General features: G+C 43.4%; 53 protein-coding genes and 1 tRNA gene (2 of these 54 cut by a window edge). 31 read left to right on the forward strand and 23 right to left on the reverse strand.

Annotated elements, in window-relative coordinates; genetic code table 11:
- The 4 genes from BMX95_RS08690 to BMX95_RS08705 all read right to left on the reverse strand — a co-directional run.
- Positions 1–346, reverse strand: the 5' portion of a protein-coding gene (locus BMX95_RS08690; protein ID WP_081197514.1) for a YceI family protein. 188 nt of this gene lie to the left of the window's left edge; 346 of the gene's 534 nt are visible here — the first part of the coding sequence; the start codon lies at positions 344–346; the stop codon falls past the left edge of the window.
- A 289-nt stretch (positions 347–635) separates the two neighbouring features.
- Positions 636–1178 (reverse strand): YceI family protein, encoded by a 543-nt coding sequence (locus tag BMX95_RS08695; protein WP_081197343.1) that lies wholly within the window; start codon positions 1176–1178, stop codon positions 636–638.
- A 72-nt stretch (positions 1179–1250) separates the two neighbouring features.
- On the reverse strand, positions 1251–2120 hold the full coding sequence (locus BMX95_RS08700) for an AraC family transcriptional regulator (RefSeq protein ID WP_081197344.1): 870 nt from the start codon (positions 2118–2120) through the stop codon (positions 1251–1253).
- Positions 2121–2168: 48 nt separating this feature from the next.
- Positions 2169–2825: a metal-dependent transcriptional regulator gene (locus tag BMX95_RS08705; protein ID WP_081197345.1), complete on the reverse strand. Its 657-nt coding sequence runs from the start codon at positions 2823–2825 to the stop codon at positions 2169–2171.
- 123 nt (positions 2826–2948) lie between these two features.
- Between BMX95_RS08705 and BMX95_RS08710 the strand changes: the two genes are divergently transcribed.
- From BMX95_RS08710 to BMX95_RS08725, 4 genes are all read left to right on the forward strand, one after another.
- Positions 2949–4148 carry a di-heme oxidoredictase family protein gene (locus tag BMX95_RS08710; protein ID WP_090519363.1) on the forward strand — a complete coding sequence of 400 codons (1200 nt, stop codon included), beginning with the start codon at positions 2949–2951 and terminating at the stop codon, positions 4146–4148.
- 11 nt (positions 4149–4159) lie between these two features.
- Positions 4160–4606 carry a QcrA and Rieske domain-containing protein gene (locus BMX95_RS08715; RefSeq protein ID WP_081197346.1) on the forward strand — a complete coding sequence of 149 codons (447 nt, stop codon included), beginning with the start codon at positions 4160–4162 and terminating at the stop codon, positions 4604–4606.
- Positions 4603–5829 (forward strand): hypothetical protein, encoded by a 1227-nt coding sequence (locus tag BMX95_RS08720; protein WP_081197347.1) that lies wholly within the window; start codon positions 4603–4605, stop codon positions 5827–5829. The genes BMX95_RS08715 and BMX95_RS08720 overlap by 4 nt, the downstream gene beginning before the upstream one ends.
- 93 nt (positions 5830–5922) lie before the next feature.
- Entirely contained in the window at positions 5923–6492 is a 570-nt protein-coding gene (locus BMX95_RS08725) for a dihydrofolate reductase family protein (protein WP_081197348.1), read from the forward strand.
- Between the two features lie 174 nt (positions 6493–6666).
- Here BMX95_RS08725 and BMX95_RS08730 read toward each other — a convergent pair whose 3' ends face one another.
- Positions 6667–7857 carry an exo-beta-N-acetylmuramidase NamZ family protein gene (locus BMX95_RS08730; RefSeq protein ID WP_081197349.1) on the reverse strand — a complete coding sequence of 397 codons (1191 nt, stop codon included), beginning with the start codon at positions 7855–7857 and terminating at the stop codon, positions 6667–6669.
- 169 nt (positions 7858–8026) lie between these two features.
- Positions 8027–8218 carry a hypothetical protein gene (locus BMX95_RS08735; protein WP_081197350.1) on the reverse strand — a complete coding sequence of 64 codons (192 nt, stop codon included), beginning with the start codon at positions 8216–8218 and terminating at the stop codon, positions 8027–8029.
- Positions 8219–8476: 258 nt separating this feature from the next.
- Between BMX95_RS08735 and BMX95_RS08740 the strand changes: the two genes are divergently transcribed.
- The 4 genes from BMX95_RS08740 to BMX95_RS08755 all read left to right on the forward strand — a co-directional run bounded on the left by BMX95_RS08740 (position 8477) and on the right by BMX95_RS08755 (position 17037).
- A complete protein-coding gene (locus BMX95_RS08740) occupies positions 8477–11416 on the forward strand; it encodes a M16 family metallopeptidase (protein ID WP_081197351.1) in 2940 nt (979 codons plus the stop codon).
- Between the two features lie 299 nt (positions 11417–11715).
- Complete coding sequence (locus BMX95_RS08745; protein ID WP_081197352.1) at positions 11716–13179, forward strand: serine hydrolase; 1464 nt, start codon at positions 11716–11718, stop codon at positions 13177–13179.
- A 903-nt stretch (positions 13180–14082) separates the two neighbouring features.
- On the forward strand, positions 14083–16035 hold the full coding sequence (locus BMX95_RS08750; protein ID WP_081197353.1) for an alpha-L-arabinofuranosidase C-terminal domain-containing protein: 1953 nt from the start codon (positions 14083–14085) through the stop codon (positions 16033–16035).
- A 171-nt stretch (positions 16036–16206) separates the two neighbouring features.
- Positions 16207–17037, forward strand: coding sequence for an MBL fold metallo-hydrolase (locus tag BMX95_RS08755; RefSeq protein ID WP_081197354.1), 831 nt, complete (start codon positions 16207–16209; stop codon positions 17035–17037).
- A 61-nt stretch (positions 17038–17098) separates the two neighbouring features.
- Here the strand turns inward: BMX95_RS08755 and BMX95_RS08760 are convergent, their stop codons facing one another.
- Entirely contained in the window at positions 17099–18595 is a 1497-nt protein-coding gene (locus tag BMX95_RS08760) for a GH3 family acyl-acid amido synthetase (protein WP_133053828.1), read from the reverse strand.
- A gap of 142 nt (positions 18596–18737) precedes the next feature.
- Here BMX95_RS08760 and BMX95_RS08765 point away from each other — a divergent pair, with 142 nt between their 5' ends.
- The 3 genes from BMX95_RS08765 (at position 18738) to BMX95_RS08775 (ending at position 20626) form a co-directional block, all read left to right on the forward strand.
- Positions 18738–19316 carry a Crp/Fnr family transcriptional regulator gene (locus tag BMX95_RS08765; protein WP_081197356.1) on the forward strand — a complete coding sequence of 193 codons (579 nt, stop codon included), beginning with the start codon at positions 18738–18740 and terminating at the stop codon, positions 19314–19316.
- A gap of 86 nt (positions 19317–19402) precedes the next feature.
- Positions 19403–19867 carry a DoxX family protein gene (locus BMX95_RS08770; RefSeq protein WP_242672976.1) on the forward strand — a complete coding sequence of 155 codons (465 nt, stop codon included), beginning with the start codon at positions 19403–19405 and terminating at the stop codon, positions 19865–19867.
- A 21-nt stretch (positions 19868–19888) separates the two neighbouring features.
- Positions 19889–20626, forward strand: coding sequence for a pirin family protein (locus tag BMX95_RS08775; RefSeq protein ID WP_081197357.1), 738 nt, complete (start codon positions 19889–19891; stop codon positions 20624–20626).
- Between the two features lie 56 nt (positions 20627–20682).
- On the opposite strand, the gene BMX95_RS08780 is transcribed toward BMX95_RS08775, so the two are convergent.
- The 5 genes from BMX95_RS08780 to BMX95_RS08805 form a co-directional block, all read right to left on the reverse strand.
- The gene (locus tag BMX95_RS08780; protein ID WP_081197358.1) at positions 20683–21279 is read right to left on the reverse strand and encodes a short chain dehydrogenase; all 597 of its coding nucleotides are present in this window, start codon (positions 21277–21279) and stop codon (positions 20683–20685) included.
- Positions 21280–21588: 309 nt separating this feature from the next.
- Positions 21589–22452: an AraC family transcriptional regulator gene (locus BMX95_RS08790; protein WP_081197517.1), complete on the reverse strand. Its 864-nt coding sequence runs from the start codon at positions 22450–22452 to the stop codon at positions 21589–21591.
- 47 nt (positions 22453–22499) lie between these two features.
- The gene (locus tag BMX95_RS08795) at positions 22500–23165 is read right to left on the reverse strand and encodes an AcvB/VirJ family lysyl-phosphatidylglycerol hydrolase (RefSeq protein ID WP_081197360.1); all 666 of its coding nucleotides are present in this window, start codon (positions 23163–23165) and stop codon (positions 22500–22502) included.
- Between the two features lie 4 nt (positions 23166–23169).
- Positions 23170–25767: a bifunctional lysylphosphatidylglycerol flippase/synthetase MprF gene (mprF, locus tag BMX95_RS08800; RefSeq protein WP_081197361.1), complete on the reverse strand. Its 2598-nt coding sequence runs from the start codon at positions 25765–25767 to the stop codon at positions 23170–23172.
- Between the two features lie 95 nt (positions 25768–25862).
- Positions 25863–26747 carry a hypothetical protein gene (locus BMX95_RS08805; protein ID WP_133053829.1) on the reverse strand — a complete coding sequence of 295 codons (885 nt, stop codon included), beginning with the start codon at positions 26745–26747 and terminating at the stop codon, positions 25863–25865.
- 34 nt (positions 26748–26781) lie between these two features.
- Between BMX95_RS08805 and BMX95_RS08810 the strand changes: the two genes are divergently transcribed.
- The 3 genes from BMX95_RS08810 (at position 26782) to BMX95_RS08820 (ending at position 30774) form a co-directional block, all read left to right on the forward strand.
- The gene (locus BMX95_RS08810) at positions 26782–29166 is read left to right on the forward strand and encodes an ABC transporter permease (RefSeq protein WP_081197363.1); all 2385 of its coding nucleotides are present in this window, start codon (positions 26782–26784) and stop codon (positions 29164–29166) included.
- A 215-nt stretch (positions 29167–29381) separates the two neighbouring features.
- A tRNA-Lys gene (locus tag BMX95_RS08815) sits at positions 29382–29457 on the forward strand.
- Between the two features lie 648 nt (positions 29458–30105).
- Positions 30106–30774 (forward strand): hypothetical protein, encoded by a 669-nt coding sequence (locus BMX95_RS08820; protein WP_133053830.1) that lies wholly within the window; start codon positions 30106–30108, stop codon positions 30772–30774.
- Positions 30775–31602: 828 nt separating this feature from the next.
- Here BMX95_RS08820 and BMX95_RS08825 read toward each other — a convergent pair.
- Positions 31603–32166 carry a PhnA domain-containing protein gene (locus BMX95_RS08825; protein WP_242672978.1) on the reverse strand — a complete coding sequence of 188 codons (564 nt, stop codon included), beginning with the start codon at positions 32164–32166 and terminating at the stop codon, positions 31603–31605.
- 167 nt (positions 32167–32333) lie between these two features.
- Between BMX95_RS08825 and BMX95_RS08830 the strand changes: the two genes are divergently transcribed.
- The 6 genes from BMX95_RS08830 to BMX95_RS08855 all read left to right on the forward strand — a co-directional run bounded on the left by BMX95_RS08830 (position 32334) and on the right by BMX95_RS08855 (position 36643).
- Positions 32334–32945: a methyltransferase domain-containing protein gene (locus BMX95_RS08830; protein ID WP_081197365.1), complete on the forward strand. Its 612-nt coding sequence runs from the start codon at positions 32334–32336 to the stop codon at positions 32943–32945.
- Positions 32946–32964: 19 nt separating this feature from the next.
- Positions 32965–33405 carry a DUF983 domain-containing protein gene (locus tag BMX95_RS08835; protein WP_081197366.1) on the forward strand — a complete coding sequence of 147 codons (441 nt, stop codon included), beginning with the start codon at positions 32965–32967 and terminating at the stop codon, positions 33403–33405.
- Between the two features lie 114 nt (positions 33406–33519).
- Positions 33520–33816: a biotin/lipoyl attachment domain-containing protein gene (locus BMX95_RS08840; RefSeq protein WP_262493529.1), complete on the forward strand. Its 297-nt coding sequence runs from the start codon at positions 33520–33522 to the stop codon at positions 33814–33816.
- Between the two features lie 61 nt (positions 33817–33877).
- Positions 33878–34486 carry a methyltransferase domain-containing protein gene (locus BMX95_RS08845; RefSeq protein ID WP_081197368.1) on the forward strand — a complete coding sequence of 203 codons (609 nt, stop codon included), beginning with the start codon at positions 33878–33880 and terminating at the stop codon, positions 34484–34486.
- Between the two features lie 314 nt (positions 34487–34800).
- Positions 34801–35103: a hypothetical protein gene (locus tag BMX95_RS08850; RefSeq protein ID WP_081197369.1), complete on the forward strand. Its 303-nt coding sequence runs from the start codon at positions 34801–34803 to the stop codon at positions 35101–35103.
- A 28-nt stretch (positions 35104–35131) separates the two neighbouring features.
- On the forward strand, positions 35132–36643 hold the full coding sequence (locus BMX95_RS08855; protein ID WP_207631465.1) for a SulP family inorganic anion transporter: 1512 nt from the start codon (positions 35132–35134) through the stop codon (positions 36641–36643).
- A 34-nt stretch (positions 36644–36677) separates the two neighbouring features.
- Here the strand turns inward: BMX95_RS08855 and BMX95_RS08860 are convergent, their stop codons facing one another.
- On the reverse strand, positions 36678–37190 hold the full coding sequence (locus BMX95_RS08860) for a hypothetical protein (RefSeq protein ID WP_081197371.1): 513 nt from the start codon (positions 37188–37190) through the stop codon (positions 36678–36680).
- 619 nt (positions 37191–37809) lie between these two features.
- On the opposite strand from BMX95_RS08860, the gene BMX95_RS08870 reads away from it, so the two are divergent.
- The 8 genes from BMX95_RS08870 (at position 37810) to BMX95_RS08900 (ending at position 43222) form a co-directional block, all read left to right on the forward strand.
- Positions 37810–38172, forward strand: a complete 363-nt coding sequence (locus BMX95_RS08870; protein ID WP_425311889.1) for an ArsR/SmtB family transcription factor — start codon at positions 37810–37812, stop codon at positions 38170–38172.
- Between the two features lie 54 nt (positions 38173–38226).
- A complete protein-coding gene (locus tag BMX95_RS08875; RefSeq protein ID WP_081197373.1) occupies positions 38227–39072 on the forward strand; it encodes an arsenite methyltransferase in 846 nt (281 codons plus the stop codon).
- 18 nt (positions 39073–39090) lie between these two features.
- Positions 39091–39519: an arsenic resistance N-acetyltransferase ArsN2 gene (gene arsN2, locus BMX95_RS08880; protein ID WP_081197374.1), complete on the forward strand. Its 429-nt coding sequence runs from the start codon at positions 39091–39093 to the stop codon at positions 39517–39519.
- 16 nt (positions 39520–39535) lie between these two features.
- On the forward strand, positions 39536–40612 hold the full coding sequence (gene arsB / locus BMX95_RS08885; protein ID WP_081197375.1) for an ACR3 family arsenite efflux transporter: 1077 nt from the start codon (positions 39536–39538) through the stop codon (positions 40610–40612).
- Positions 40613–40616: 4 nt separating this feature from the next.
- Entirely contained in the window at positions 40617–41390 is a 774-nt protein-coding gene (locus BMX95_RS08890; RefSeq protein ID WP_081197376.1) for a metallophosphoesterase family protein, read from the forward strand.
- Positions 41391–41401: 11 nt separating this feature from the next.
- Entirely contained in the window at positions 41402–41962 is a 561-nt protein-coding gene (locus BMX95_RS08895) for a sigma-70 family RNA polymerase sigma factor (protein WP_177193686.1), read from the forward strand.
- 82 nt (positions 41963–42044) lie between these two features.
- A complete protein-coding gene (locus BMX95_RS34915; protein WP_165758798.1) occupies positions 42045–42188 on the forward strand; it encodes a hypothetical protein in 144 nt (47 codons plus the stop codon).
- 110 nt (positions 42189–42298) lie between these two features.
- Positions 42299–43222: a phosphatase PAP2 family protein gene (locus BMX95_RS08900; RefSeq protein WP_165758799.1), complete on the forward strand. Its 924-nt coding sequence runs from the start codon at positions 42299–42301 to the stop codon at positions 43220–43222.
- Between the two features lie 271 nt (positions 43223–43493).
- On the opposite strand, the gene BMX95_RS08905 is transcribed toward BMX95_RS08900, so the two are convergent.
- The 6 genes from BMX95_RS08905 to BMX95_RS08930 all read right to left on the reverse strand — a co-directional run bounded on the left by BMX95_RS08905 (position 43494) and on the right by BMX95_RS08930 (position 54661).
- On the reverse strand, positions 43494–45038 hold the full coding sequence (locus tag BMX95_RS08905; RefSeq protein ID WP_081197379.1) for a SusD/RagB family nutrient-binding outer membrane lipoprotein: 1545 nt from the start codon (positions 45036–45038) through the stop codon (positions 43494–43496).
- A gap of 18 nt (positions 45039–45056) precedes the next feature.
- Positions 45057–48374, reverse strand: coding sequence for a SusC/RagA family TonB-linked outer membrane protein (locus tag BMX95_RS08910; protein WP_081197380.1), 3318 nt, complete (start codon positions 48372–48374; stop codon positions 45057–45059).
- A 76-nt stretch (positions 48375–48450) separates the two neighbouring features.
- A complete protein-coding gene (locus tag BMX95_RS08915; RefSeq protein ID WP_081197381.1) occupies positions 48451–49407 on the reverse strand; it encodes a FecR family protein in 957 nt (318 codons plus the stop codon).
- 27 nt (positions 49408–49434) lie between these two features.
- Complete coding sequence (locus tag BMX95_RS08920; RefSeq protein WP_081197382.1) at positions 49435–52032, reverse strand: phosphocholine-specific phospholipase C; 2598 nt, start codon at positions 52030–52032, stop codon at positions 49435–49437.
- Positions 52033–52128: 96 nt separating this feature from the next.
- Complete coding sequence (locus BMX95_RS08925; RefSeq protein ID WP_081197383.1) at positions 52129–52698, reverse strand: RNA polymerase sigma factor; 570 nt, start codon at positions 52696–52698, stop codon at positions 52129–52131.
- A 73-nt stretch (positions 52699–52771) separates the two neighbouring features.
- Positions 52772–54661 (reverse strand): metallophosphoesterase, encoded by a 1890-nt coding sequence (locus BMX95_RS08930; protein WP_081197384.1) that lies wholly within the window; start codon positions 54659–54661, stop codon positions 52772–52774.
- A 375-nt stretch (positions 54662–55036) separates the two neighbouring features.
- Between BMX95_RS08930 and BMX95_RS35815 the strand changes: the two genes are divergently transcribed.
- Entirely contained in the window at positions 55037–55573 is a 537-nt protein-coding gene (locus BMX95_RS35815) for a glycosyl-4,4'-diaponeurosporenoate acyltransferase CrtO family protein (protein WP_081197385.1), read from the forward strand.
- Positions 55574–55740: 167 nt separating this feature from the next.
- Complete coding sequence (gene trhA / locus BMX95_RS08940) at positions 55741–56367, forward strand: PAQR family membrane homeostasis protein TrhA (RefSeq protein WP_081197386.1); 627 nt, start codon at positions 55741–55743, stop codon at positions 56365–56367.
- Here trhA and BMX95_RS35935 read toward each other — a convergent pair.
- Together BMX95_RS35935 and BMX95_RS35940 are read right to left on the reverse strand one after the other, a co-directional pair.
- Positions 56330–56776, reverse strand: a complete 447-nt coding sequence (locus BMX95_RS35935; RefSeq protein ID WP_455429436.1) for an NmrA family NAD(P)-binding protein — start codon at positions 56774–56776, stop codon at positions 56330–56332. The genes trhA and BMX95_RS35935 overlap by 38 nt on opposite strands.
- A 6-nt stretch (positions 56777–56782) precedes the next feature.
- Positions 56783–56965 carry an NmrA family NAD(P)-binding protein gene (locus BMX95_RS35940; protein WP_207631469.1) on the reverse strand — a complete coding sequence of 61 codons (183 nt, stop codon included), beginning with the start codon at positions 56963–56965 and terminating at the stop codon, positions 56783–56785.
- A gap of 79 nt (positions 56966–57044) precedes the next feature.
- Between BMX95_RS35940 and BMX95_RS34920 the strand changes: the two genes are divergently transcribed.
- Complete coding sequence (locus BMX95_RS34920; protein ID WP_081197387.1) at positions 57045–57323, forward strand: DUF6965 family protein; 279 nt, start codon at positions 57045–57047, stop codon at positions 57321–57323.
- Positions 57324–57462: 139 nt separating this feature from the next.
- On the opposite strand, the gene BMX95_RS08955 is transcribed toward BMX95_RS34920, so the two are convergent.
- Positions 57463–57671: the 3' portion of a winged helix-turn-helix transcriptional regulator gene (locus tag BMX95_RS08955; RefSeq protein ID WP_081197388.1), read on the reverse strand. It continues 175 nt past the right edge of the window; the window shows 209 of its 384 coding nt (coding positions 176–384); its start codon lies beyond the right edge, outside the window; its stop codon occupies positions 57463–57465.

Raw genomic sequence — 57671 nt, forward strand, 5'->3', positions numbered from 1 at the left:
ATACTACGGGTTTGGTAATACCTTTGATGGTTAAATCACCAGTCAGTTTACCTTCTTCGCCATTCAATTCCAGTTTGCTGCTTTTAAAAGCAATGTGGTTGTGGTTGGCAACGCTGAAGAAATCGTCAGATTTCAGGTGGCCATCTCTTTGCTCGTTGTTGGTATCGATAGAAGATACATCGATAGAGGTTTCCACAGAGTTTACTTTGCTGAAGTTGTCGCCTTCGGTAGTAGCGGTTACATCAAAACTGTTGAAACGACCGCTAACGGTAGAGATCATAAGGTGTTTTACTTTAAAAGTAATTTCACTGTGCATCGGATCGAGAGACCATTTAACTTGTGACATGTGTTTGTATTTTTTGGTTGTGATTATCATTTATTGACTCCACAAATTTCGCCCGGAAATGGGAGGTAGAGAATAGTGATATGATGGAATCTGTTGTACATTTTATGGAGCCTCGCGAAAATGGTGGTTTTTAATGGGTTATTTGCTGCAAATGGTAAACCGGGGCAGAGGGCAGAGAGAAAGACAAAAGGAGCGTTAAAATAAAAAAGCCAGCAGGTATTCCCACTAGCTACAGATTAATTATTTATTAAGTGTATTTTCTCCGCCCTCTGCCCTTTGCCTTCTGTCTTTAACTCAGCTTCAACAGCTGCAGATCGCAATGCACTTTTACTTCATCACTTAACAGTAAACCATTCTTGTCGAACAGCTGGTTCCAGGTAATATTAAAATCTTTACGATTTAGTACGGTGTCCATATCAAATGCCGCCTTGGTATTGCCCATGGGGTCGGCACACATACCCAAAAAGTTAGCCGTGAAAGAAAAGGGATGCTCTATACCTTTTACGGTTAATATGCCGGTTACATGTATATTCTTATCCTGCATGGTAACCCCGGTCGATCTGAACTGGATCATCGGGAATTGCCGGGCATCAAAGAAATCGGGCGAACGCAGGTGATTGTCGCGTTCCTCATTACCGGTTGTCAGTGCATTTACATATATGGTGAGATTGATCTCGCTGTTACAAAAACCATCCTGTCCGCTCACCACGGTTCCTTCAAACTCCCTGAACCAACCTGATACAGAAGTGATCAACAGGTATTTGGCATCGAACCGGATGGTTGAGTGAATGGGGTCGATGGCCCAGGTTGCTTGTTTTACGCTTGTACTCATAATTTCAACTAACAAAATAACAGAATATCAGGTCCGGAGGCAATTGACGATCGCAGGATAATGTTGTATATTTTATGGCTGATTGCGTGCCCGGAAATCAGAGAAGCTTTCCCCGGAGGCGTTTTTAAAGAATTTGCTGAAATGGGCGGTATCATCAAAACCCAGCTCATAGGCAATCTCTTTCATGGTAACCCGTGAATACACGGCCTGCCGTTTGGCTTCGAGGATAATACGTTGTTGAATATGATGACTGGCGGGGGAACCGGTTATTTTCTTTACCACTTCATTCAGGTGGTTGGGCGTAACAGCCAGCTCTTCGGCATAATCAGTAACCATCTTTTTGGTGGTATACTGCTTTTCAACCAGGGCAAAGAATTGTTTTACCAGGTCAATGCTTTTCGAGTGGGCTTCATTTTCTTTTGGCCGTTCATACTGCCGGGTAAGGTAGATCAGGAAGATCTTTAGAAAACCCCGCAGGATCTCGGCCCGCAACAGGAAGAAGTTATTGAACTCCTTCAGCATTTTATTAACGGCATCCTGCATTTCTTCCCCCATATCCCAGCTTACTTTAATCACCGGGGAATTGGAAAAAGTATAGAATAAGCCGGTATTGAACAGGAGGTCATAATTTTCTTCGGCGCCGCCCAGGAACTCAGCCATAAAGGAGATCACATACCCTTCAATGTGGCCGGTTGCTTTCAGGTCATGTACCTGACCGGGGGTAATACAGTAAACGGTATTATCCTCCAGTTCATACTTCTCCAGGTCGATCAAATGGGTGCCGGAGCCTTTTTTTACCCAAATGATCGCAAAATAATTATGCCGGTGGGGACCTTCGTTTTGCTGGAACCGGTTTTGCGCTATCCATTCTGTGGTGTGTATCTCAAAGGGTACATTCACCGCCGATTTGTTGAGTTCCAGTATAGGATTGCTTAAGGACATGGTATTACTTAAAGAACACCAATAATAAATCTTTTTTGCGGTATTATCTTATTCGCTGATCAATAAACTGTTGGCTACTTTAAAACTTACCACTACCGATTTTTTTCCCTTCAGCAACAAGGTGTAATTTTTGTCGAATGCTTCCACTTCTTTCACTTTTACGGTATCGCCCAAAGACAGCCCGATCTTGTCGAGGTAATTCAAAAAAGCCGAGGAGTGATCGGTAACGCCGGTAAACTTGCCTTGGCTGCCGGGCGACAAAGCCGCCAGTAACACCGATTTGCTGATGGCGAAAACGCCCTTTGCATCGGGAATGGGATCGCCATGCGGATCGGTTTTGGGAAAATCGAGATAGGCGTCCAGTTTGTCGATCAGGTCCTGGCTATGGATATGCTCCAGCTGTTCGGCAATATCATGTACCTCGTCCCAGCGAAACCCGAGTTTATCAACCAGGAACACTTCCCACAAGCGGTGCTTGCGAATGATGCCGATGGCCGCCAGTCTTCCTTTTTCCGTGAGCTTGAACCCTTTTGATTTTTGATAAGCCACCAGTTTTTTGGTGCTCATCTTTTTAAGCATATCGGTAACGGAAGCCATGTGTATACCCAGCAACTGTGCCAGGGCCGAGGTAGCTACCAATTCACCGTTGGCTTCCTGTAATTTATAAATGGCTTTCAGATAGTTTTCTTCTGCTGATGAATGCACGTGCGCTCGATTTTTGGGCAAATTAGGGAAAGATGGACAAAAGCCGTAATATTAGGCTTGCCTAATTATTATTGTTTTATTGATCTAATTATTTATTTTTGGATAACTTTAATCTCGCTGTTTATGAACAAGAAACGGATGGTGATGGGTTTGCTCATTACAATTTTGCTGGCTGCGCTGGCCTGTGATAAAATATTACCGGGGAAACCCGCCGATGATTCCATTCTCGACGGGCCCATAGATGGATTGACCGGCGAGCAACACCAAATGTTTCTCCGGGGCGATGTAGCGTTTAATGACGATGTGTTCACTGCCACCAATGGGTTGGGACCGTTGTTCGTTTCCACCAGTTGTGGCAGTTGTCATGCCGGTGATGGCAAGGGCCATCCCTTCACCACTTTAACGCGGTTTGGGCAAACCGATAGTACCGGTAATACATTCATGCAGTTGGGCGGCCCGCAATTGCAAAACCGGGCCATTCCTTCTTTTATGCCGGAGCAGATACCGGCAGGTGCTGCTTTTTCAAAATTCACGCCACCGGCAAATACCGGATTGGGTTTTTTAGATGCGGTGCCCGACAATACCATACTCTCCTTAGCAGATGAACACGATGCCGACGGCGATGGAATATCGGGGCGTGTAAATTGGATAACGCTGCCTCCGTATATCACCCATCGTCCCGGCACTGTGGAGCGTAATAATAAATACATTGGCCGCTTTGGTAAAAAAGCCGCGGTGTACGACCTGATGCAACAAACCGCCAATGCCTACAACCAGGATATGGGAATCGTTTCTTCTTATGAACCCTACGATTCGTATACCCACGCGGAAATAGATCCCGAGGTCACCAACCAGAAAGTGCTTGACCTGGTATTTTATTTAAGAACGCTGAAGGCGCCCATCCAACGCAATCAACACGATGCCGACGTCATCAGCGGTAAGCAGTTGTTCCTCAACATCGGTTGCGCCAAATGCCATATACCCGAATTAAAAACCGGCGATTATTCCATTCCAGCGCTCGCTAATAAAACGTTTCAACCGTATACCGATCTGTTGTTGCATGATATGGGGCCGGGGTTGAATGATGGCTATACTGAAGGCGGGGCCATGCCTGCTGAATGGCGTACGCCGCCCTTGTGGGGACTGGGCCTTTCTAAAAATTCGCAGGGCGGACAATACTTCTTATTGCATGACGGACGGGCCACTACCATTGAAGCAGCCATCAAAGGCCATGGGGGCGAAGCACAGGCCAGCAACGCCAGCTTTCAAAAACTATCGGCCACTGATCAGGCAGTATTGATCAAATTCCTTGAATCATTGTAACCAATCATAAAATGAACCGCAGAGAGTTTATTGCAAATACCTGTGCCGCCTGTTTGGGCGCCACGGCTGTATCGGGCTTATTGTCGTCCTGTTCTTCTACCCGCTATACCAGCGGTACTATGGGTAAAGATGGCATTACGGTAAGTACCGATGAGTTTAAAACAAATAAGAAAGGTAAGAATGGCTACCGGCCGTTTATCGTTGTACGCAATGAAAGCCTGAAATACCCCATTTATGTATATCGCTTTGGCGAAACCGAATACAGCGCCGTTTGGATGCAGTGCACCCACCAGGGCGCTGAGTTACAGGCCTCCGGCGATCAGTTGCAATGTTCGGCCCATGGAAGCGAGTTCAGTAATAAAGGAAAAGTAACCAATGGGCCCGCAGACAAAGACCTGCGCAGCTTTCCCGTTACGGTAAACAACAATGAATTATTTATCGACCTCAGAAAAGTATGAAACAGTATTACTTACTTATAACGCTGCTTTGCTCCACTGCAACCCTGTATGCACAGATAGATCCTGTGCTGCTGCGGAACACCCCAAAAGATACCGCTGAAATGAAGATGAACATGGACGCCATCTATAACCGGCCGTTTTTACAATTGGGTAAATTGCCCGTTGCACTGGGCGGTTATGTGGAAGCCAATTACCAATACCTGAAAGAAAATGGCATCAGCGAAGGACATCAGTTCCAGATGCGGCGGTTGACGCTGTTTGTTTCTTCGGCTATTTCGAAACGCATAAAATTCCTGAGTGAAATAGAATTTGAAGATGGCACCAAAGAGATCAATATAGAATTTGCATCCGTTGATTTTGAGTTGTCACCCTTGTTGAACTTTCGCGGTGGCGTAGTGATGAATCCCATTGGCGCATTCAACCAAAACCACGATGGCCCCAAATGGGAGTTTATCGACCGGCCTATTTCTGCCACACAAATGCTGCCGGCTACCTGGAGCAACGTGGGGTTTGGTATTTTCGGGAAGAAGTATGTAAAAGACTGGGTGTATGCCTATGAAGCCTATTTTACCAATGGGTTCGATGACCAGATCATCAACAATGCCGAAGGCAAAACTTTTCTGCCGGCTTCCAAAACAAATGCCGATCGGTTTGAAGAAAGTTTTAATGGGAGTCCGCTGTTCACCGGCAAGGTAGCAGTAAAGAACCGGAAAATAGGGGAGTTGGGCCTTTCCTATATGGGCGGCATTTATAATAAGTACCAGGAAGATGGATTGACACTCGATAAAAAAAGACCGGTGAATGTATTTGCCATCGATTTTAATACCACGCTGCCCAAATCAAAAACATATATTAATGGCGAATGGGCCTGGGTGCATGTAGATGTACCCGACACCTATACCGAGCAATTCGGCCGCAACCAGCAGGGCGGTTTTGTAGACATTGTACAGCCTGTTATTAAAAAGCCGATGATGGGTTTTGAAAAGGCCGTGCTGAATGTGGCGTTGCGACTGGAGTATGTTGACTGGAACAAGGGCTCTTTTAAATCTACCGGCGGCAATATTTCAGATGAGGTATTTGCTTTTGTGCCGGCCATCAGCTGGCGGCCAACTCCGCAAACGGTGATCAGGCTGAATTATCGCCATAATACGCAGCACGATATCCTGGGTAATCCACCATCCAAAATAGCGGGTTTCCAGTTTGGGTTCTCCACTTATTTCTGATTGACGGAGTTGCCCCCGTATATTGTCGCAATACACCCCCGGTAAAATCGCTTTTCGGACGTAGGTTTGTCCCATCAAATAAAAACATTCTATATGCGACGACTGGTTTTATTCATGCACGTAAGCCTTGATGGTTTTGTTACCGACCCCAACGGCGGCATGGGATTTATAAAAGTAGATGAAGAGATCTTTGATTATGTCGGCGATCGAACTAATCGTTCTGATATGGCTTTGTATGGCCGCGTTACTTACGAAATGATGGATGCCTACTGGCCATCGGCTCCTGATAAACCCAATGCCACCAAACACGAAAAAGAGCATGGCGCCTGGTACAACAGGGTAGATAAAGTGGTATTGTCAAAAAGCATGAAAGGACAACAGAAACCCAATACCATTATCATCAGTGAAGATGTGGAGCACCGGATAAAAGCATTGAAACAGCAGGCCGGATCAGAGATCCTGATCTTCGGCAGCCCTTCCGCCGCTCATTCCCTGATGCAATATGGATTGATAGATGAGTTCTGGCTTTTTGTAAACCCCGTGTTGGTGGGCGGCGGCGGCACACCTTTGTTCAACAACACCCAATTGCCTGCAGAGTTGAAACTGGTGACTACCAAGTCATTTTCTAATGGAGTGGTTTGTTTGGGGTACCAGAAAAGCTGAAAGCTATAAGCTGAAAAATAAGATAGGGGATGGAAGAAGTAAGCGGTAAGAAGTATGAAGTAGGAAGTAGGAAGTATGACGTAGGAAATGTCTTAATTTCTTATCTCTTATTTCTTACTTCCTACTTCCTACTTCTTGCTTCGGCGTCTATATTTCGGGAAGCTTGTTCCTGAACTAGGGGTATAGTAAATATTTCTTCCGCATCTGTTTGTATTGCGACAAACCCGGTTCCCAGGAGTCCTGGATCTGCTTGGCGGTTTTACCTTCCTGGATCTGTTTTTTGAATTCAGACACCCCGGCCAGGTAATCGATATTGCCGATCTGTTTGCTGATGGAGCGGTCGAAGAAACGGCTTTTATCAGGGAATGCGTTATACAGTTCAATCATCCAGTCGATATTGATCCGTTTGCTTTTGCGGAGTTTGGCTACATCATATTTACGCAGGTCGATCCCGTAACAAACCTCATTCATATATAACGGCGATTCGCTCATACCCGGAATGCTTACCGGAGTAAAAGAAAAAGTGTATTTGTCTTTTAAAATGGGAGCGCCCAGCACGGTAAACGGAAATTGCGTTCCGCGGCCCAGGTTAACAGCCACCCCTTCAAACAAACAGGTGGATGGATATAATAAAATGCTCTGTTGGGTATTTAAATTGGGGGATGGTTTTACCGGCAGCACGTATTCCATGTCGTGTTTATAGTTCTTAACTGGAATGATGGTGAGGGTACAGGTTTTTTTATCGGGCAGCCAGCCTTCGCCATTGATCATTTTGGCAAATTCACCGATGGTCATGCCATGGGCAACGGGAATGGGAAACTGTCCAATGCCCGATTTGTTTTTCATATCGAGAATGGGACCATCTACCAGGTAGCCATTGGGATTGGGCCGGTCGAGGATCAGCAGCTCTTTATGGTAAGCCGCACAGGATTCCATTACATCGCGCAGCACATTGATATACGTGTAAAAACGGCAACCCACATCCTGCACGTCGAAGATCATAATATCAACATCGGCCAGGTCAGCTTCGGAAGGTTTTCTTTTAGAACCATATAAAGAGATGATGGGAATACCGGTAGCCGAATCGGTTTCATCGGTTACATGCACCCCTGCGCTGGCTTTGCCCCGGAAACCATGTTCGGGACCAAATGCTTTTACGAATTTTACGCCCCGGTTAATGAGGCTGTCAACCAGGTGTTTTTTACCAATGATGGTAGTAGGGTTGGCCAGAATGGCTACCCGTTTGTTTTTGAGTAGCGGCAGGTATTTTTCAGTTTGATCGGCCCCGGTTTTAATTTGGGCAGTACCTGTTTCGGATGTCAGTAGTAAAGCGAACAAAACAATCAGTAAACTATATATCTTCATAAGTAAAAATTAGTTTCCATCTTTCTTTAACGTGGAGAGCGCATGGCCGTCCTATACCAACATGAAGCCGGCCACCAGGTACAGAAAGAAATGCTCAGGAATAAATTGTTCCTCAGAGATCGTTGGACCAATGGTGCAGGCATGGATCATGGAATGTTTCATGATGCTATTATTTGATAAGACCGAACCGGAACAGGCTTTCTGCGGATGCTAAGATAGCTTCTTCGTGGCTTCCGGGTGTCCAGCCCGGTAATTTTTTTGCTTTTTCATTACTGGCTTTCTTGTTTCTGCCCAACTGGGCAACAATATCTTTGAACGAGGGTCTAAACAATGCAAAAACACGCACAAGCCAATTGGGCACAGGAGTATTCAAATTAGAAAATGACCATGATCAAAAAACTTACTCTTTGATGTTATTCCACTAATCGATATGAACCGAAAGGCAACGGCTTACAGCTTATTGCTTTCCTTATAACCTTTTTCTACACAAACCGTTCACAGGTAAAATAAACCAGTTATACAGTTTCCTATAAATACGTGTTGTTTTTGATATTTTGCACGGCTTTTGACTACATGATGAATCTACATTTCAGCAAATAAAACGAGTAAACCACGTATTATGCAATTCAACAAGGTTTTTGCACTCTTACTGCTTCTTTCGGCAGCCTGCGAAAGTATAGCCCAAAACAAATACCAGTGGAAACAGGCGTCTGCTGGTGGTTACACATACAAGTATGTAACCAATGATCCCATGCAAACCAGGTTTTATACCCTGAAAAATGGCATGTCGGTTATTTTAACTGTCAATCACAAAGAGCCGCGTGTTGTTTATCGCATGGCGGTGCGTACCGGTAGTAATAACGATCCAAAAGATCATACCGGCCTGGCACACTACCTCGAACACCTGTTGTTCAAGGGCACCGATAAATATGGCACGCTCGACTGGGCAAAAGAAAAACCTTATTTAGACAAGATCGATGCCTTATACGAAAAATATGGCGCTACAAAAGACTCAGCCGCCCGTATAGCTATCTATCATCAAATAGACAGCATCTCCGGCGTTGCTTCACATTTTGCTATTGCCAACGAATATGATAAACTGATGAGCAATCTTGGCTCACAGAAAACCAATGCACATACCTGGGTGGAAGAAACCGTTTATGAAGAAGACATTCCTTCCAATGCAGTCGATAAATTCCTGGCCATTCAGGCCGAGCGTTTCCGCAACCCGATCTTCCGGTTGTTTCATACCGAACTGGAAGCCGTGTATGAAGAAAAGAACCGCGGACTCGATAATGATGGTGTTAAAGTACAGGAAGCCATGATGAGCGGTTTGTTCCCAACACATAACTATGGCCAGCAAACAACCATTGGTACCATCGAGCATTTAAAGAACCCTTCTTTAATCGCCATTAGAAACTATTACAACAAATACTATGTGCCCAATAACATGGGTATTATCTTATCGGGTGATTTTGATGTCGATGCCATGATCAAAAAAGTGGAGCAGGCATTTGCCTATATGCAGGCCAAACCGGTAATGGAGTACAAGAGCGCACCGGAGAAACCCATCACCGCTCCGATCGTAAAAGACATCTTTGGGCCTTCTGCTGAAAACATGCGTATTTGTTTCCGTACACCTGCAGCCAGCACACACGACGCCATGGTGCTCGACCTGGCTTCTTCAGTCTTATCGAACGGGAAAGCCGGTTTATTCGACCTGAACCTGAATAAGCAACAAAAAGCACAGGGTACACAAGCCGGTTTGCAACAGTATAAAGACTATGGCCTGTTTATCATGCTTGGATCACCCAAACAGGGTCAAAAGCTGGAGGAAGTAAAAGACCTGCTGATCGGTCAGCTGGAGTTGCTGAAAAAAGGCAATTTCGATGAAAGCATGATCAGGGCCATTGTAGCCAATTCCAAGTTAGACCTGCTGCAATCGCTCGACAACAGTACCAGCAGCGCCCAGCATTTAATGGATGCTTTTATAAAGAACCGTTGCGCGCAATGGGATAAGGAAGTATCGTACCTCGATGATATGGCTAAAGTTACCAAGGCCGAACTGGTAGCTGTCGTTAATAAATACCTGAACGATAAGAACTATGTGCTGATCTATAAAAGAAATGGCACAGATGCGAGCATTGCAAAAGTGATAAAGCCAACCATTACGCCCATCGAGACCAATGCCGGCAAATCATCAGATTTCGTAAAGAAGATGGAAGCGATCGCCGTGGGTGATATTCAACCCCTTTGGCTGGATTACGATAAAGACATCAAACTTTCAAAAAACGGTATCGCTGATGTGCTGACGGTGCAGAACAATACAAACGAGTTGTTTTCCCTGTATTATCAGTTCGACATGGGTACCTGGAATGACAAACTGTTGCCCCTGGCAGCTTCATACCTGCAGTTTTTAAGTACTGATAAATATTCAGCTGAACAGATCAGTAAATCGTTTTACAACATTGCCTGTAACTTCAACATCAGTACCAATGCAGAGTTTACTACCGTTGCTATAACCGGGTTGCAGGAGAATTTTGATAAAGCGGTAGGTTTGTTTGAAGACATTCTGGCCAATTGCAAAGCCGATGAAGCTGCCCTGGCGGCGTTGAAATCGCGGATAATGAAAGCAAGGGCCAATGCCAAAACCAACAAACAAAGCATTATGCAGGGCCTGATATCTTATGCCCGGTATGGTGCCAAAAATCCGTTCAACACGGCAATGACCGATGCAGAGATCGACCAGTTGAAAGCCGCTGACCTGGTGAATGAATTGCACAACCTGATGCAATACAAACACCGCATCATGTATTATGGTCCATTGGCCGATGCTGATTTTAAAACCGGCATTGCCAGGCTGCATACCTTACCAGCCGGCTTTAAAGACTATCCGGCAAAGGTGAATTTTACGCCTGCCGTGCAAAGTGCCAACCAGCTGCTGTTTACCAATTACGATATGGTGCAAAGTGAAATTGCCTGGGTAAGAAACGACGTGGGCTATGATGCCAATAAAGAAGTAGTGGTAAATGTGTTCAATAATTATTTTGGTGGCGGTATGGGTTCGGTTGTATTCCAAACCATTCGCGAATCAAAAGCGCTGGCTTATTCAACTTTTGCTTCTTACAATACGCCTTCCAAAAAGGAATATCCTTTCTATATGATGGCGTATGTAGGTTGCCAGGCCGATAAAATGAATGAAGCTATTAAAGGCATGAATGAATTACTGACCGAATTGCCTGTTTCTGAACAACGGTTCGAGTTGGCTAAAACCGGTTTCAAAAAAGACCTGGAAACCCAGCGTATTACCAAGGAAGATATTATTGCTTCTTATTTGAGTGCACAGCAAAAAGGCTGGAAAGGTGATTTTCGCAAGGATGAATATGCGGCACTTTCCACGCTTAAACTCGAGGATGTACAAAAAATGCATAAAGAACAGATCAGCGGTAAAGCCTATACATATTGCGTAGTGGCTTCTGATAAAAAGATAAAGCTCGATGATTTGAAAACGATCGGCGAAGTGAAGACGGTAAGTCTGGAAGAGTTGTTTGGGTATTAGTTGATATCGTTGATAAAGTTGACAAGTTAACACGTTGACAAGTTAACACGTTGACAAGTTAACACGTTGACGAGTTAATAAGTTAACAGGTTAACATGATAAGACCTGATAAGTTGAAGTCGCTTCAATTTATCAGGTCTTGTTTTTTGTAAAGGGTTTTTTGCCTCGCCCGCCGAAGCCTTGCTGCAGTCGCCAGGGCTATGGTAGCCGAAGGGCGTAGGAGGGCCGCGTCGAGGTTTTCTGCCTTCTGCCCTCTGCCTTCTCCCCTTTTTTCCTTACCTTTTTGAAAAATAGCTGTCATGCATAAGTACTATCTGTTATTGATAGCCCAGATTATAATTTATGCCCATACGTTAGGGCAGTCAAAGCCGGTTTATTCAAAAGAAGTGGAGGGCAGGATAAGAAGAGTGGAGACAAGTTTAGCAGGCTGGGTACAACTTAAAGACAGCAACTTATGGACGCTTGCTGATCGCATGGCCTATTACCATGTGCCGGGAGTTAGTATTGCTGTGATTAAAGACTATAAAATAGATTGGGTGCGCGGGTATGGATTGGCCGATTCTGCCACCCAACGGAAAGTAACTACCACTACCAGGTTCCAGGCGGCTTCTATCAGCAAATCACTGAATGCGCTGGGTGTTTTACGCCTGACAGATAAAAAGGAGCTGGATCTGAACAAAGATGTAAATGAATACCTGACCAGTTGGAAATTCCCATCAGACTCTTTTACACAGCAAACGAAAATCACCCTGGCGCATTTGTTAAGCCATACGGCCGGACTAACAGTGCATGGTTTCATGGGATACAATATCAAGGATACCATACCGACAGATAACGAAATGCTCGACGGTAAAAGGCCATCCAATTCAGCGGCTGTACGAAGTTTTACAGAACCAGGTAAGAAATTTGAATATTCCGGCGGCGGTATCATGATCACCAAGAAAGTGATCATAGATCATACCGGTATGGCGTATGATAAGTATATGGAAAAGTTTGTGCTGAAACCGCTTGGCATGGACCACAGCAGTTTTGCCCAACCACCGGCGGCCAACCTGCGTGCACAACTGGCAACTGGTTATTCCGGGAATGGAGCGATGCCTGGTTATTTCAATATCTATCCTGAACAGGCGCCTGATGGTTTATGGACAACGCCGGAAGACCTAAGCCGGTTTATTATCGAAATGCAGCTTTCATTACAGGGAAAGTCAAATAAGATCATGTCGAAGGAAATGACCACTACCATGGTTACACCCTATGCCAATAACTCATCGGCTTTGGGTGTAATGACATTTGATCGTGGAGGACTTCACTATTTCACGCATGGCGGCGCAAACGTTGGATTTAAGTGTGAATATGTGGCCAGCATGGCTGATGGAAATGGACTGGTAATCATGACTAACAGCGATGTATACAGCATCATTCCCGAGATCATCAACAGTGTGGCCGCCGTTTATCAATGGAAAGATTATTACAAACCGGAAATAAAAAAAGTAGTATATCCCGATACCAGCAGGTTGAATGAGTATGTGGGCAAATACAAATTAAGAAATGCAATTGTGAATTTTAAACAGGAGGGCGGGCATTTGTACCTGAATCAGGGAAACAATCCCTTTTTGCGGGCGTTTTTTGAATCGGATGATACCTTTTTTACCTATCTGGATCCCGGTGCAACGGTTAGTTTTGGACGGAACCAGAACGGCGTTGTAACAACCCTGATCATCCGTGGTGGTGGCCAGGAATTGAAGGCGGAGAAAATCAATTAAACGGCTGAAAAAACATACAAAAAAGTGGCACATCGCATAGGTGTGCCACTTTTTTGTGCCTTGCTACAGGTTGATTCCCTGGGTATCGCCTGAACATAGCCTGAGGATTGCCTGGAAAGGCCATACGTGCCGGGGGAAGTGTAGGGGAGTTCTCTGGCAGTTCACTGGAAGTCCACTGGGAACTCTCTGTATACCTCGAGTCTTTAGAGACTTTCCGGACAATACCCAGGCACTATCCCGGCCGCCAGTCCACCATTCCGGTACTGTAAACCGGCCTGTCAGATTTACCTCTTCTTTGGGTTAGTGCCGGGTTTGCGCCGGACCTTGTTCTGGATTTGTTTTGCTTTTCCCGAATAAAACCGGGTGTTTCCCTAAGGGAGATCCGAACAAATCCCGAACAACGATGGGTTTAAATCCAGCAGATATCAGGGATAAAATCGAAGATAAATTCAGGTACTTCAAACAGTTGGGATGTTTTTCCGCGTTATGTTGGAATGCTTACCGACAGCAGCATCTTGGCTATAACGTTAGAGAAAATATTTAGCAGTATTTGTAAGAGGATTTGCCAGTTTGTGGTAGATCGTGGAGGCATTGGGTTTCTAAATCGATTTAGATTTTATTTTAAATCGCCTATAGTTATCCGACACTGCATTTCCAAACCTGAATGGCTATACGGTTCTCATTAATTCCGATAAAAGAAATCAAAACTCTGCATAAAATACCGTTTTCCCAAAAAACTGTAATTTCCCCAATTTCTGCCCTCTGCCTTCTGCCTTCTGCCCTCTGTAGGCTATGGCGGTCGAAAGGGGTAGGCGTGCCCGTATTCCGCTTACAGCTTATGGCTTAAAGCTTACAGCTATTTTCCGTACATTTAGTGTCAATAATACGATTAACACTTGCTGTATGAAAAAGCTAATCTGCCTGCTTGCATCTTGCTTTTGCATGGGTGTGGTGGTTCAGGCCCAGAAACCGATAAGTCCACACCTGTTTGGAATTTTCTTTGAAGACATTAACTATGCGGCCGATGGCGGCCTGTATGCTGAATTAATTCAGAACCGCTCGTTTGAATACAGCGCCAGTGACAAACGCGACTGGAATCCGCTCACGGCGTGGCAATTTACCAGGGAAGGATTTTCTTACGGCACTATTTCTATCGAGACCAGCACCCCGGTTCATCCCAATAACCCGCACTATGTGGTACTGACCATAGAAGAAGTGGGCCGGGAAGGAGTTGGTTTGAATAATACCGGTTTTGATGGCATAGCGATAAAAGCCGGTGAACAGTACGATTTCTCCCTGTTTGCCAAACAACTCACTGCAAATGCCATTCCTGTATCCGTACAATTGAAAGGCAGGCAGGGAAATCTTTCCAATGAAGTAACTATTAACAGCGATTCAAAAGACTGGAAAAAATACTCGGCTACATTGACCGCTACCCAAACCGACGACAGCGCCATGCTGGTCATTGTAGCAAAGGGAACAGGGAAAATAGCGCTGGATATGATCTCCCTGTTTCCTCAAAGGACATTTAAGAACCGGCCCAATGGCTTACGGGCCGATCTGGCGCAAACTATTGCCGATCTGCAACCGAAGTTCATGCGTTTCCCCGGTGGCTGCCTGGTACACGGGGACGGATTGGGTAATATGTATCAATGGAAGCAGACTATTGGCCCGGTGGAACAACGGGTAGAGCAAAGAAACATCTGGAGTTACCACCAATCGGTGGGACTGGGTTATTTTGAATACTTCCAGTTTTGTGAAGATATGGGCGCCATACCCTTGCCGGTGGTAGCAGCCGGTGTAAGCTGCCAGAATTCAGGCGGTACCTGGCGTATAGGCGGTACCGGTCAGAAAGGCTTGTCGATCGAAGACATGAAAACATACATCCAGGATATTCTGGACCTGATAGAATGGGCCAATGGCGCACCCACAACAACCTGGGGCGCTAAACGGGCGGCGGCTGGCCATCCCGGGCCGTTTCACCTCAAATACATAGGCATCGGCAATGAAGACAAGATCACCCCGGTTTTTAAAGAGCGGTTTAAAATGATTTATGATGTGGTGCATGCAAAACACCCCGAGATCACCATTATTGGTACAGTTGGGCCGTTTCACTCCGGCGAAGACTATGACCTGGGCTGGAATTTTGCCAACGAGGTAAAAGTAGAAATGGTAGATGAACATTATTATGAAAAACCGGAATGGTTTGTCAGTAACCTTACCCGGTATGATACCTATTCCCGCGCCCACTCAAAGGTATATGTCGGCGAATATGCTGCGCATGATGTAAAACGAAGGAACACGCTCCGGTCAGCTTTAGCGGAAGCGCTGTACATGACCTCGCTGGAACGCAATGGCGATGTGGTATTGTTTGCCTCCTATGCACCTTTATTGGGCCGCAGGGGACATACACAATGGAATCCCAACCTGATCTATTTTACCGGTACACAGATTTGTCCCACCATAAACTACTATGCGCAAAAGCTGTTCGCCAACAATGAAGGGGATGTATATTACCCCAATGTTATCTCAGCCAAAGTAGCAGACACTGCAAAGACCTTTGCGGCCTCCTGTGTTACCGATAGTAAAACCGGTGATCTCATTCTCAAAATAGTAAACAGGGATTCGGTTGGGATGGCAGCGAAAATCAATCTGGGTAGTATGGGTGCGTTCAATGCCAATGCCAGTGTTACGGTGTTAAGCGGCGATCCCGATGCAGAAAACAGTTGTGCCGGTTCGCAAAATATACAACCACAAACATCGAAGTTAACTGTCAATAAGTCTTTTACTTATCAGGCCCCGGCCAATTCGTTAACAGTCATCAGGATCCATACAAGGTCAATGGGTAAAAAGTGATGGTGAGAAAAAAAATACTGGACCTACACAATAAAAAAACAACGCAGATAACGGCATTAGCCGGCCTTTGGGCACGACTCTTTTTTTACTTATTGGGTGTAATTAGTACTTTTGCGATCTCTCAATTTTATCCGCGATCTGCCTGCCCATTAAAAACGCTTAATCTGTACCATGAAAAAATTAAGTCTTTTTTTGCTGGGATTGTTCAGTGCCAGTTTCGCGATCTCCCAAACTACCACGCAATATGAAGTGTATGCCGTAAAGTATTCTGCTGCCGTGCATGATTCTACTGTTACCAAACACGAGAAAGACAGTGTAAGTGTAGATTTCATGGTGTGGCTGATAAAAGGCAATGGAAAGAATATTTTAATGGATGCCGGCTATTTGTACAGTGTGGAATCTGCAAAGAACTTTGATGTGATCGATGATCTTCGGCCCGATTCAACTTTACAAAAGCATACATTGAACCCCAAAGATGTTACCGATATTATTTTAAGCTTTCAGCACCTCGATCATATCAGCGCCATCGACCTGTTTCCTAACGCCCAGGTTTGGGTGCAAAAAGATGATTACAATTATTTCACCAATACGGCCTGGCAAAAGGGTGGCGTAAATGGACAGTTCAACAAACGGGAAGTAAAAAAGCTGGTAGATGTGCATGGAAAAGGCCGGGTAACCCTGTTTGAAGGTTATAATAAAGAGATCATTCAGGGACTCAAGATCTTCCCAGGTTCAAGAAACCCCGCGTTGCCGCAATATGCATTGGTAAAAACAAGCCTGGGCAATATGGCCCTTGCTTCAGACAATATCTGGATCTATTACAATTCCGATTTCGTAACTCCGGCGCCTGCGTTCCGCACGTTCGATGCCAATGGGTATGTAAAAGCCATGCAGAAAATGCAAACACTGGTAAACGATGAAAAGCTTATTGTACCCGGTTATGTAGGTTCTGCCTTTACGAAATTCCCGGTTATTACAGAAGGGGTTATAAGAGTGAAATAAACATAATTGAATATATTGGAAAAAGCCTCTCGAATGAATCGGGAGGCTTTTTTTATTTAGTCTATATCGACAGCACTTTCTTCAACTGCCCGGCAAACTGGTAATCATTCCGTGCATGTGGCACTTTCTGCTGCAACCCGGTTTTGCCAGATGCCTTCAGGTAAGTTTCAAAACCTCCCTTAGGTACAACCGTGATCTTTAGTGGTTCAATGGCCTTATGCATTACAACATCTTTATAGGAGAAATTACGTGCGCAGATCTGGATATCGAGCAGGCGGGCAAACTCCTCCATATTGTCAGGCGTCTGACCAAACTCAATGAACCATTCATGGTAGGGGAGTGACCCATCGTCTTTGATATTGGGTGCCACTGTATATTCAACAATGGTAGCGCTGCAGGCGGCGGCTGTTTCGCTGATCGACTTTTCGGTTTCTTCTACCGTCACGTGTTCACCAAATGCAGAAATATACTGGGCAATTCTTCCGGTGATCTCAATGCGGTGCGGAAATACGGATTTGAACCGAACGGTATCGCCATTGATATAACCCCACAATCCGGCATTTGTATTTAACACGAGGGCGTAGTTAACACCAGGTTTTACATCGTTTAATGAAACCCTGTCTACATGCTCCTTGCCCAGGGTATCTACGGCTACAAATTCAAAGAAGATGCCATTGTTCAGGATCAGTTGCATGCCACGTTCGTTCAGGCGGTCCTGGTAGGCGAGCAGACCTTCGGTAGACGGATACGTTTCAAATACATCGAAGGGCATGTTGATGTACTTTTTTATTTCCGGCATAAAAGGTTCATAATCCATACCGCTTAAAATGAGCAGCTGAAAGTTCGGGAACAGTTCGTTGAAATCCTTTCCTGTTTTTGATTTCAGTGACCGCAGAAAGACCAGCAACCATACCGGCATGGCCACAATAATGCGGATATCATTGGCCTCTGCCAGATCGATCATGGCCTCGATCCTTTCTTTATAGTCGGGAATGGCGTTTATTTCGTCGGAGGGCAAACGCAGCCATTTATACCACCAGGGCACACAACTGTTGCCGATAGTAGAAATAGGCGCTGTTTTAATACCATTGATCTCTTCAAAGAAATGTCCGTCGGAAAAGAACAGGGATTTGCCTTTTAAAAAGGCCAGCTTGTTGTTTTTATGGGAATAGGTCAGCGGGGCATATTGTCCGCCCCCAATGTGATTCTTCAACGAATCTTTTGTTACCGGGATGTACTTCGTATTGCTGGTAGTGCCGGAAGTTTTGCCAAAGAAGGCCGGCCGGCCTTTCCACAACACATCTTTTTCGCCCGATTTTATTCTTTCTATATAGGGGAGTAACTGTTCGTAATTCCGTAGGGGCACCCGTTGTTTAAAATCTTCGTAGGTATGTATTTCATCGAAGGCATGGTCTTTCCCAAAGGCCGTGTGTTTTGCTTCTTCAACAAAAGAACGCATCAGTTCCTGCTGACAGGCTATTGGATCGGCCAGCATACCTTCTACACGTTTATACTTCATCTTTACAAAAGACGAGAGCAAAGAATCGACTAATTTCAAGGGCTCAGGGGTTTAAGGGTGATCCGATTCGGCAAATGTAGGAAGGCTTTTTAACTTATACAATTGGTGCTTTGTAAATAACTCATAACCAATTTTATGACTATCTTTAACGCACAAAAAAAAGCAACTACAACCAACCACTATGCATGCGGCGCTTTTACAGGAGTTTAGAAAGCATATTACCCTAACAGCTGAAGAAGAAGAGCTGGTAATCGCCTCTTTTCGCTACAAAAAAGTAAGACGGGGCCAGATTCTGGTGCAGCCACCTGATGTCGCCATCTATGAACACTATGTTATCAGTGGTTGTCTGTTTGAATATTATATTGACGACAATGGCACCCAGCACACGCTGATTTTTGCTCCGGAAGGCTGGTGGGCTACTGATCTGCCGAGCTTTTTAACCGGGAGAGATGCAAAATATCATATTGAAGCGCTGGAAGACAGCGAATTGTTACAGGTATCAAAGGAGGCGCTGGATAAATTATTGGTAAAAGTGCCTGTATTAAACAGTTATTACAGGGTACTTTATCAAAATGCGGTGGTAGCTCAGGGCGAACGCCTGCAAGCTATGTTAAGCAGCCAGGTGGAAGAACGATATAACCGGTTCTTACAAAAATACCCGCAGTTACAGAACAGGGTACCCCAGTACCTGATTGCCTCTTATCTGGGCGTAACGCCCGAATTCTTTAGCCGGATGAAATCACGCATGCTCAAATCTTAAACTAGATCAATTTCCTTTCTTAATATAGTACATTGGGCGGCGGGCCGCTATTTGCCAACTTTGTTCTCGTAAAAAACAAACAACAAATGAGAACAATGATTTCAAGGCTTACAGCCACCCAACCCGAACTTACCCCTTTAATTTTAAGACTCGTATTTGCAATCGTTATATGGCCACACGGCGCCCAGTTATTAGTGGGTTGCTTTGGTGGATATGGCTTCACCGGCACTATGCAATATTTTACCACACAGGCAGGCTTACCTGCTGTTATTGCCTTCCTGGTTATTATGTTGGAATTTTTTGGTAGTTTATTTATTCTGCTTGGATTCTTCACCAGGTTCTTCGCAGCGGCTTCCATCATCCTGTTCCTGGGAATGATTGTTACCGTACACCAACAGAATGGCTTTTTTATGAACTGGTATGGTTCGGCCAAAGGCGAGGGTTTTGAATACCACCTGCTTGTTATCGGCATCTTGTTGACATTGATCATCTCCGGCGCTGGTAAAGCAAGTGTAGATGCCTTGATCTATAATAAAACGAATAATAAATAATAAATAATAAAAGATAATACCATGTCTGCCTTAAAATATTCTCCGATCGTAAAGATCAACGAGAACAAAAGAGATAATTTCTCCGCTTTTCAGGCCCGGTATCATGCCTTTGGTGAACTGATGAGTCCTGCTATAGGGTTCGATCACTTCCATATGAACAAAGACGTTTTTGGCGCGCACCGCCACGTGCATATGTCGGCCCTCAGCTACCTGTTCGAAGATTCAGTAGCTTATCACAATACCGACTCCATAGGCACCGACCTGATCATTACACCGGGCAGTTTGTTATGGACCTGGGCCGGAAGCGGCGTGGTACATCATGAAGTCCCTACCGTTGAAGGCGGCGAAGTGCATGGGTTGCAGTTGTTTTTAGATATCCCGGCCGCTACCAGAACATTGCCACCCAAAAGTGTTTACATTCCCCTGGAGAAAATGCCGGTGGTAACCGGTGATGGTTCAACTGTTAAAGTGGTGATGGGAAAAGCGGGCGATGCCATCAATGCAACACAAACGCCGGAACCGGTAACCCTGCTGGATGTAAAATTGAGTGCAGGAAAAACTACTGACTATGCGTTGCCTGCAGGCTGGAACGGAACGGTATACGTACTGACTGGATCGGTTGCTGTAAACACCACTAAGCTGAACAGCAATGAAGCAGTGGCGTTTGGTTCAGCCGACGCTGATGAAAAGATAACATTTACAGCCGCTGCCGATAGCCGTTTTCTGTTGATCAGCGGTGCACCAATTGCCCACGCGTAACAGAAATTCAATACATGATAAAAAGTCCCTCCTGTACAGCAGGAGGGATTTTTTACTTAGCAGGGTTTAATTATTTGACCCGTATTTGCCCCAAATACGCTTTTGCGAAAACCATATTCCAACTGTTTCATGGTTACCGGAATTTCTCCGGGAAAGAAGGGGAAATAGTGAGGTGAATTTTCAATAACGGAAGGGCTAACTGCATTGATGCGGATACCCCGCTCCAGTTCGATGGCCGCAGCCCTTACAAAACCTTCCACGGCTGCATTGGCCGCAGATGCATTGGCAAAATTCTTTTGTGGTTCGTAAGTTAATGCGCCAGTGATCAGTGTAAATGAGCCCTTGGGGTTAATGTAATGCTGGCCAATAAGCACCAGATTTATCTGCCCCATCATTTTCCCTTCCACGCCTTTGCGGAATGCCGCATCGTCCAGATCTTTCCAGAGACCTACAAACGAAGGGCCGGCTGTGGAGATCAATGCGTCAAAAGCGCCCACTTTCCTGTACATGTTTTCAATTGATTCCGGAGAAGTGATATCCAATGGAAGTTCAGCATTGCCACGATCTGTTCGAACTACCTGATGTTCTTTTTCAAACTCGTTACACAAATACGTGCCCATGGTGCCAGAGGCGCCAACAACGATAATTTTCATGTGCTTTAATTTATATTGTTTTCTTAGAGAATTGACGTATCAAATAGTCAAGGACCGGCAGTGCGATGAATATCATCCAGGGAACCAGTGAACTGGTGAGAATAAATGTTCTTACGTACAATGGAAGCTTTGCCAGGGAGGGGCCAAAAAGAAAAAGGAACAAGGTAATAGAAGGGTAGATGACCAGCCAGATCCTGAGTGAAGTTATTAATCTTGCTTTTGCTATCATTTTGAGTTTATTTTATCGATACTCAAAAGTAGCCGGTGAAGAACCCGGTATAGTAGGACAGTTATGGAGTTCGACAGGACTTATTTGAAGTTCTTTCGGAATGCTTCAGGCGTTTGTCCGGTTTGTTTTTTGAAGAACCTGATAAAATAGGAAATGTCTTCATAGCCGAGGAGATCGGCAATATCTTTTATCTGGTTGGGCGTAGCCAGTAAATATCTTTTAGCCTCAAGGATTATTTGCTCATTGATAAGGTCTGAAACTGTTTTTCCCACAGATTCCTTTGTGATAGCATTTAACTGGTAGGGAGAGAGATGTAATAGGTCGGCGTATTGAGAAACCTTTTTCAGACTGCTTATGTTGGTCTCCAGCAAATAAGCGAATGCTTCAAAACATTCCTGATTGTAAATGGTCTCCGGTTTTGGTACGTGATTGGGGTTAAGACTTTGCCTGATGTATTCTATAAAAAAAATATCAAGGGTTGCTTTTATTACTTCTGCATAACCTTCCATTTTTTTATCAAACTCATTAAAGATGTTCTCCAGTAAAGCATGCAACCTGGTGTACCTGGCCGCTGCTACTTCGCAGTAGTTTTTACCGGATGCCTTCTTCCACCGGTGCTCGGAAATGCTGTTTTTAGGCTGGTAAAATGTAAGATCAAATTCCATCAGAAAGCCTGAACTGGCTGCTTGTAATTCCAGTTTGTGAACCTGGCCCGGGCGTAGTATAAAAATAGCATGATCATGTAAAGGGTAGGGAATGAAGTCTATTTCGTGCATGCCTTTACCCGACTGCAAGGCCAGCACAAAAAAGAAATCGTGTTTGTGAAGGTCATGAACCAGGTCCTCGCCTTTGAGCACCTGTTCTATGGACCGGATGGTGAACCTGCCTCCGTTTTGATTTTCCGGAATGGAGGATGCAATGTGACGAATCGGTATGGGTTTCATCTGCCAGTAAAGATAAAGGCCTGAGTGAATTCCTGTATAAAAAATTGTCATTTAATATAGTTCAATACATGAGCGGCCACTATATTGGCTTTGTCGTCAAAATGATGACCACCTCCTTCAGTTACCACCACATGATTTTTACTGGTAAGGGTTTGAACCGGAAATTGATCTTTTTCCGTACCCAATATAAATAGGATGGGTTTGGGAATTTTATTCACTTCATTGACTACGCTGTAGACATCATGAGAGGCAATACCGATCATTTCCGTTAAATGCACTTCGAAATCGGTAGAGGTATAAGGAAGCATCAATACAAGGTGGCTTACTGTTTTTGTAAGTGGGGCGCCTGCATAATTGTATAAAAAAGGGGTTACGTCTGCACCAAACGAATAGCCTATTAATATTACACTGTCGCGGTTCCATTGCGTCATATATTTATTAATAAGCTGGTTTAGTTCCAGGGCCATGGGTGCTGGCGTTTTCTTTTTCCAGAAATATTTTCTGGAGTTTAAAGCCACTACCGGATAACCGGCTTTGTTGATCGATTGTATAAATGCGTCGGAGAAACCAGTCCACCCGCCATCGCCGGTTATATAAAATACAAGGGGTTTGGTGGTGTCGTTGGCTGTGATGGCTTTTACTGGTAACTGGTTGTCCTGCGCCCCGGCCGGGATAAAATAAAACAATAGGGCAAGGACTATTATATATTTCATACAATCAATTTATTTTCATTACGGCGTTTAAGGCAAGTGGTAATTGCAGCAGGTCGAAATCATGGTCGTACACCAGGTATTTGTTTTCCCAGAAGCTGGCATATTTTTCTTTGAATTCGCGCAGGCCCTGGTAATGCTGAAAGCGTTTTATTTTTAGTGCGGCTAACTTAACAACTCTTTCTGCCATGTTTTCGGGTTGGGTAATACCGGTCATGGGCACCATACCCAGGTTGATGTAGGTTTTATTATGGGCGCGTGCATACTCAATGAGTTTAATGATCAGGGCGTCCATGGCCGCAGCGGGTGCATCGGCCGTTTTGCGAATAAGATCGTACGTACATTCATCTTCGGCGTAGTCAGGTATAATGTTCAGAAATGCTTTGATTCTTCCTTCCGGATCTTTTAATAATATCATATCCTGTTTTTCCAGTTCGGTTGTATCGAACATGCCCTGTGAAAAAATCGCTTCTTCTTTATTAAAGCTCTGTAACCAATCGTCAGAGACCTGTTTCAGTTCCTGTAAGATCTCAGGGTTATGTGGTGCCATTTCAATATGAATGGAGAATCCTTTCTTTTGTAAACTGTTCAGCCCATTGCGTAATGATTTTTTATCCCGGCCTTCTATGCTGAACCGGGTTACATCCAGTATTGCTTCCTGGCCAATCATCATCCGGTGTTTACGTAAGCGGGTAAACCAGGGAATGCTGCTTTCATTTACGCGGTAAAAAGCAGTGTGCAACCCCATTTTTTTACAGTGCCGGTCAAACTCTCTCAAAATGCTGTACTTGTTTTCAGGAGCGCAAACAGGTTCTTCCAGTACAATAGCAAAACCGCGTGCAATGCGGTAGGCAATAAACCCTTCGTGTTGGTCTGAAAAGAAATATAATTTGTCTTTATAGTATTTGAAATAATCTACGGATGAGTTACCAAATTGAATCAGCAGGCTATTTACTCTTTCGCGGGCATTTTCGGGCTCCGTGTGTTTGTGCAGCCCCGGCCTGATGAGGGAATACAACAGGAATCCCCAGGTTATAAAACCGGTAGCCCTTATCAGCCATACAAATTCATTACCAAACCTGGTGCGGGGCATTAAGGAAGTGTCCTGCATCAGTAAGAACATTTTCAAGGTATGCAGTAAGGATTGTTGCCAGGTAAAATCAACACCAAAATTTCTTTTATCGATAAAATAGAAACTCACAAACCCGAACAACATAACGGCTGCCACGCTTATGCCCGCTGTTTTCAATCCAGCTTTTATCCGTTGCCTGCTGCTTTGTATGCGGTACTGCGATCGGGTAGCTATCAATAATAACATAGTAAAAGCCGCCAGGCTTGCTTCTTCGTAATCGAGTGCTTTGGTAAGGTGGCCTATTAAAGAAAAGAAAGCCAGGCCAGTGGCCATGATCCAGGCATTACGTAGTCCTTTTAAAAGAAAAGCTGAAGTTACCAGGAGGGCGAGGCCGGTAAACAGTACCAGCAGGTTACTGGCATGTATGCTGCTCAGGGGCAGGTATTCGCGTAACAGGCGCATCCGTTCATGTACGGGCGGGGTTATGGCTGAAATGATGTTGACAATACCCAGCGTAAACACCAGCAGGGCAGGGGCCATTCTCGCAGCCAATTTTCTTCCTTTCCAGCTGAATGCGATCAGTCCGCCAGCCAGGGGGAGCCAGAATTCAAACAACCGGTACAGGATAGTAATGGACAAGGCCTGCGGAGCGGTATAACCGAATTTTTGCAGTATCAATGACATGAAGAGCTCCACGGCTCCTAAACCCCGAAGGAAGGGCGAAATGACCATCATCAGCACCGCTATTATATAGGCAGCAGCTGAGGCACCGAGTGAAGCAGGCAAACCCAATGCCAGCATGGCCAGGTAAATATGCAGGATGCCGCAGCCTTCTACCCCGGTAGATAAAAAAGTGGCTTGTAATACCCCGGACCTTTTTACATTGGCCGACAACATTTCATGTATGTGTGCTGAAAAAGCTGGGAACCGCCGTTCAATAAACCGGTAAGCGCCTCGCTTTTGTTTTACTGTATTTACAATAATGGCCAGCAGTACAATAATTACCAGCAACGCCAGTAAACCCAGCCAGGCATTTGCTGTATCTGTTATACCAAACATGGTATACAACAATACAGGCAACCCTACTATAAATACCGTTAACAAACCTGTAAAGGCATACAATGCACTGGCCTGGTGTACCTGCAGTCTGTTAAAACCCTGTTTGCGTAACTGGGAGGGGAAATAAGCCAACGCACTTACCCCACCGGCTGGAAGAAATACACTTATGAAGTTGCGTTTCAAAAACAGCGATACCGCATGTTGCCATTTTAGCCGCAGCTGTACTGCCGCAAAGGTTTTTACATACATGCCGCTTTGTAACAGAATGCAGGCTATTGTTATTATCAATGCAGCCGTGAGCCAGGTGCCATTGGCCTGTTTTATCTGGGGCACAATGGCCAGCAATTCCTTTCTTTCACTTCTGAAAAAAACAATGGCCAGTAACAGGATCACCACTGCTATGATCTCGCGCCAGTATACCTGGGGGGATGCTGATTGTATTTTTAAGCGGGTAGCTTTGATCAGGTTAGCCATAACTTAAAAATTGTAGGTTAGCAGCTATCAAAGTTATTTACTTTGTTAGCGCGTCCCGACTAATGCTTTGTTAATGGCCCCTAAACGGAAGCTAATTAATGGATCCTGATTAACTTATACTTTATATCACCCAAAGTACCTTCCAGGCAGGTGTTATCGGAGCTGTCGCGTACGAGGCAGTTTACGTTGTGGATGAATAAGGTGTCCTGCCTAAAAGTAAAACCAAACTGTTCCATATCATTATCGCTTTGTCCCATATATACCTGGTCTGCATCCACACCTGAACCTACATAGTCATATAATGGATCGTACACAGTATAAGTACCGAGCCCTTTAATGTGTCCATCTTTCGAAAACTGAACGATGTTCCCAAGGGTGTCCCTGTATTTGCCGCTGAAAAGTATGTCTGCCATAAAATGTTCATCGGTTTTGATAAAGGTATACTGACCAAATTTCAGTTTATTGGCAGCTATAAACTGGATATTATAAGCCTGGCGGCTTGCTGTATCATCCGCTTTGTAATAAAATTGATACGAATTGTCTTTTTTTACAATGTCCATTTCGGGCCCGCCCTCATGAACGTCTGTAGCCATTGAAGCGGGTTGTAATGTGCTGGCGGGGATAAAAAGGCAGCAGTTATTGGAAGCGCCCTGGCTTTCCCGGGGCGATCTGGTATGTTCGATTTTTTTTAGATATGTCTCATTCAACCAGAAGCCTGCAAACGGCACAACGGTGTCCGGTGTTTTGACGTTTATTGCATTGGAGGCAACGGGCGCATTGGGTTTGGGGTTGATGTTGGTTGAATTGCAGGCAAATAATATGCTGCAGGCTAAAAGGGTAACGGATAATCTGATCATGATGCGGCGAATGTAATAAAATTTATCCTGTCCGGCAATGAACAGAACACTGTTCGTTTTCGCACACTTTCGGGTAGCCGGGCCGCCAGAACATTCATTCAGAAAGGGTTTCACAATTGGCACAACCGTTGAGTTATTTTTGTATTACCTACAGCTTATGTTTAAAAATTATCTTGTAGTAGCCTGGCGCAACCTGGTAAAAGGCCGAATGCATTCCGCCATCAATATCCTGGGTTTATGTATCGGTATGTCGGTTGCCCTGCTGATTGGCTTATGGCTGCACGATGAGCTTTCTTTTGACAAGAATTTTAAACACTACGATCGCATCGCTACGGTCATTCAGAATTTAACCAACAACGGTGAAACTCAAACGTGGAATAATGTTCCCTATCCATTAGCCAATGAATTGCGCACCAGCTATGGCAGCGATTTTAAGCACATAGTTATGTCGGTGAATATAAATCAGCACCTGCTTACTATAGGAGATAAAAAAATAAAACAACGGGGCGGCTTTTTTGAAAAGGAAATGCCTGAAATGTTTTCGCTGAATATGCTGAAGGGAAGCCGTTCTGCATTGAATGATCCCAACGCGGTGCTCATTTCCGCTTCGGCAGCAAAAGCCTTTTTCGGGAATGAAGACCCTTTGAACAAGATCATTAAGATTGATCAAAAGCCCGTTGTAAGTGTGGCAGGTGTTTATGAGGACTTTCCGCAGAACTCAACTTTTGCCGATCTCAATTTTATCTCAAGCTGGGATTTCTGGTACAATGCCAACAACAAATTAAAAGACATGGAGGACCCCTGGCGGCCTAACTTTACTACCTTATATGTTCAGTTAAATGAACAGGCTTCTGTTGAAGCCGTTAATGCAAGGATCAGGGATGCCAAAATGAAAAAGCTGAACCCCGAGTTGCAAAAAAAGAAGCCCGTGCTATTTCTGATGCCAATGAGTAAATGGCATTTGTATTCCGAATTTAAAAATGGGGTCAATACAGGTGGGGCCATTCAATACGTGTGGCTCTTTGGTATCATTGGGGGATTTGTGCTGCTGCTGGCCTGTATCAACTTTATGAACCTCAGTACCGCGCAAAGTGAAAAACGCGCCAAAGAAGTGGGGGTAAGAAAAACAATGGGATCACCAAGAAAACAATTGATGTTTCAGTTTTTCTGTGAGTCATTGATAACGGTCGCCATCGCATTACTTATTTCGCTGACAATAGTGTTGCTGACGCTGCCATTTTTCAATACGATCACTGAAAAGCAGATCAAAATACCCTGGTTCAATGTTTACTTTTGGGCGGTATGTCTTGTGTTCCTCTTTATTACTGCGATCATTGCAGGAAGTTATCCGGCTTTGTATTTATCCTCTTTTAAACCGGTAAAGGTTTTAAAGGGAACGTTCAGGACTGGCCGTTTTGCCACAATTCCAAGGAAGGCGTTGGTGGTGGTACAATTCAGCATTTCGGTAACGCTTATCATTGCAACGATTGCCGTGTATAAACAAATACAGTTTGCCAAGAACAGGCCGGTTGGCTACACCCGGTCAAATCTCATTAATATCCCCACCACCGGGTCAGGGATTCATGATCATTTCAATGCGGTAAAAGAAGAACTGCTGCAAACAGGCGTAGTTGAATCCGTGGTAGAGTCGGCTAGTCCAACCACAGGCATCAACAATACCACAAGCGGTTTTAGCTGGCCGGGAAAGGATCCCAATCTGTCTATCGATTTCGGGGTAATAACGGCTTCGTTTGAATATGGTAAAACCGTTGGGTGGAACATAAAAGCGGGGCGTGATTTTTCGAAGGAATTTTTAACAGATACCTCAGGTGTAATTCTGAATGAAGCTGCTGTACGCTTTATGAACCTGAAAGACCCGATTGGTAAACAGGTTACCTGGTGGGGGCAGCCATTGCGGGTAATTGGGGTAGTCGAAAACATGGTGATAGAATCGCCCTATAGCGAAGTAAAGCCTATAATTTACACCTACCTGAATTATCCGGGCGATATGAATATTGTTAAACTCAACCCGGCTGTAAGTGCGAAGGATGCCCTAAGCAAGTTGGAACCATTGTATAAGAAATTAAATCCCGACCAGCCTTTCGAATATAGTTTTATCGATGCGGACTATGCCAAAAAGTTCAATGATGAAGAGCGGATAGGAAAACTGGCGGGCATTTTTGCGGGGCTGGCCATCCTTATCTCCTGTCTGGGATTGTTTGGGTTAACTTCGTTTGTGGCTGAACAACGTAAAAAAGAAGTAGGCGTAAGAAAAGTGTTGGGTGCCACCGTATTTACTTTATGGAATTTATTATCTAAGGAATTCCTGGTATTGGTTGTTATTTCATTCCTGGTCTCGCTGCCCGTGTCGTGGTACTTTACGCATAACTGGTTACAGAACTTTAGTTATCGTACTACTTTATCATGGTGGGTGTTTGTGGCTGCAGGTACCGGCGCTTTGCTGATCACACTTGTTACCGTAAGCTTCCAGACAATAAAAGCGGCCATTGCAAATCCGGTTAAGAGTTTAAGGACCGAGTAAATGGTTAGCGTGCCAATATGATATTATATTTTTCCAATTTTTGTAATATCGTCCTGTTTTCGTCACAGGAGGCCATCTAGATGTCGTTTAGGCTGCAAATCAGGCCCTTAAAATAACGATTTGTTCATTTTTCACCTCTCTGATGTTGGTAGGAAGCAATTAACCCCTTATTTTTGCACTCTTTTCCAGCCTAACGGCAAGAAAAAGAGGATTTTGTCTCCGTAGCTCAGTTGGTAGAGCAATTGACTCTTAATCAATGGGTCCAGAGTTCGAGTCTCTGCGGGGACACCAGACAGAACCAGCTTGCAAAAGCTGGTTTTTTTATTGTCAACTCCTTTGTGAGCCTGCGTTTCATAGAGTTCGAGTGAAAATTATTTTTCTGTGAATATTTCAATATCCATTCAAAAGCAAAATCACCTAATTGCTTGTTTGTCAAGGGTTACAATATTTGTGTTCGAGATGTACAATGAGGTTGCCCTACAAGACTCGAACTCCATTGAGGATTAATTTTTTATATGCTTGGATAACCGGTCAGCGCTTATACTAAGTTGAATTATGAAGCGCGCATAATCATATATAAACGACAGAATACCTTGAGCTTGCAAGGCATTAATTTTCCTCCCTTTGTTCTTTTCAATATTCACTATTTTTCTATGTTCCTCTAACAGCAACTCAGCATTAATATTTTCTGTAGAATCGGGCGCAGGTGAATCCGTACTTACTTTGGCCCTCAGGTTATATATATGGATGATGTGCTCGTTGAGGTATTTAAAGCAGAAGGCAAAACATTATTATCACTGTTATTATTGTTTGCAAACACAACTCTGCTGAATGCCTTAAAATAATAACTTACATAAAAATGTTACCTGATAAAAATCGCATATGATAGCGGAAGTATAGTGTTATTCCTTATTTTACGACAGGAAATCGAATAACAGAATGAAATTTAAATTTTCAATATTGTCATCACTTATTTTGACCTCTTGTATGGTTGTCAATCATAAGAGGCATGTTATTAACTTAGACAAAGTTGGCGACAAACTAAGACCAATCTGCACTGCTGGTTATTACTATCAGGAAAGAGAAGAAATTGCATTCCCCTATGTTAAAAACCACTTTGGCGGATATACTGAGGACAGCACAAAGCCATATTTACAGAAGCAAATCAGACCTTTGACCCTCCATAAGGACGGAACATTGCTGACATTTGGTATTTCGACAGGCTTTCAGGAAAACCACGCTTTTGACTACGCGGCTACTTGCGAACTACAGGACTCTAACTCAATTGACAATGCCAAAAAGCACATTGAGTGTGATATAAGACACTACAAAAACAGGTATCCAATTTGGGGAAAGGGAGTTTTCAAAACAGAAGAGAATGAAATTGTAATTCAGTACTATGTAAATTGGATTGGAGAATATTATTTAGTAGAAAAGAAAGGTAAGGTTTTGAGCGATACCGCTTTTGTACTAACCAAATCATTTGACTATAAACTTAACGAAGCAAAAGACATTTATGAACTATACAAATTTCAACAGTTTGACATAAAGCCAGACTCCACAAATTATATTCTGAAACACAAACGCAAGTTTAAAAACAAGGCATAACAAGGGTTTGTGTAAAACGGTCTGACGTGTTGGACAGTCGAATTGGGATGACCCCAATAGCTGGATAGATGAATTAGGCCTCACCTGTAAAAGGCCAAAGAGCTTCTGACCGGACACGATGTTGAAGTTAGTTCTTTTGCAGAGACGAAGAAGGTTTTAAAAGAAGCATTCCTCAACGCAAGAAAAGTAAGGGGCGCAGGAAAGCCTTCAGGGGACGTTCCTTTTTTTCTTTTGTAAAAGGGCGTAAATGTATCGGGAACTCATGTGAGTTTAGGTTTGCATAATTCTATAAACAGCTGCAATGACTTGCATCTACATACTGCCATGCTACGCGAAATTAGGACGTTTCTGACCGATTTCCCTACACTTAGACAGTACAATATATACAAAAAACTAAGATAATGCTATGGATTACATCCATTTAATTCAATTTTGGCCCTGTTCAGCAGACAGAATGCGTCTACGCCAGTAGATTAAAATAATCAGTACTGTTCGATAACACGAACAAAGGATATCTCATTTTTTATAATAAATGAGATCATCCAATCAAGCTGTTTTAAAGCCAGGTATCGGTGGTGGTCGCTTTCCATTCAATCAATTGTTCACCGTCAAACAGGTGCTTCTTCAGAACCTGGTCTCATGCAATCATATTAGCCAAAAGTGTTAAATCCGCCAGGAAAGAGTTCGAAATCTGTACGTTAGGGTACACTTAAGCAGGTTTAAAAAGCTGCTTTTTTTATTGTCAAAAGCGTATAAGTGATGTGATAATTTAGATAATTATGAAAGCCGGAGTACATTGTCGTTAAGCTTTCTTGTGTATGTAACAGGTTACGATTTTCTCACATACTTCGTAAGAATCACAATCGTTTGCTCATTGATTTTTCCTTCTATCTGTTCGGTATTATCAGGCACCAGTCGGATCTTGCGTACAATGGTTCCTTTTGGCGCCGTGAAATTAGTGCCTCTTACATTCAGGTTTTGTGTAAGCACCACCGTATCGCCATTTACCAACTCGGTTCCATTGCTATCTTTATGCGCCTCTTTGGTCTGAAAGGGATACAAGGCCCAGTTCACTACTGCTTCATCCAGTTCCACCGATGACATTATCTCATTGGCCCATTCTTTTTCTTTGTAACTGTACATGATTCGATAACTCAATGCCTGTACACTTGGTTCATTATTCCAGATACTGCCGGACAAACACTGCCAATGACTATCGGCATTTTGTTGATCCAAAGCTGCTAAACAGGTGTTGCATAGCGCTACTTCATTTTCTATTGCGTCGTTGTTTTTTGGATTTACAGCATACGCTACAGCAGCAGGTTCTACAGTACATAGCTCACAAGAGCCCTGACTTCTTTCTTGTAATTTTCCGGTAATCGAACTATTCATATTTTTAAATAAAGAGGTTTCTGAAAGCAGCAAAACTACATAATTGGTCTTTGCTCCCAAACGTTTCTACTTATTAAGCATTCCATATTTTAAAAATTGACAAAAGTCACTTTTTGGAGTGACAATGTTAACCTCCCAGGGTTGGTAAACAAGGTAATTTTGTACATATGCATTCTGCACAGGCTTACCCTACCACGATAGATTATTGGTTTAGAAATGATTCCCATTTAAACAAATTATACCCTGAATCTATTCAATTGTTGGCCGCAAGGCATTGGACGCCTTTAAATATTATCCAGTTAGTGGTGCCCTTTCTTGTAACACATCCAGGAATTAAGGTATTGTACATTGGAAGTGGCGTAGGGAAGTTTTGTGTGGCAGGGGCCTATTATAAACCGTATGCTTCATTTTATGGCGTTGAGCAACGCAAAGACCTTGTAGATCATGCTGAAAAAGCCAGGGATATTCTTAAGTTGCAAAATGTTCATTTTATCCATTCCAATATTGTTGATCTGGACTTCAAACAATATCACCATTTTTATTTCTTTAACTCGTTTTATGAAAACCTGATGGATAAGGATAAAATCGACGAGAACATAACCTATTCAACATATTTATTCAATTATTATCATAACCAGTTGTATAAAAAACTCAAAGGTATGCCAGCAGGTACCAGGGTCGCCACCTTTCATTGTATTGATGATAGAATGCCCCCGGATTATCATTTGGTAGATTCAAAAATTGGTATACTATTAAAATTCTGGATAAAGGTATTGTAATATTAAAACAGCTAAGAATATGTGTGCTGAAAAAAAAGATCAAAAGCCTGGTTATATATGGAGCCTCCTGCATCATAAATGTGCGCGCTGCAGAGCAGGAAATATGTTTCAAACAAAGAATGCTTACAGACTGAAATATTTATTGAAAATGTATGATAAATGTCCTGTTTGTGATCAGCGCATGGAAATTGAAGTAGGTTTTTATTATGGTACAGGGTATGTTAGTTATGCTTTAACAGTGGCATTTTCTGTAACTACATTCGTTGCCTGGTGGGTATTGATTGGAATGTCAGTGCATGATAACAGATTTTTTTGGTGGCTGGGATTAAATATAACGCTCCTCGTGATGCTTCAACCATTTTTAATGCGGTTGTCCAGGGCAATATGGTTATCGTTCTTTGTGCGTTATAATGCAAACTGGCAGGCAGAAAAGGAAAACACTTCTGCTCCTGAATTGTAATTACATAACGATAGTAATCCCATAATATGGAAGCTCCGAATACAATAAAGAGAAATTTATATTATACCAACGACCATGAATGGATAGATTTCCAGGGAGTTGTCGCATACGTTGGTGTTTGTCGTTTTAAGTTGTCAGGATTTAAGGAAATTCATAAGATTGGAATTTAGGGAGATATCTGGTATGACAAAACAGGGAGAGGTGATCTGCAGTATTCATTTCGACGATTACCAAATTCAGGTTCATATGCCCGTAGATGGGAAAATTATCAGCATAAACGATTTATTAAGGACAAAAGAAAAAGATGTATTGCTTCAACAACCTGAGAATAATGGCTGGATTGTTTTAGTAGTGCCCAGCCGTATGTATGATAAAGCTGGCCTGTTATCATTGGAAAATTATAAAAAATGACAGGTAAAGCATTAACTGAAAAATAAACTCAATTAACAAAACACCAGGCCCTTTACATTTTATGAAGCTCATAGTTAAAATACCGCTTCGTTTGGAAAACTGGTTTTGCACCGATGCGGCATTACATAAATTGTATCCTGAACCGATAAGATCATTAGCCCGCATGCATTGGTCGCCGTTATATATTACTCAAAAGGTCGTTTCTTATCTGACACCGGGCAATACCATAAAAGTGTTGGATATTGGAAGCGGCGTAGGTAAATTTTGTCTGGCCGGCGCGTATTATAAACCAACAGTTTCCTTTTATGGAGTTGAACAACGAAAAAATCTGATAGCATATGCAGAAGCTGCCCGAATAAAAATGGGTTTTCAAAATGTACATTTCATTCATGGAAATTTCACACAGGTGGATCTTAACGAATTCGATCATTTTTACTTCTACAATGCTTTTTTTGAGAATCTGGATGGCACCGAAAAAATAGACAACGAGCTTGCTTATTCGAATGAATTATACAACTATTACAGCATTTACCTGTATAATCAATTGGATAAAATGCCTATTGGAACCAGGGTGGCAACTTATTGTAGTTGGGGTGATGAGATACCACCATGTTATCAATTGGCAGAATCGCATTTTGATAATTTATTAAAGTTTTGGATAAAAATGTAGACCCTATGATGGCTCGTTTATAACTCCTACCCCCATAGTCTGGAAGGGCTGCCGTGAGCATGTAATAAACCCCTAAAACAACTGGCACAGCTCTCCAGGCTTATTTAGTTTTCGATGAATATTAAAAGAAAATGAATAACCCAAACAACTTTAATAATGAGAAAATAACAGGGATAATCCTGGATGTTTTTTTCAGCATATTGATAGCTATGCCATTTCTCCTTATTGACTATAGGGCGACATTATCTGTAGGCGCTATTTGTATGGTAATATTGTTATCACGAAGATTATTATAGATTCCATAAAAGCCGAAAATGAAAAATGAAACAAAGGAGGACTTTAGGAAAACGCTTCCTTTCACAAAAGCAGTTTTAGAAACTTTACAGGATAAAGGATTCCAATATGTGCAGGTCAAAGGGTTTACTTCCGACAAAAGATTGGACTATATGGAACCCCGCTACCTGGTGTTGATACCCATTAAGACGCTCCCGGAGGCCCCGGACTCCATAGAGATATATGAACCAATTAACAGCCAATTGTTGCAGGAATGGGCTGCTCATCCGCACACCGGTATGCAAGTATTTATCTCTTTCAATAAAAACAAATCAATAGAATAAGGTATAACAATTTCTTTATAAAAAATAGGTGAAACGAACCTTAAAATATTACAGGATCATGTGGTTGCGGCACGATTTCGCAGCCGGACTTTCTGTTTTCCTGGTAGCGCTGCCGCTGTGCCTGGGCATCGCACTGGCTTCCGGAGCGCCATTGTATGCAGGGCTTTTATCCGGAATGATTGGAGGTATTATCGTTGCAGCCATCAGCGCATCATCTCTCGCTGTATCGGGTCCCGCAGCCGGATTGACAACCCTGGTAGCAGCTAATATTATTATGTTGGGAAACTATCAGGTTTTCCTGCTGGCAGTTATAATTGCAGGAGCATTCCAGATATTGTTGGGGTTACTAAAATTGGGGGCAATTGCCAATTACTTTCCATCGGCTGTGATCAAAGGGATGTTGGCCGCAATTGGCATAATACTGATTGCAAAACAAATTCCATTGGCCCTGGGATATGACAGACCTGACTTTTGGACAACCGGTTTATTAAACCTGTTCTCATCAGGAAATATAACAGCGTTCAGTCATCATATAAATAATGCCTCATTGATAATTTTCGTGGTTTCCCTGGTGTTACTGGGGCTGCTGCGACAATCTTTTGCAAAAAAGCTCCACTTCATACCTGCACCGTTATTGGTAGCTGGGCTGGGTATTTTGTTGGCATTTCCATTAAAAAAGACGCAACTGGTAAACATTCCTACCGATATATTTTCAAGCATTTCATTTCCTGAATTTAACCAGCTTTTTTCAGATATGCAGATCTGGAAAGGAGGTTTGATTATAGGGTTACTGGCTACATTAGAGACCCTTTTGTGTATCGAAGCGATCGATAAACTGGACAGACATAATCGAATCACACCCTTGAACAGGGAATTGATCGCTCAGGGTATTGGCAATATGGCTTGTGGCATAATGGGGGCCATCCCATTAACCGCAGTAGTTGTTCGCGGAGCTGCCAATGTGGATGCGGGCGCCAGAACAAAGATGTCCGCAATCACTCATGGAGTATTGTTGCTGCTGGCGGTAGTACTGATCCCTTTTGTATTGAACCGGATTCCCTATGCCTCTCTTTCCGCCATTCTGCTTAATACCGGGTATAACCTTACCCAACCTAAACTGTATAAAAATGTGTTTAGCCTGGGTTGGAAACAATTCCTGCCGTTTATACTGACCATTGTAATGATACTGGTAACCGATCTCTTGATTGGCGTCAGCATTGGGTTATTGCTTTCTGTATATTTTATTATTCAGAATAATTTCAGGGCGGAATATAAAGTCACCAGAACGGTTATACATGGATTTGAAACAGAATTGATCAAATTGAACAGCAACGTAACTTTTCTAAACAAGGTAAAGCTTAAAAAAGCACTAGATGAGGTTCCGGAGCACAGTATTTTAACTATTGATGCCAGCAACTGCAATTTCATAGATTACGATATCCTTGAAATAATCAGCGAATTTGAGAATAAGGCGAAAGACAGGCATATAACGTTAAATACCATTGGTATTGAAAAAGTTAATGTTACTGCGATACATTAACTATTTTTAAGGATCAGGGTTACTCATAAAATGATTAGTCCGAGTGGAGAAGATGTGAGATTTTCAGCTTTGTCCGCCGTTTGATCATTGTCGCCCATTTTTTAATTGAGGAATAATCATTCTTATTTATTGACTCGTCTTTATACTCCAAGAACAAATTCGCGGCTTTAGCTTCAACTTCGTTAGCCAATGAGCTTCTTTTCATGCCTTTCTCTTTATAGTAATCGTCTTGGCCTGCATGTAAAAACTCCTCAAATATCGCTTCTTTACTTGCGCCATCATAAAACAACTTTACTGTCTTTTGTGATGGATTGTAAGCTGCTTCGGATGAAAGGGATGTTTGATAGTATTGTTGAACTTTATAGGTCGTTTTAGAATAATATAATCGGCTATATACTCGATTAAAAACCTGATTAGATTTTTGAAGTTGAATAAATGCCGTGTTGAACGCTTTATTATTTGCTTCATCAATAAACGATTTGTATTTACTATCGATTCCGCCGTTACCCTCAATTTTGTAAATTGATTTACAGTCCTTTAATTGCATTTTTAAATGTGAAAACTGTGGCCGAGATTTATTTGAATTTCTTAATAAACGCCAGTTTGTCTTATTTCAAAAAATGTTTGTGCCTTACGGAAAGATTGAAACCAAGTGTTCGATCTACTTATTAGGTTCGTGCTCACTATCACTAGCATATCTTTTCTGCGTTTTATAAGTTTTTGCAATGACATAAAGGAAATCTAATATTATCTCAGCGATTTCCCTGTTAACATGAATTCCATTCTGGCCTAATACTTTCATAGCTCGATCTATTGAAACTTTTTTGATTGAAAAATTTCTCGAATTTTCATGAAGCTGGTTCATGCTATTGTTATTTGATTTGAAGAATTATTAATGAAGTAGAACCGAAAAAGCAAGGAAATGCTGACCCGCATTCGAAACCTTCCTCAATACAATCAAATTCCTATTGTTATTTATACTGGCATCTTTGAGCCAGTTCATCTTGAAGAAGCGAATGAATTGGGAGCCACATTTTACTTAAGGAAACCTTTCAACTTTTTGGATCTATGCCAGAAATTGAAATATTTCTTTTCATTAGATTGGCGAGATACAAAGTCCCCCTGCAGACAGATATAGAATAACAATATTCTCAACAAAATTTGGAGTGAATTATAATTATCGTAATATTGCGATAGATATGGGACTTACAAAAACTGAAATTTTCACAGATAAGCAGAATAAGCTGGCGCAGATGATGAAGGCATTGGCTCATCCGGCCCGTATTGCCATCATTCAGAGTTTGATTAAGGCAGAAGCCTGTGTTTGTGGTGACCTGGTTGATGAACTGGGACTTGCCCAGGCGACTATTTCTCAACATTTGAAAGAACTAAAAAACGCTGGCTTAATTCAAGGAACTATTGAGGGGACAAGTGTTTGTTATTGTATAGATCCTAAAGTTTGGAAACAATACAAAGAGGCATTTGATACTTTCTTTGTTGCTTATAAAAATAAGGATAACTGCTGTTAAAATTTTTTGCTTGCATCTATCGCAATATTGCAATAAAACAATAAAGCGCTTTTTATGACAACAGATCAGGAATTAAAAGATATAGTAAGACAGAAATATAGTGAAATCGCATTACAGGATAAGGAAACCAATCAATCATCCTGCTGCGGTTCAGGCTGCTGTTCAACAGAGGTATATAACATCATGAGTGACGATTATAGCAATCTGGAAGGTTATAACCCTGACGCAGACTTGGGCTTAGGTTGTGGATTGCCCACCCAGTTTGCCAAAATAAAAAAGGGGGATGTGGTAATTGACCTTGGGAGCGGCGCTGGCAACGATGCCTTTATTGCCCGGCACGAAACCGGAGAAACAGGCAAAGTGATCGGTATAGATTTTACCCCGGCAATGATAGAGCGGGCACGTCAAAACGCAGAGATCAGAGGATTTCATAATGTAGAGTTCCGCCAGGGTGATATAGAGAAAATGCCCATTACTTCCAACGTGGCAGATGTCATTGTAAGCAATTGCGTACTGAACCTGGTGCCCAATAAGGATGTCGTTATAAAGGAAATTTACCGGGTATTGAAACCTGGCGGTCATTTTAGCATTTCCGATATTGTACTGGAAGGAACTTTACCAGCCAATATTCAACAGGCCGCCGAAATGTATGCCGGTTGTGTATCTGGCGCCATTCAAAAGCAGGTATACCTGGAATTGATAGAGCAAAATGGATTTACAGGTATTACGCTGCAAAAGGAAAAAGTGATACACATACCCGACGATATTTTGTCTAATTATTTGTCCGAAGCGGAAATTCAATCGTTTAGAAATGGCAATACCGGCATTTATAGCATTACGGTATTTGCGGAAAAGCCTATAGCTGCAAAATCCTGCTGTGGACCAGATTGCTGCAATTAATTCCAAAAAATCATTGTTATGAAAATCATCCAGGCAAATCAGACTAATCGGTCAGCCATCATTGAATTACTTAAAAATGAAAAGTTGCCGGTGGATGATTTGCCTGGCAATCTTGACCATTTTTTTATAGCTGTTAGTGATAGCGATATAATTGGTGTCATAGGTCTCGAACACTATCCACCCTTTGGCCTCCTGCGTTCGATGGTGGTTCGGAAAGATCACCAAAATAAGAAGGTGGCAACAATATTGGTAGAGACACTGGAGAAGCACGCTGCTGACTTAAAAGTCGAATTTATATACCTGTTAACAGAAACTGCATCTACCTACTTTGAAAAAAAGAACTACCAGACTGTGGAGCGAACAGAGGTGCCAGATGAAATAAAACAATCCACAGAATTTAGTAGCGTCTGCCCCGTAAGTGCTATAGTTATGAAAAAAACTTTATAACCTGCAAACTGCTATAATGAGTGCAAATAATTGTAATCCGGTAATTGAAAGGAAGAAACTTGGTTTTCTGGACCGGTATCTTACGATATGGATCTTTGCTGCAATGGCTTTAGGAATTGCATTAGGCTATTTTATCCCATCCGTACCTGGAGTGATCAATAGTTATTCCAGCGGGACCACCAATATTCCCCTGGCTATTGGCCTTATTCTTATGATGTATCCACCACTGGCAAAAGTGCGGTATGAAAAAATGGGAGAAGTATTTAAAAACACCAAAATCCTGGGAACGTCTTTGCTCTTAAACTGGGTAATTGGCCCCCTGTTGATGTTCTTCCTTGCAATACTTTTTTTAAATGGCTATCCTGAGTATATGACGGGGCTAATATTAATTGGCCTGGCTCGTTGCATAGCAATGGTTATTGTTTGGAACGAACTGGCGGAAGGAAGCAGGGAGTATGCAGCCGGCTTGGTAGCCCTCAACAGTATATTTCAGGTTGTTTTCTTTAGCGTGTACGCCTATGTTTTTATAACTGTATTACCACCCTTATTTGGTCTAAAAGGACTGGAAGTAAATATCACGATCGGCCAGATCGCAGAAAGTGTTTTAATATACCTGGGTATACCCTTTGCGGCTGGTGTTATTTCCAGATTTGCCTTGATTAAAATCAAAGGTGAGCAATGGTACCAAACCAGGTTTATCCCGCTGATTTCGCCCATTACCCTGATAGCCCTATTATTTACGATTATTGTAATGTTCAGTTTAAAAGGTGAGCTGATAGTACGCATCCCTATGGATGTTATAAGGATCGCTATACCACTGGTTATCTATTTTGCTATAATGTTTCTGGTCAGCTTTTTTTTAGGAAAAGCCCTGGGGACAGATTATTCCAGGAACGCTTCTATAGCTTTTACAGCTGCAGGAAACAATTTTGAACTGGCCATTGCTGTAGCAATCGGTGTATTTGGAATTAACAGCGGACAGGCATTTGCCGGAGTAATTGGCCCCCTTGTGGAAGTACCGGCTTTAATCGCATTGGTTAATGTTGCTTTCTGGTTAAGGAATAAATATTATACTAAAACACAACTCAATTAAACGGATGAAAATTGTACTATTCTCTGACATACATGCCAATTTACCAGCATTAGAGGCATTCTTTAAAGATGTTGATAGTAAAAACCCGGATGCTATATACTGCCTGGGGGATTTAGTAGGTTATAACATCTGGCCCAATGAAGTGATAAACGAAATAAAAAAACGCCGTATTCCAACAATAGCCGGTAATTATGATTTTGGTATAGGGAGAAGCATTGATGATTGCGGTTGCGCTTATAAAACGGATACAGAAAAAGCGAATGGCGCAATTTCCATTTCTTTCACTAACGAAATTGTAAAAGAAGAAGAAAGGAAGTATTTAAGAACATTGCCTGCCCATCTGAAAGTTGAATTTCAACTTAATAATGATAAATTAAACCTGCTTTTAGTACATGGTAGTCCTCGTAAGATAAACGAATACTTGTTTGAAGATCGTGAGGAAAAAAGCATGTTGCGTATTATGCAGGATGCGGACGCCGACATTATGTGCTTTGGCCATACGCATAAACCATACCATCGGGTATTGACTACTGATGAAGATGGAAAACAACGATTCAGACATGCTTTAAATATTGGCTCAGTCGGCAAGCCCAAAGATGGCAACCCCCAAGGCGGATATGTGATGCTTCACATAAATGATAATAGCAGCGTTAACATCAAAGAATCAATACGAGTTGAATTTATTCGTTTCACTTATGATGTTGAAAAAGCTGCAAAAGCAGTTGAAGATAGCCCTTTGCCCAATGCATATGCAGAAAGTCTACGAAATGGAGTGTAAAAAAAATTATGATGGAAAATATCCTGGAAACAATTCATAGGTCATTTGAAAAAGAGCTTGCTGATCTTGTATGTAGAAAGGTAAAGCACCAGGATTATTGCCAGGATATAATACAGGACGTTTATTTAAAGATATTGCTCAATCGGTCGAAGATCGAGAAGGCAGACAATATTAGCGCATACCTGACCAGGCTTACAACAAATACCGTAGTGGATTATTACAGGCGCAAGTCTAAATCTTCGGTCACAAATGAAACACTTCCTGAAACTTCCAGTGAGCCAGATGAAGCGGTGGATAGCACTTATAAATTAGCAGATTGTTGTCTCCGTTCATTTATTGACTCTTTGCCAGAGATATATCGTAACGCGATAATAATGGTGGAACTCGATGCTTTGAAAATAAAGGACTATGCAATAGCGGCCAATATAACACTTACAAATGCCAAAGCCCGGGTACAAAGGGCAAGAAAAATGCTCAGGGAAGTAATTCTGCAGTGTTGTAATTATGAATTCGATTCGTATGGAAACATTGTATCCTGCAAAAAGAATGAGGATCAATCCTGTTGTAAATAATTTCGTTCTACCCTTGTGTCCTTTTTAAAGCTACCACGTCGTAATGATGATAGCTCATTTATTAACTTAAATTAATCTTTTCATGAAAAAGTTAGCTTTAGCGGGATTATCGTCATTGGCATTGGTAGCGGCTTTTGCAGGTGGCATCAAGAAAAAAACCGTCAAAAATGAAAAGCCCAAACAGGAGCAATGTTGTGATAAGGGTTCCTGTTGTAAAAGGAAATAATTTATTGAGACTTGTAGAAAACACCGGTAATCTTGCCGGTGTTTTTTATTTATTATATAAAGGTTGTATCCTTTTTTGCGCTTTCCCGTCGTATGAGAAATAAAAGTTCCATGAGATACAGTCTAAAACCGCACAAGTTTCTATTTTCTTTAATATTATTCCCCCTTGTAATGCTGGAGACAACACAAGCACAGAAGATTCCAGCAATGGAGCCTGTCAATCCAGCCTATAAACCAATCAAGGATCTAAGCATGGTTCCGACAGAAACCAGGAAGCAGCTCGACACTATACAGTTTCCCTGGTCAGAATATAGCAAAGGGGCATTGAGCAATGCGCTTTGGAGGACTGCGTATCTTCTTCCTAAAGACGAGGCCAAACTCCGGGAATTGATAAAATTTCCAGCCAACAGTTCAGATCAAACCAGAGCCGAGCTTGACTATTTGCTGAAATTGCAAAACACCCGTAACAAGCAGGAAATTGAGCGTGCAGAATATATCGCTAACATTGGGTCATGGCCAAACATAATTAATCCGCTTGATTCAGATTATAATGAGAATAGGCAACAGCTCTTTTATATCTTGTCAACCGCCACTGGTCAAAAAATAAACTACGGGAATTATCCTGGAACCACACAGCTTTTAATGAATTGTATACAGGACATACGAGTAACAGAATTCCGGTTAAAAATGCATTTTAAGCGCCCCCGCCCATATCACCTGGAGCCAGCTTTAAAACCCTTGACAAGAATAAATTCACCATCATTCCCCAGCGGCCATTCATTATGGTCATACACTGAAGCCTATTTATTCGGCGAATTAATTCCCGGCAAACGGCAGGAATTTATTAAAACTGCTGCTGAAGTTCGTTGGTCAAGAGAACTGATGGGTATACATTATCCCAGCGATAATGAAGCATCAAGAGTTATAGGATGGTATTTACTCAAATACTGGTATAACAACCCTCAGTTTGTTGCTGACATGAATAAGGCAAAAATGGAATGGGCCAGTAAGAAAAGTTTATCCCAATCCAAATAGTATATAAGGTGATTTTTAAAATCCAAGCCTCCAAATTTGGGGCTTTGCATGTTGTAATACTTTGCCATGACACCGAAAAAACTGGTGGGAATTTGAGCCTCGAATACGTGATATAGCTAATTTATAGATGATAGGTTAATAAGTTAACTAGTTCGGCGTACCATCCTGCCGGAGCAGTGTTAAAAGTGACTGGCTATGAAAAAATAGAAAACGTCCCCTCGGCTCAGCCGGGGGACGTTTTTCTCAATTATGTCAGCATATTGTATTTAACTTAATCCTGCAGGATCCACATAGGGTTATTTACATTGTCATCACCGTTGTATTGGCGCTGAATAGCTTCTACTACATGCTCCTTATTGTAGTCTAACTCCGACTGAGGGTATAAATACCGCTGTGGTATTTTGTTAGTAGGCGTGTTCAGGTTAGAAGCCGGGTTGATGGTAAATACCGGGTAACCTGTTCTCCTGTATTCATAATAGGCCGAATAAGGAGCTTGTAAGAACAATGACAGGTATTGCTGGATCCACACTTGCCGCAATTTGTCGTCTGTACTGGTGGCAAACTTCACCTTGGCCTGTTGCAGGTAGGTGTTCTGGATGTAAGTGTCCGTGATCTTTTGGTTGTGGTGATAAAGTGGGTCATCAGGCGTATTATCAGCCACACAATGCATCGCTGCTTTAATACCATCCGTATAGTGGGCTTCGCCGCCGCCCGGGATCCATCCCCTGATGCCTGCTTCTGCCATAATGAACTTGAGCTGTGCGTAGCTCAACATATAAACAGGTTCCCCCTGCGGCAATTGCAGATAACGGTCATTAATAGGAGAATAATCTTTGGAAGACGCAACTTTTGTGATGTCGGAATAAGGGGCTGCCGGGTCAGGGCCACTATACGCGGCGGGGTCAGAAACCGCTTTACCTGCCGCCACCTTAACAGGAGATGGGTTGGCATAATAAAACAGCCGGTTGTCGTTAAACGCCTTGAGGGAGTCGATCAAAAAGCTGCTCACCATTACATACACGTACGACTGGTTGCCTTCAATATAGAAAGGGTATTTCTGTCCGGCTACATTGGAAAACACGAGGCCGAAATTGTCGGCATTGCTTTGAAAGATGGGCCGGTTGTTGATAATATCCTGGAACCGGGTCACCACCTTCAGGTCGGCATCCGCTGTTTTCTTATACAGGTTCATCAAGATCTGCAATTGCAAGGAGTTGGCAAATTTTCGCCATTGCGTCACCTTGCCGCCGTATACAGGATCGCCGGGGAAGTCGCTGGCGTTAGCAAACAAATCGTTTGCTTCATCCAGTTCCTTTAATAAGCCGAGGAATACATCCTTCTGCGTATCATATTCCGGTTTCAGTGTACCTTCTTCACCGCTTAGTGCCTGCGTGTAAGGAATATCGCCTAACTGCATGGTGAGGTAAAAGAATTTCAGTGCCCGCATACATTTCCCCAGACCTGAATAGGCATTTTTCAGGGGATCCGTGGTTGCAAGGTCTACCATGGGTTTAATATTGTTCAGTACAGGCAGGCTAAGGAAATCTGTTCTTCCAAAATAATTGTATTGTTCTGTGCTGGGGCTCGATGACCAGCAGGTGTATTTACCCAATTGAGCCGGACGTACAAAGTCCGTATTTGAGCGGAAGGTGGCCTTGGTGGCATCCAATATCAGCGTGGTGGCCAGCATGTCCGGCGTCACCTTTACCGGTTTGTCCGGGTTGGTATTGATCTGGTCAAACTTGTTACAGCCACTTGTCAGCAGAGTGGTGATGGCTGCCGCCAGTACCGCCGCTATTCGTATTTGCTTATTCATATAAATAGTTTGCTGAAATTAAAAGGTGAGTTTAATATTCGCGCCAATGTAGCGGTTCGTGGGTGAGTTCAGGTTATCGGTCCCGTTATCAGGGTCGGCAAACCTGAATTGCTTACGCCACATCCATACGTTCTGAGCCGTGAGGGCAATGCTGGCATTGGCCGCACCAATCTTGTGGGTAATATTACCAGGCACCATATACTCCAGGGTTACTTCCCGCAACTTCACAAAAGTAGGATCAAGCATGCCGGCTGGTGAACCACCCTTGAACGAACGTGCATACGTTTCATAAGAAACCACTTTGTCGTTCTTGGCAAATACCCGGGTGTCTTTAGTTATCCTGCCATAGTTGTCATAAGTGGCAGTACCAGAAACTATCTTCACCCCATCGCCAATGAAGGTTTGATTTTTGTTAACCGTTTCCTCATAGCGATACTGATTGTCAGAATCAGGATGAGAGCCCGTATCCCACATTTTATCATTCATGTATTCATACATCAATCCGCCAAAACGGCCATCAAAGCTGAACGAAACCATAAACTGTTTATAACGCAGGCGGTTGATGAGGCCTGCTACCCAGTTTGGATCTAAGTAGCCGATCCGTGATTTGTAAACGCTTTTGCTGGCGCGGCCATTATCCAGGTGGATCACATTGCCATAAGGATCGCGGTCCCAGTCGTTGATAGCCACGTAATCGGTTCTTTCACCCCGTTTTGTCCAAAGGTTATCGGTAGAGAACACGGGGTCCAGATCTTTGTAATACTGCTTGGAGGTAGACCAGTTGAAGCTGGTTGTCCACTCAAAATTTTTGTTACGTACGGCCGTAGCGTCAACGGTAATTTCAATACCCCGGCGCACCGTTGTTTCCAGTGTATTGATCAGGCTGCTATTAAAACCGGTAGATGGAGTGATCGGGGCGTTGATCTGTTGGTCGTATGTGTATTTATTGTAGTAAGTAACATCTACCTGCAAGCGGTTCTTCAGCAGGTAGGCGGCTGTACCGATCTCCCAGGTACGGGCCGTTGTTGGATTAATATCCGTATTGATGATGCCGGTAGTATAAGCAGCACTATTAAGGGTATTCCATGCACCCAGCGTAGTGGAATAAGAGCGGTTGGTGGCATATACAGCCGGATCACTTTTAGTAACCGCCCATGAACCACGCACTTTCCACATATCCGTCCAGGAGGGCATCTTCCATATTTCAGACAACACAAGGCTGGCGCCTGCAGATGGATAAAAATAAGATCGGTTTGATTTTGGCAGCGTAGAGCTCCAGTCATTACGGCCTGTAGCCTCTACAAAGAGCAGATTATCCCAGGAGAGCATCAACTTGCCATACAGACTGTTGACCTGCTTTTTATTGGCAGTAGCAGTAACATCCGGGCGCTCCAAAGAACCTGCGAGAGAATAAAAGCCAGGTACCGTGAGGCCATTACGGGTAGAAGCAAAAGTATTCTGCGCCTGCGAGTAGTTGATCGTTCCACCGGTCAACCCGTCAATGCCTAGTTTGTTCACGTGTTTGCTAATGGTGAAGATCAGGTCATTGTTGGTACTGAATCCGTAATTGATGTTGTTGGAATATACACCTTTAGAGAACCAGCCACCACTGGTAGAGTTGATATTGGGCGGGTTTCTCTTCGTTTCTGTGTTGCCGGCGAAATCGGTACCGTTGCGGAACAACAGGTTGGCGCCGGGAAATAGTTTATAGTTGAGGGTAAGGTTGGCATTGATGGTATTCTGATCAATTGCGTCCAGCTTTTCATAAGCGATCAGATACGGGTTGTCGTACCAGGTTTTATACATCCAGTTTTGCTGAACATCGGGCGTTTGCCAGTAATCACGGTATTGACGCAGGTCATACTCGGGTCCGGTCCACATCAGGATCTGGTAAATGTACCCTTGCGTTCCATACCCTGCACCCCAGACCTGCGGAGAGTAGCGTTTGTTATAACCCAGGTCTGCTTCCAGTTTAAACTTGCCTACATGCATATCACCGCCTACAAGGAAGTTGAAACTATTGGCCTTTGCATTGGGATACTGGCCTTTGGTATTGATATTGGTTAGAGAAGCGCGGAAACTTCCCAGTTCACCCGTTTGAGAAATGCTGATGTTGTTGTTGGTGACATAACTGGGCTCCAAAAAGTTCTTGAAATTATCCTTGCCACGTGAGGTGAGCGGCTGGTTCGTCATTTGTTTTGTAACCGGGTCCCATTGCATGGCCATGGTGCCGATGTCGAGTTTAGCGCCCCATACATAGTCAGTATTGCTGAAGTTGCCGCCAAGACCTGCACTGTAAGAAGTTTGCACCTTAGGTAAGGTCAGGAAGCCAGCATTGAACATGGTGTTACTGTTTACGGTAACCACCAGTCCTTTATTTTTGGTGCCTTTTTTAGTAGTAACAATGATGGCCCCGTTGGCACCTCTGCCGCCATATAAGGCGCCGGCGGTGGCGCCCTTCAGTACGCTGATGCTTTCTATATCATCAGCGCCTATATCGCGCAGTGTCATATTGCCATAAGGCGTACCATTTATTACCAGTAATGGAGTTGCCCCCCGGAGTGTAAAAGTGGGGGCGGTAAAGAATTCTGAACTGTTCTTGACTATCAGGCCCGAGATCTTACCTGTCATTGAAGTACCGATGTCTGTTCCTTTCACCCGTCTTACCTCATCACCGGATATTTGTTGTATGGCCGATGCCAGTTGCTTTTTCTCTTTCGACAAACCGAGCGCCGTAACCACTACTTCCGATAAGGCGCCATTTCTTTTAGGCAGCAGTATCGTCCATCCGCCATCATTGTTTCCCTCATACAGTACCGACCGGGTTACATATCCCTGGTAGCTAACCATAATATTGGAATTGGCAGCGCTTGCGGGCAGTTCAAAAACACCATCGGCATTACTCATCACCGAAGTGCTTCCTGCACGCACCGTAGCATAAGCAATTGTTTCATTCGTGGCACTGTCTACGATTACCCCTGTAACGGTACCAGGCTTAGAAGCTCTTTTTTCAATAGTCGACCGGAAGATGGTGATGTTCTCATTTTCGAGCCGGTAAGCCAGGCCGGTACCAAGCAGTACCTGTTGTAATGCTTCCTTTAATGGCACCTGCTGTAATTGATCTTTACCACTTTTCTTACCATTGATCAGGGCATCGCTATAAGTAATGGTAAAGCCTGACTGGGCCTGGATCTGTTGGAGCACTTCCTTGAGCGATTTGCCCCGTGCATCCATACTAATAGTTTTGTCCTGGGCCCAAAGCTCCTGACCCTGGATTACAACCAGACAAAAAACAAGAAACAGCAGTCTGAATGAACTGGTGTAATTCTTTTTCATTTTTTTGTTTTTTACAATTGAATAGAATTCCTGTCACCCTGTTGGCAGGGTGTAATAATAAATGAGCGTTAATTATTTAATAGATAAGGACCGTTCTTGTATCGACGATCTTGTAATGAAAATCTCCGGCAAGACTTAATCGTGTCAGTACTTCATTTAAGTTGTCTTTATTACTGAAGCTGGTAGTAAATGTCAGGTTTTTCAATGCTGCGCTTTGAATACGGACAGTGATCCCATAAATCGATTCCATACAAAAGGCAATGCCTTCCAGGCTTACATTTTTCAATTGGTAAACTTTGTCGGTCCAGCCTTTGTATAATGTTTTATCCAGTTTGTCTACTACGGGATGGTTGCCACCGTTGTCGGTCATTAATCTTTCTCCGGCGCTCAGTACAGGAGAAACAGCCGATTCCCTGTCTTTATCCCCGTAATACACTTTTACTTTCCCGCTGGCCACTGCCACCGTATATTGGCCGTTTCGCTGGCGGATGTCGAATGAGGTGCCCAATACCTTTGTATACAACTGGCCACTGTGTACAAGGAAGGGGCGTGTGGTATCCCTCGCCACTTCAAAAAATGCTTCCCCCTGTTTCAGGTATACATTCCTGATTTTACCAAAGGCCGTGGGGTAATCCAGTTCGGCGCCACCATTGAGCCAGATCACGGTGCCATCTCCCAGGGCAAGCCGCATCTGTTCGTTGGAGGGCACTTTAATACTGTGTATGGCTACCTGCTCACTACCGTGGGTAGCGCTTTTTTTATAGGTGTGGGTTAAATACAAAGCTGTACAAAGCACGGCCAGCAGTACAGAGGCCGCGGCCAGGTATTTTACCCAGGGCATGTGGCTAACGGACAGGGAAAGCCTGTTACTGATCATCAGCCATACACGGTTTTTCATAGCAACTATGCGGTCTGCTTCTGCTGGTTTGTGCTCCAGCGTATTGAACCATTCATCCAGCAATTGTTCTTCCGCCTCATTTAATTCATTGCTTTCCTTACGCTTCAATAACTCATATAATTCGAGGTCGTTCATCTTTTTTCTTTTAACGCTTCCCTGGTTTTAAAGGGAAACCTGACCCATCAGTGGGTCGCTAAAACTTTCCCGGCCTGTTTCTACGTGCCCGGCATAACGTCTTTCAAAAACTTCGTGGCCGGCCACCCGTATAGTAAAGTCATACCAGCCAAAACTTTTGCTGAGATCAATGATAATAGTTTCCCGGTCGCCGGTAATCCCTGCCTTACCAAGCGCTTGCTTTTTGGGCGTTGCGCCGTAAGCATTGTCCGTAAGGGTGATGGTTATTTTATTGGCCGGGTCAGTATTCCGGATTTTCAACTGGATATTACCGGTAAGTTGTTTGGCCTGCATCCGTGTACGCTGGTATTCGCAGGCCAGCTCCAATGGTGCATCATGCGCATTGCCTGCCAGCACGCGATAAAAGCCATTGGGGCCGTATACTTCCAGTTTGTAAATGCCATTATCAAAATCTGCAATCGACCAGCTATCGGTGAGGGTATCACCAGGCGACACCGCGTAGTTCCAGGTGCGCATAGTACGAGCCACCGGTTGAAGGCCCGGCATGTCTTTCCAGGTACCAGTGGCATATACCAGGAAAGGAGCGCCTGCCGCCTTATTACCGAATACATCCTTGCCTGCCGTAAACGAAAGCGTGATCTGCCGCTTATCATCACTCAATTTCCCCTCCCCATACAATTGATAAGGCAGCGGCCGCGCCGGACGGATACCTTTTTCCTGCTGAGGCATGAAAGGGGAAGTGTGTGGGTTTGTATTGATCTGGTCTATTTCTGCTGTTGACAATGCCTTGAAAGAAGGAATTTCGACCTTGTACTTTGCATTGGTGATCAGTTCGATGTGATCATTCTTTTTTACCGGTTCAGGCGTAGGGGTTACTTCGCCATTGTATGGTTTGAACACCGAAGTAAGATCGCCGCACACTGTTCTGCGCCAGGCACTGATATTCTCTTCTTTGATGGCATGGCCCGATTTATGGCTCACAAACTTTTCAAGAAACTGCAATACCGAAGTATGATCGAATACCTCGGAACAAACTGCTCCGCCCCTTGACCAGGGAGAGGCAACGATCATCGGCACCCGAAAGCCAAGTCCGATGGAGCCCGTACGCCCTTCGCGTCCAAGACCGGGGCCGGGATACATCTTAGCCCGCGCTTCTTCCTGCTCTTTGGTCACCTGCTCTACGCTGCCGTCAATGCCGGCAGATGTTTTTCCACTGCCAGGCATCCGTGGGTCTGGCGCCGCGAACGGCGGTACGTGATCAAAGTACCCGTCATTTTCATCATAGGTAAGAATAAAGATCGTTTTCTTCCACACTGCAGGGTTCTGCGTAAGAATATCTATCACTTCCGACATATACCATACGCCATACCAGGGACCGCCCGGATGATCGGAAAACCTGGCCGGCGCTACCAGCCACGACACCTGCGGCAACGTTCCATTGGTTACATCAGCCCTGAACTGATGCAGCACATCTCCTTTAGGAATATTGATCTCCCGCTCTACGCCATTATCCATGTATTTGTAAGGCGCGAGATCGTGATAAAAAGGATCGTTGATATTAGTAGTTAATGCCTTTGCGTGCAGGCTCTTTTCACGGGGAGATAATTTTTCAAACTCCTCTTTTGACCATTTGGGCAGTTCGTCTGCAATCTTTTGCAACATGTCTTTCCGGAAAGCAATATTTTTTTCGAGTTGTTCTTTTTCTTCCGGTGTGCCGGAAAAGTGTTGCTGCTTTTCCAGTAAACCATCAAGCTCTTTGGTAACACGTCCCTGGTGTCTTAGCAGGAATGGGTGATAACCCGGCGTAAATCGTACGTTGTATTGCACAAACCATTCAAGCGGGTTGTCGGTGAAGTTGGCCAGCCATTCATTGGCTTCGCTGTCGAGACCAACCGAAATGCTCAACTCATTCTGATAGATGCGCCAGGAAATGTCATGTTCTTCCAGTCTTTCAGGGAACGTTTTCCAGGAAGCCCACCGGCCATAATCAACATCGCCGTTACGCACATTTGCTTTGGCGCTGATGTGCTGTTTTTCCCGCACTGTTCCCGTCCAGAAATAAAGCCGATTGGGTGTGGTGCCCGTAAGCGAAGAGCAGAAGTGTTGATCGCAAACTGTGAAAGCATCCGCCATTGCATAATAGAAAGGTACATCTTCACGGGTATAATAACCCATCGCCAACGGCATCTGTTTGTATTCGGGATTGCCCGACTTCTTCACTTCCAGCCAGCGATCGTGTTTGCCCTGGTTGCGGGCATCCACCTGGTCTTCCCACCGGTGTGGTAAAGAAGACATCCAGGTGATCTTTGTATCTTTTAAGTTATAGCGGAAAGGTGCATATGTCTTTTTCAATTCATCCGTTTGCAGCCATACCTTATTTTTATTGGGTAGTGTAATGGCACGTGGATCATTAAAACCACGCACGCCTTTCAGCATCCCGAATGTATGATCGAAAGAACGGTTCTCCTGCATTAGTATCACTACATGTTCTGCATCCTGCCAGGTGCTGCCCGCTTCAGGATCAATAGCAAATGCTTTTTGAATAGATGGAGGCAGTATATTGGCAAAAGCCGCAGAGCCCGACAACAGCGCTGCTTTTTTAATAAAATTTCGTCTTGTATCCATACAATGAAAGAGATAATTGATTGATGCTACCTAGTAAAGCCAGGTGAGAAGACCAGGTACCAATGGCCGATGTAAAGGAATTGTTACCAAAAACTATTACAGGAAAAAGTTCAGCAACTGTGGGCCCAGGCGAAGGCGAAGCCTGCGTAAAGCCCTGCCCATGTGGTTCTTAACCGTTTGTTCTGAAAGGTCAAGTTCAGTAGCGATCTGTTGTATACTGAGGTGTTGGCGCCTGCTCATTTCAAAAACCTTACGCATCTGCTCCGGCATATCTTCCAGCTCATGCTGCAACAGCCTGGTTATTTCCTGCTGGGCAACACGGTCTTCAACAGCTTCTGCATAAAGCGTTTCTGCAGCCATTTGCTGTTTTACGAGCTTTGACTGCAATTGTTTTTTATAATGCCTGAACACATAATGCTTTACAGACGTAACCAGGTAGGCTTCCAGGTTAATGGAAAGAAAAGGAGATTGCCGGTCGAGACAATGTTGCCAGAAATTGCAAAACACTTCCTGCACACAATCTTCCGCATCCTGTTCAAAACCTAACTTGGCCATGGCCAGCCGCAACAGGCCCTCTGCATGACGGGTATACAATTCCTTAAAGGCATGGGAATCCCCTTTGTACAGCGCATTGGCCAGATCAAGATCGGAGAAGAGCCTATACATATAACAAAGAAAGTGCACACATGTTACCCAAATATTAAAGACCCTCCTGTTTAAGGAGGGTATGAATTAATTTTTAATGAAAAAGCAACGCAGGGTCCAATGCTTTCCTTTCGCCGCCAATCTTTTGCATGAACAGATCAATGGAGGCTGGTCTTTCCACATCATAGTACAAGATTTTCACCCGGTGAAGCCCTGCTTGTAAAGCAATCTCACCAGGGCCGCCATTTCCATTGTTAATATCCCGGTCAAATTCATCAATCAGCAACTGATCGTCGATAGAAAAGCGAAGCCAGTTTTCCCCATGCCCGGTAAACCGGTAAACACCAGCTGAATCAATACGGATATACCCCGTAAAAGCAGCTCCCCAAAAATGTGCGCGTGGGAACATGCCTTCAAAATTATAGCCTGGTGTTACGCCAGTTTTCTCAAAGGAAAGTTTTTCAAAATCATCCAGCGACTTAATGGTGCCTGATCCATACCGGTAGTTAAGCCCCTGATTGAGCGTGCCTGCATTCTGCGCATTAAAAAACTCCTGTTTTACAAATTTCCTTTCGGCCAGGTTACTGCTGCCTTCTTTGCTGAATGCAACGGCTTTCACACTAACAGACTGGCTAAGTTGTAAAGGAGCCTTATACAAAGCAGCGCTGCGCGTAGGGTTGCTGCCGTCTGTAGTATAACGCACTTCCAGATCGGAAAACGCTTTATCGATGCTTACACTAAGTTGGTTCGTAAATACAGATTGCGTGGCTATAATGTGTGGTGCAGGTGGCATTTTTCGTACAGCCGTAACATCATGCCAGTTTCCTTCCTTCTTTAATTCAAATGCGTCGAACACTGCCCCGGTTTCGTCGATAGCCTGAAACTGGAGATCATTCTCATGTATTTTTACAGAGCCAAAATGATAAGCCGTCTTCACCTTATTAGTAAACCAGGAACGGAGTGGAGCAGAATGTTCAAGGTCTCCGCCACTTCCACCTACGTTCAGGTAGATCACACCGCCTTTCGTGGTGGGCTTTCCTTTGTAAATGGGCCACGTTCTTTCATAAGTATGAATGTGACCGTAGAAAACTATATCTACACCATATTTTTCATAAAGCCCGCGTGCCGGTTCAAGATAATGATTGCCTTCCCGGGCCAGGCTTTTCCGTGTATCTCCAAAATCATTTTCATCAGAAGAAAAGGGAGGATAGTGATGCGTAACGATTTTCCAGGTGGCGGTAGAATGCGCCAGTTCCCATTCAAGCCAGTCATATTGTTCCGATCCGGGCAACACACTATAACTGGTGTTCAACATAAAGAACTGAGCATTGCCATAGCGGAAAGAATAAAAATAACCATTGCCAGGGTTGCGCATGTACTGATAATAATAAGGCGCATCATGCTCGTGGTTGCCGGGTATTGAATAGATGGGATATTTGCTCATAAAGAGATTGCCCGGCGCCATAAAATGGTCTACCCAATTACTCTTGACATAGCCATAATCAACAATGTCACCACCGTGCAATGCAAAATTAGGACGTTCATTATATGCCAGTTCCGATATACGACCCCATGCTTCGGGGTTGTTTTGTGAATCGCTGAATACAGTAAATGCAAAAGGTGTATTGTCTTTTACTGCTGTTTTAAAGCAGGATACTTCACTAATGAGCGAGTCGCCTCCGGCAGCAACGGTAACCGCCCTATAGAAGTAAACAGTTTCTGCCTGTAGGCTGTCCAACACAGCCGTATGCATGACGGTATTGCTAAAATCCATAGTACGGCGCGATAAATTGGGGGCAGTTGCATTGTATAATGCAGGACCGTATTCCACCCAGGATTTACCGGGTTCAGAGGTTTCCCATAAAATGGTGATACCGGTTTGGGTGGCAAATTGAAGATAGGGCTTTACGATAAAACGGGGTACCCTTGTACTAAATGCAAAATTGCTTATCAATAGCGAAAGTATTACAGTAACAAATTTCATCTGTTTCTTGTTTGATTGATATTTTAAAGCCGGTCTTTGTTTTTATAGTAAAGACGGCTGATGGTTCCAGGTACCAATCCATATGATGAACGAATTGTTAACTGTCTGACGGTTCACGGTTAAACCCTTCTCATGCGAAGCTGCAGGATGTTCATGTCGGCAATATTCTGTAGTTTTACCCATATCGAGATGATTTCCAACGCTATTTGATATTCAAATGAGTAAAGAATATGGAGAATTCAGGCTATCATGTTGCCTAATAATTTCAAATCCCGCAGAAAAAAGTTCGAAATTTGTACGTTAAGGTACATATCTTAAAAAACAGATCATTCAAATAGTCAACAGATATAACTCCGGTCGTGGACGAAACACAAAATGAACTTCAGCTACAAACGAGAGATATTAAACCAGCTAATCAATTTCTTTTGGACAATCCTTTGTTTTGCTCCTGTACTTTCGTTTTGGATAAATGATGGTATAAACCTGTATTTTTATTTGTCCATAGTAATTGCTTTAATTTTTGGAATACTCCCGGAGAAAATATTGAACCGACTAATGTTAAGTTCAAGCAGAAAATTTTATGAAAGGTTTGGTGTGAAGTTCATCCGGAAATTTGTTCAAAATGGTGATACTGTTAAATCAATGGTCAATAACCGAAATCGGTTTATCATAAAAGGAGTTTCTCAAGCACAACAGTACTTAAAAACCATAGCTATGTACGAACGCTTTCATTGGGTTTGTTTTACTTTTTTCTTGCTGACAGCTATCCGCTGCTTTTTTAATGGGTATAATAAACTTGGGTTGGCGATATCAGCAACTAATGTACTATATAACGTAAGCACAATCTTTTTACAACAGTACAATAAAATCAGGATTAAGAAAATATCATCCCATGCAATTCGTATTGACTAAAATCGACCAAAATCGTAAAAAGTGGGGTCAGCTGGACAAATGTCTAGCCTGCTTAAACAAGACATGTTGGGAATTCAGCGACTTACGAATATTAATTGTTCAAGCCTGACTATCCCTATGCAACCCGGCAAATAAATTGCAGGATAGAGATATAAATATTTGACATTATGGAAAGCTATACGCGCAAGCAGGATGTCGTTAACGGTCTGATACATGGCTTCGGCATGTTATTTGGCATTAGTGCAATTCCTGTTCTAACTGCAATTGCCACAGCCAATAATAATGTACCCGGCATCGTAGGGTCAGGCATTTACGGGTTTTGCTTTTTAATGCTCTTTACAGCTTCCACTATATTTCATATAACCAGGGATCCCGCTATCAGACTGCTTTTTATGAAGTTGGATCATATCAGTATTTATTTCTTCATTGCAGGAACGTATACACCTTTCTTATTGGTGTTCCTGAATAATTCTTTTGGGATAAGTCTCCTGGTGATTTTATGGAGTCTCGCGGTGGTAGGCGTTTTTATTAAAATTCGTTGGACAGGCAGGTTCGACGTTATTTCAACAATAGTATACCTTGCAATGGGGTGGATCATGTTGGTCGGCTGGGGGAAATTCTTTAACGCCATGCCAGGTGATGTATTGATATTTATCATCCTCGGCGGCGTACTATATACCGTGGGTTCCTTTTTTTATTTGTGGGACAAGTACACCTACACACATGCCGTATGGCACAGCTTTGTACTCGCAGCAGCTATTTGTCATTACATAGCAGTATTACTAACGATCTGAGAAAAGATGGGTCTGAAGGCACCTGCGTGAATGAAAATGCATGTCCCTGTTGATTGAGTGTATCAACGATTTCGTTAAAGCTCATTAGCATGCCTACCAGGGGCAGGTACGCCCCATTCCCGGCCTCAGATGGTTTTGCAAATGCACCAGCTACAATTTTACCAAGTTCTGTAATGTCTCCCATATGAATGCCACGTACCGTTGGATCCAAAGGGAGTGCCCAACCAACACTTCCGTTTTCCTGTTTTTGAGGTGCGAGCGCACCGATAAAGTTCTGGTAAAAAAATGGCGCTATAACGAAGGTGTGAAAATCAAATCCGGCATCCTTAATGATCAGGTCGACTTTCGCCTTTCCGGTAAAATGAGGAACACGGAACAAGCCCTTGCTGATTGCTTCTACATCCGGCAGTGTTGATCAAATAAAATATTTAACGCCGGCATCCCGGGCTGCATGAACAGCTGCTGTTGCCTGCTTCCCTTCATCGGTTCCTTTTTCCCAGAAATTAGTAACCAGGAAAACGCCAGATACCCCCTGAAAGGCAGTTTTAAGTGTATCAGGCCCAGGCATGAACCATCTAACTCCTGCGGAGGCGCTCATGTCAAAGGACTGGGGGGTCGGTTCATTAATCTTCGTCTCAATGTATAAAGTTATGTGATTTTTATGCACCTTCGTACCTATGTATACAGAGCAAAATTTAATAGAACTTGAGCAATTTTTTAATTCAGTAACCTTGCCCGCACAGATCCAGTTAAGCCAGAGTGAACACATCGCCGACGTTAAAAAATTCAAAGATGCGCACCTCATTGCGTGCCGTTCCAACATTGGAAACAATACATTCTCCGCCTTTTTCAACCGACTGGTAACTTTAAAAAAGATCCTCTCTGGCGAAATTCCTGAGCCTAAATATTACCAATATAGGGGGTTTATAGATGCGCATAACAGGAATCTGAACTAAATGTCAGGCGAATCATGTCATTGAGCTGAGATAAATTTTCAAAGGTTATTTTGTAACCAGTGGATGTTTTAGATAAATCAACACCAAAGGAATAAACAAAAAAGGTATTTCGATCAGGGCTGGTTTAATTTCCCGGGCATTAAGTAATGCTGACATGACCCCTGGCATCAATTATTGTTCCGGCCATGATTATTCCGTTATTGGCATATTCCTGCCCCCATTTAAGTAAGCCCAAAATTATTGGCTCCAATGCTTTGCCTTTTTCCGTCAGAGAATACTCTACTGTAGGCGGAACGGTTGCAAAGGCTTCTCTTTTTACAATTCTGTTTTTTTCTAAACTCTTCAATT

The organism is Niastella yeongjuensis (assembly GCF_900110245.1).
Taxonomy (GTDB): domain Bacteria; phylum Bacteroidota; class Bacteroidia; order Chitinophagales; family Chitinophagaceae; genus Niastella; species Niastella yeongjuensis.

Bases quoted from the DNA above. Each gene is read 5' to 3' on its own strand.
- arsN2 (WP_081197374.1), top strand. From the start codon at position 39,091: ATGAAAATCATCCAGGCAAATCAGACTAATCGGTCAGCCATCATTGAA.
- BMX95_RS08790 (WP_081197517.1), bottom strand. From the start codon at position 22,452: ATGAAACCCATACCGATTCGTCACATTGCATCCTCCATTCCGGAAAAT.
- BMX95_RS08725 (WP_081197348.1), top strand. From the start codon at position 5,923: ATGCGACGACTGGTTTTATTCATGCACGTAAGCCTTGATGGTTTTGTT.
- BMX95_RS08905 (WP_081197379.1), bottom strand. From the start codon at position 45,038: ATGAATAAGCAAATACGAATAGCGGCGGTACTGGCGGCAGCCATCACC.
- BMX95_RS08860 (WP_081197371.1), bottom strand. From the start codon at position 37,190: ATGCAATTAAAGGACTGTAAATCAATTTACAAAATTGAGGGTAACGGC.
- BMX95_RS08765 (WP_081197356.1), top strand. From the start codon at position 18,738: ATGCATGCGGCGCTTTTACAGGAGTTTAGAAAGCATATTACCCTAACA.
- BMX95_RS08925 (WP_081197383.1), bottom strand. From the start codon at position 52,698: ATGTATAGGCTCTTCTCCGATCTTGATCTGGCCAATGCGCTGTACAAA.
- BMX95_RS08920 (WP_081197382.1), bottom strand. From the start codon at position 52,032: ATGGATACAAGACGAAATTTTATTAAAAAAGCAGCGCTGTTGTCGGGC.
- BMX95_RS08875 (WP_081197373.1), top strand. From the start codon at position 38,227: ATGACAACAGATCAGGAATTAAAAGATATAGTAAGACAGAAATATAGT.
- BMX95_RS34915 (WP_165758798.1), top strand. From the start codon at position 42,045: ATGAAAAAGTTAGCTTTAGCGGGATTATCGTCATTGGCATTGGTAGCG.
- BMX95_RS34920 (WP_081197387.1), top strand. From the start codon at position 57,045: ATGTATACAGAGCAAAATTTAATAGAACTTGAGCAATTTTTTAATTCA.
- BMX95_RS08830 (WP_081197365.1), top strand. From the start codon at position 32,334: ATGCATTCTGCACAGGCTTACCCTACCACGATAGATTATTGGTTTAGA.
- BMX95_RS08895 (WP_177193686.1), top strand. From the start codon at position 41,402: ATGGAAAATATCCTGGAAACAATTCATAGGTCATTTGAAAAAGAGCTT.
- BMX95_RS35815 (WP_081197385.1), top strand. From the start codon at position 55,037: ATGAACTTCAGCTACAAACGAGAGATATTAAACCAGCTAATCAATTTC.
- BMX95_RS08700 (WP_081197344.1), bottom strand. From the start codon at position 2,120: ATGTCCTTAAGCAATCCTATACTGGAACTCAACAAATCGGCGGTGAAT.
- mprF (WP_081197361.1), bottom strand. From the start codon at position 25,767: ATGGCTAACCTGATCAAAGCTACCCGCTTAAAAATACAATCAGCATCC.
- BMX95_RS08930 (WP_081197384.1), bottom strand. From the start codon at position 54,661: ATGAAATTTGTTACTGTAATACTTTCGCTATTGATAAGCAATTTTGCA.
- BMX95_RS08750 (WP_081197353.1), top strand. From the start codon at position 14,083: ATGAAAAAGCTAATCTGCCTGCTTGCATCTTGCTTTTGCATGGGTGTG.
- BMX95_RS08740 (WP_081197351.1), top strand. From the start codon at position 8,477: ATGCAATTCAACAAGGTTTTTGCACTCTTACTGCTTCTTTCGGCAGCC.
- arsB (WP_081197375.1), top strand. From the start codon at position 39,536: ATGAGTGCAAATAATTGTAATCCGGTAATTGAAAGGAAGAAACTTGGT.
- BMX95_RS35940 (WP_207631469.1), bottom strand. From the start codon at position 56,965: ATGAGCGCCTCCGCAGGAGTTAGATGGTTCATGCCTGGGCCTGATACA.
- trhA (WP_081197386.1), top strand. From the start codon at position 55,741: ATGGAAAGCTATACGCGCAAGCAGGATGTCGTTAACGGTCTGATACAT.
- BMX95_RS08835 (WP_081197366.1), top strand. From the start codon at position 32,965: ATGTGTGCTGAAAAAAAAGATCAAAAGCCTGGTTATATATGGAGCCTC.
- BMX95_RS08915 (WP_081197381.1), bottom strand. From the start codon at position 49,407: ATGAACGACCTCGAATTATATGAGTTATTGAAGCGTAAGGAAAGCAAT.
- BMX95_RS08810 (WP_081197363.1), top strand. From the start codon at position 26,782: ATGTTTAAAAATTATCTTGTAGTAGCCTGGCGCAACCTGGTAAAAGGC.
- BMX95_RS08900 (WP_165758799.1), top strand. From the start codon at position 42,299: ATGAGATACAGTCTAAAACCGCACAAGTTTCTATTTTCTTTAATATTA.
- BMX95_RS08845 (WP_081197368.1), top strand. From the start codon at position 33,878: ATGAAGCTCATAGTTAAAATACCGCTTCGTTTGGAAAACTGGTTTTGC.
- BMX95_RS08820 (WP_133053830.1), top strand. From the start codon at position 30,106: ATGAAATTTAAATTTTCAATATTGTCATCACTTATTTTGACCTCTTGT.
- BMX95_RS08795 (WP_081197360.1), bottom strand. From the start codon at position 23,165: ATGAAATATATAATAGTCCTTGCCCTATTGTTTTATTTTATCCCGGCC.
- BMX95_RS08745 (WP_081197352.1), top strand. From the start codon at position 11,716: ATGCATAAGTACTATCTGTTATTGATAGCCCAGATTATAATTTATGCC.
- BMX95_RS08775 (WP_081197357.1), top strand. From the start codon at position 19,889: ATGTCTGCCTTAAAATATTCTCCGATCGTAAAGATCAACGAGAACAAA.
- BMX95_RS08780 (WP_081197358.1), bottom strand. From the start codon at position 21,279: ATGAAAATTATCGTTGTTGGCGCCTCTGGCACCATGGGCACGTATTTG.
- BMX95_RS08695 (WP_081197343.1), bottom strand. From the start codon at position 1,178: ATGAGTACAAGCGTAAAACAAGCAACCTGGGCCATCGACCCCATTCAC.
- BMX95_RS08890 (WP_081197376.1), top strand. From the start codon at position 40,617: ATGAAAATTGTACTATTCTCTGACATACATGCCAATTTACCAGCATTA.
- BMX95_RS08715 (WP_081197346.1), top strand. From the start codon at position 4,160: ATGAACCGCAGAGAGTTTATTGCAAATACCTGTGCCGCCTGTTTGGGC.
- BMX95_RS08850 (WP_081197369.1), top strand. From the start codon at position 34,801: ATGAAAAATGAAACAAAGGAGGACTTTAGGAAAACGCTTCCTTTCACA.
- BMX95_RS08770 (WP_242672976.1), top strand. From the start codon at position 19,403: ATGAGAACAATGATTTCAAGGCTTACAGCCACCCAACCCGAACTTACC.
- BMX95_RS08710 (WP_090519363.1), top strand. From the start codon at position 2,949: ATGAACAAGAAACGGATGGTGATGGGTTTGCTCATTACAATTTTGCTG.
- BMX95_RS08910 (WP_081197380.1), bottom strand. From the start codon at position 48,374: ATGAAAAAGAATTACACCAGTTCATTCAGACTGCTGTTTCTTGTTTTT.
- BMX95_RS08825 (WP_242672978.1), bottom strand. From the start codon at position 32,166: ATGAATAGTTCGATTACCGGAAAATTACAAGAAAGAAGTCAGGGCTCT.
- BMX95_RS08720 (WP_081197347.1), top strand. From the start codon at position 4,603: ATGAAACAGTATTACTTACTTATAACGCTGCTTTGCTCCACTGCAACC.
- BMX95_RS08730 (WP_081197349.1), bottom strand. From the start codon at position 7,857: ATGAAGATATATAGTTTACTGATTGTTTTGTTCGCTTTACTACTGACA.
- BMX95_RS08755 (WP_081197354.1), top strand. From the start codon at position 16,207: ATGAAAAAATTAAGTCTTTTTTTGCTGGGATTGTTCAGTGCCAGTTTC.